Origin of the sequence: Alkalimonas amylolytica (assembly GCF_900107845.1) — a bacterium.
GTDB classification, from domain to species: domain Bacteria; phylum Pseudomonadota; class Gammaproteobacteria; order Enterobacterales; family Alteromonadaceae; genus Alkalimonas; species Alkalimonas amylolytica.
This window is the reverse complement of sequence record NZ_FNRM01000002.1, coordinates 387,527-445,197: the sequence shown is the minus strand read 5'-3', so window position 1 is coordinate 445,197 and position 57,671 is coordinate 387,527. Positions and strand designations below refer to the sequence as shown.

At 51.3% G+C, this 57,671-nt stretch carries 47 protein-coding genes and 1 tRNA gene (2 of these 48 running past the window's edge); 35 read left to right on the top strand and 13 right to left on the bottom strand.

Annotated elements, in window-relative coordinates:
- The 6 genes in view from msbA to tcdA are tightly spaced (at most 7 nt apart) and all read left to right on the top strand, a layout consistent with a single transcriptional unit that may run on beyond the window.
- Positions 1 to 43, top strand: the final stretch of a protein-coding gene (gene msbA / locus BLW37_RS05500; RefSeq protein ID WP_091340777.1) for a lipid A export permease/ATP-binding protein MsbA. The gene continues 1,712 nt to the left of window position 1, outside the view; 43 of the gene's 1,755 nt are visible here — the last part of the coding sequence; its start codon lies off the left edge, out of view; its stop codon occupies positions 41 to 43.
- On the top strand, positions 40 to 1,002 hold the full coding sequence (gene lpxK, locus BLW37_RS05495) for a tetraacyldisaccharide 4'-kinase (protein ID WP_091340776.1): 963 nt from the start codon (positions 40 to 42) through the stop codon (positions 1,000 to 1,002). Before msbA ends, lpxK begins: the two co-directional genes overlap by 4 nt.
- Before the next feature lies 1 nt (position 1,003).
- Positions 1,004 to 1,204: a Trm112 family protein gene (locus BLW37_RS05490; RefSeq protein ID WP_091340774.1), complete on the top strand. Its 201-nt coding sequence runs from the start codon at positions 1,004 to 1,006 to the stop codon at positions 1,202 to 1,204.
- Entirely contained in the window at positions 1,189 to 1,944 is a 756-nt protein-coding gene (gene kdsB, locus BLW37_RS05485; RefSeq protein WP_091340772.1) for a 3-deoxy-manno-octulosonate cytidylyltransferase, read from the top strand. The genes BLW37_RS05490 and kdsB overlap by 16 nt, the downstream gene beginning before the upstream one ends.
- Complete coding sequence (locus tag BLW37_RS05480; protein WP_091340770.1) at positions 1,937 to 2,662, top strand: TIGR01621 family pseudouridine synthase; 726 nt, start codon at positions 1,937 to 1,939, stop codon at positions 2,660 to 2,662. The genes kdsB and BLW37_RS05480 overlap by 8 nt, the downstream gene beginning before the upstream one ends.
- A 7-nt stretch (positions 2,663 to 2,669) precedes the next feature.
- On the top strand, positions 2,670 to 3,497 hold the full coding sequence (tcdA, locus tag BLW37_RS05475; RefSeq protein WP_091340768.1) for a tRNA cyclic N6-threonylcarbamoyladenosine(37) synthase TcdA: 828 nt from the start codon (positions 2,670 to 2,672) through the stop codon (positions 3,495 to 3,497).
- On the opposite strand, the gene BLW37_RS05470 is transcribed toward tcdA, so the two are convergent.
- Positions 3,494 to 3,943 carry a SufE family protein gene (locus BLW37_RS05470; protein WP_091340765.1) on the bottom strand — a complete coding sequence of 150 codons (450 nt, stop codon included), beginning with the start codon at positions 3,941 to 3,943 and terminating at the stop codon, positions 3,494 to 3,496. The genes tcdA and BLW37_RS05470 overlap by 4 nt on opposite strands.
- A gap of 105 nt (positions 3,944 to 4,048) precedes the next feature.
- The gene (gltA, locus tag BLW37_RS05465; RefSeq protein ID WP_091340763.1) at positions 4,049 to 5,332 is read right to left on the bottom strand and encodes a citrate synthase; all 1,284 of its coding nucleotides are present in this window, start codon (positions 5,330 to 5,332) and stop codon (positions 4,049 to 4,051) included.
- Positions 5,333 to 5,704: 372 nt separating this feature from the next.
- On the opposite strand from gltA, the gene sdhC reads away from it, so the two are divergent.
- The 10 genes from sdhC (at position 5,705) to glnS (ending at position 20,095) form a co-directional block, all read left to right on the top strand.
- Positions 5,705 to 6,082, top strand: a complete 378-nt coding sequence (gene sdhC, locus BLW37_RS05455) for a succinate dehydrogenase, cytochrome b556 subunit (RefSeq protein ID WP_091340758.1) — start codon at positions 5,705 to 5,707, stop codon at positions 6,080 to 6,082.
- Positions 6,073 to 6,420, top strand: coding sequence for a succinate dehydrogenase, hydrophobic membrane anchor protein (gene sdhD / locus BLW37_RS05450; protein WP_091340755.1), 348 nt, complete (start codon positions 6,073 to 6,075; stop codon positions 6,418 to 6,420). Before sdhC ends, sdhD begins: the two co-directional genes overlap by 10 nt.
- Positions 6,421 to 8,193, top strand: coding sequence for a succinate dehydrogenase flavoprotein subunit (gene sdhA / locus BLW37_RS05445; RefSeq protein ID WP_091340752.1), 1,773 nt, complete (start codon positions 6,421 to 6,423; stop codon positions 8,191 to 8,193).
- A 12-nt stretch (positions 8,194 to 8,205) separates the two neighbouring features.
- Positions 8,206 to 8,925 carry a succinate dehydrogenase iron-sulfur subunit gene (locus BLW37_RS05440; protein WP_091340749.1) on the top strand — a complete coding sequence of 240 codons (720 nt, stop codon included), beginning with the start codon at positions 8,206 to 8,208 and terminating at the stop codon, positions 8,923 to 8,925.
- Between the two features lie 110 nt (positions 8,926 to 9,035).
- Positions 9,036 to 11,864 (top strand): 2-oxoglutarate dehydrogenase E1 component, encoded by a 2,829-nt coding sequence (locus BLW37_RS05435; protein ID WP_091340746.1) that lies wholly within the window; start codon positions 9,036 to 9,038, stop codon positions 11,862 to 11,864.
- Entirely contained in the window at positions 11,861 to 13,402 is a 1,542-nt protein-coding gene (gene odhB / locus BLW37_RS05430) for a 2-oxoglutarate dehydrogenase complex dihydrolipoyllysine-residue succinyltransferase (protein ID WP_091340743.1), read from the top strand. Before BLW37_RS05435 ends, odhB begins: the two co-directional genes overlap by 4 nt.
- A 271-nt stretch (positions 13,403 to 13,673) precedes the next feature.
- Complete coding sequence (gene sucC / locus BLW37_RS05425; RefSeq protein WP_091340739.1) at positions 13,674 to 14,840, top strand: ADP-forming succinate--CoA ligase subunit beta; 1,167 nt, start codon at positions 13,674 to 13,676, stop codon at positions 14,838 to 14,840.
- Positions 14,840 to 15,712 carry a succinate--CoA ligase subunit alpha gene (gene sucD / locus BLW37_RS05420; protein ID WP_091340736.1) on the top strand — a complete coding sequence of 291 codons (873 nt, stop codon included), beginning with the start codon at positions 14,840 to 14,842 and terminating at the stop codon, positions 15,710 to 15,712. Before sucC ends, sucD begins: the two co-directional genes overlap by 1 nt.
- 192 nt (positions 15,713 to 15,904) lie before the next feature.
- The gene (locus tag BLW37_RS05415) at positions 15,905 to 18,304 is read left to right on the top strand and encodes a TonB-dependent receptor (RefSeq protein WP_091340733.1); all 2,400 of its coding nucleotides are present in this window, start codon (positions 15,905 to 15,907) and stop codon (positions 18,302 to 18,304) included.
- A gap of 126 nt (positions 18,305 to 18,430) precedes the next feature.
- Entirely contained in the window at positions 18,431 to 20,095 is a 1,665-nt protein-coding gene (glnS, locus tag BLW37_RS05410) for a glutamine--tRNA ligase (RefSeq protein ID WP_091340729.1), read from the top strand.
- A 78-nt stretch (positions 20,096 to 20,173) separates the two neighbouring features.
- Here glnS and BLW37_RS05405 read toward each other — a convergent pair whose 3' ends face one another.
- The gene (locus BLW37_RS05405; protein ID WP_091340727.1) at positions 20,174 to 20,374 is read right to left on the bottom strand and encodes a DUF3185 family protein; all 201 of its coding nucleotides are present in this window, start codon (positions 20,372 to 20,374) and stop codon (positions 20,174 to 20,176) included.
- A gap of 168 nt (positions 20,375 to 20,542) precedes the next feature.
- Between BLW37_RS05405 and BLW37_RS05400 the strand changes: the two genes are divergently transcribed.
- The 4 genes from BLW37_RS05400 to efp are packed head-to-tail and all read left to right on the top strand — an operon-like array spanning position 20,543 to position 23,216.
- Positions 20,543 to 21,094, top strand: a complete 552-nt coding sequence (locus tag BLW37_RS05400) for a hypothetical protein (RefSeq protein ID WP_091341089.1) — start codon at positions 20,543 to 20,545, stop codon at positions 21,092 to 21,094.
- Complete coding sequence (locus tag BLW37_RS05395; protein ID WP_091340725.1) at positions 21,094 to 21,471, top strand: hypothetical protein; 378 nt, start codon at positions 21,094 to 21,096, stop codon at positions 21,469 to 21,471. The genes BLW37_RS05400 and BLW37_RS05395 overlap by 1 nt, the downstream gene beginning before the upstream one ends.
- A gap of 2 nt (positions 21,472 to 21,473) precedes the next feature.
- Positions 21,474 to 22,634: an elongation factor P maturation arginine rhamnosyltransferase EarP gene (earP, locus tag BLW37_RS05390; protein ID WP_091340721.1), complete on the top strand. Its 1,161-nt coding sequence runs from the start codon at positions 21,474 to 21,476 to the stop codon at positions 22,632 to 22,634.
- Between the two features lie 21 nt (positions 22,635 to 22,655).
- The gene (efp, locus tag BLW37_RS05385) at positions 22,656 to 23,216 is read left to right on the top strand and encodes an elongation factor P (RefSeq protein ID WP_091341087.1); all 561 of its coding nucleotides are present in this window, start codon (positions 22,656 to 22,658) and stop codon (positions 23,214 to 23,216) included.
- Positions 23,217 to 23,271: 55 nt separating this feature from the next.
- Here efp and BLW37_RS05380 read toward each other — a convergent pair whose 3' ends face one another.
- Positions 23,272 to 24,186 carry a GGDEF domain-containing protein gene (locus BLW37_RS05380; RefSeq protein ID WP_091340717.1) on the bottom strand — a complete coding sequence of 305 codons (915 nt, stop codon included), beginning with the start codon at positions 24,184 to 24,186 and terminating at the stop codon, positions 23,272 to 23,274.
- A 19-nt stretch (positions 24,187 to 24,205) separates the two neighbouring features.
- Positions 24,206 to 30,781, bottom strand: a complete 6,576-nt coding sequence (locus BLW37_RS05375) for a response regulator (protein WP_091340712.1) — start codon at positions 30,779 to 30,781, stop codon at positions 24,206 to 24,208.
- A gap of 211 nt (positions 30,782 to 30,992) precedes the next feature.
- Between BLW37_RS05375 and BLW37_RS05370 the strand changes: the two genes are divergently transcribed.
- Together BLW37_RS05370 and BLW37_RS05365 are read left to right on the top strand one after the other, a co-directional pair.
- On the top strand, positions 30,993 to 33,221 hold the full coding sequence (locus BLW37_RS05370; RefSeq protein ID WP_171907553.1) for a TonB-dependent receptor: 2,229 nt from the start codon (positions 30,993 to 30,995) through the stop codon (positions 33,219 to 33,221).
- Positions 33,222 to 33,266: 45 nt separating this feature from the next.
- On the top strand, positions 33,267 to 34,412 hold the full coding sequence (locus tag BLW37_RS05365; protein WP_091340704.1) for a mechanosensitive ion channel protein MscS: 1,146 nt from the start codon (positions 33,267 to 33,269) through the stop codon (positions 34,410 to 34,412).
- Here BLW37_RS05365 and BLW37_RS05360 read toward each other — a convergent pair.
- From BLW37_RS05360 to BLW37_RS05340, 5 genes are all read right to left on the bottom strand, one after another.
- Entirely contained in the window at positions 34,409 to 35,074 is a 666-nt protein-coding gene (locus BLW37_RS05360) for a 3'-5' exonuclease (protein ID WP_245785623.1), read from the bottom strand. The genes BLW37_RS05365 and BLW37_RS05360 overlap by 4 nt on opposite strands.
- Positions 35,074 to 36,897 carry a putative nucleotidyltransferase substrate binding domain-containing protein gene (locus tag BLW37_RS05355; protein ID WP_091340701.1) on the bottom strand — a complete coding sequence of 608 codons (1,824 nt, stop codon included), beginning with the start codon at positions 36,895 to 36,897 and terminating at the stop codon, positions 35,074 to 35,076. Before BLW37_RS05355 ends, BLW37_RS05360 begins: the two co-directional genes overlap by 1 nt.
- Before the next feature lie 113 nt (positions 36,898 to 37,010).
- The gene (locus BLW37_RS05350) at positions 37,011 to 37,523 is read right to left on the bottom strand and encodes a hypothetical protein (protein WP_091340697.1); all 513 of its coding nucleotides are present in this window, start codon (positions 37,521 to 37,523) and stop codon (positions 37,011 to 37,013) included.
- 87 nt (positions 37,524 to 37,610) lie between these two features.
- Positions 37,611 to 39,377 carry a sodium:solute symporter family protein gene (locus tag BLW37_RS05345; RefSeq protein ID WP_091340694.1) on the bottom strand — a complete coding sequence of 589 codons (1,767 nt, stop codon included), beginning with the start codon at positions 39,375 to 39,377 and terminating at the stop codon, positions 37,611 to 37,613.
- 3 nt (positions 39,378 to 39,380) lie between these two features.
- The gene (locus BLW37_RS05340; protein WP_091340690.1) at positions 39,381 to 39,644 is read right to left on the bottom strand and encodes a DUF4212 domain-containing protein; all 264 of its coding nucleotides are present in this window, start codon (positions 39,642 to 39,644) and stop codon (positions 39,381 to 39,383) included.
- 168 nt (positions 39,645 to 39,812) lie between these two features.
- Here BLW37_RS05340 and BLW37_RS05335 point away from each other — a divergent pair, with 168 nt between their 5' ends.
- From BLW37_RS05335 to BLW37_RS05295, 9 genes are all read left to right on the top strand, one after another.
- Positions 39,813 to 43,358, top strand: coding sequence for a PAS domain-containing hybrid sensor histidine kinase/response regulator (locus tag BLW37_RS05335; protein ID WP_091340685.1), 3,546 nt, complete (start codon positions 39,813 to 39,815; stop codon positions 43,356 to 43,358).
- Between the two features lie 113 nt (positions 43,359 to 43,471).
- Complete coding sequence (gene pabC, locus BLW37_RS05330; protein ID WP_091340682.1) at positions 43,472 to 44,239, top strand: aminodeoxychorismate lyase; 768 nt, start codon at positions 43,472 to 43,474, stop codon at positions 44,237 to 44,239.
- Positions 44,224 to 45,237 (top strand): endolytic transglycosylase MltG, encoded by a 1,014-nt coding sequence (gene mltG / locus BLW37_RS05325; protein ID WP_091340678.1) that lies wholly within the window; start codon positions 44,224 to 44,226, stop codon positions 45,235 to 45,237. The genes pabC and mltG overlap by 16 nt, the downstream gene beginning before the upstream one ends.
- Positions 45,230 to 45,874, top strand: coding sequence for a dTMP kinase (gene tmk / locus BLW37_RS05320; protein ID WP_091340674.1), 645 nt, complete (start codon positions 45,230 to 45,232; stop codon positions 45,872 to 45,874). The genes mltG and tmk overlap by 8 nt, the downstream gene beginning before the upstream one ends.
- A complete protein-coding gene (gene holB, locus BLW37_RS05315) occupies positions 45,858 to 46,754 on the top strand; it encodes a DNA polymerase III subunit delta' (protein ID WP_091340671.1) in 897 nt (298 codons plus the stop codon). The genes tmk and holB overlap by 17 nt, the downstream gene beginning before the upstream one ends.
- Positions 46,755 to 46,767: 13 nt before the next feature.
- Positions 46,768 to 47,094 carry a PilZ domain-containing protein gene (locus tag BLW37_RS05310; protein WP_091340668.1) on the top strand — a complete coding sequence of 109 codons (327 nt, stop codon included), beginning with the start codon at positions 46,768 to 46,770 and terminating at the stop codon, positions 47,092 to 47,094.
- 17 nt (positions 47,095 to 47,111) lie between these two features.
- Positions 47,112 to 47,897 (top strand): TatD family hydrolase, encoded by a 786-nt coding sequence (locus tag BLW37_RS05305; protein ID WP_091340664.1) that lies wholly within the window; start codon positions 47,112 to 47,114, stop codon positions 47,895 to 47,897.
- A 465-nt stretch (positions 47,898 to 48,362) separates the two neighbouring features.
- The gene (locus BLW37_RS05300; RefSeq protein WP_245785622.1) at positions 48,363 to 49,427 is read left to right on the top strand and encodes an NAD(P)H-quinone oxidoreductase; all 1,065 of its coding nucleotides are present in this window, start codon (positions 48,363 to 48,365) and stop codon (positions 49,425 to 49,427) included.
- Positions 49,428 to 49,440: 13 nt separating this feature from the next.
- Positions 49,441 to 50,919, top strand: a complete 1,479-nt coding sequence (locus BLW37_RS05295; protein ID WP_091340655.1) for a hypothetical protein — start codon at positions 49,441 to 49,443, stop codon at positions 50,917 to 50,919.
- Here the strand turns inward: BLW37_RS05295 and BLW37_RS05290 are convergent.
- Together BLW37_RS05290 and metG are read right to left on the bottom strand one after the other, a co-directional pair.
- A complete protein-coding gene (locus BLW37_RS05290; RefSeq protein ID WP_091340651.1) occupies positions 50,916 to 52,496 on the bottom strand; it encodes an MFS transporter in 1,581 nt (526 codons plus the stop codon). The genes BLW37_RS05295 and BLW37_RS05290 overlap by 4 nt on opposite strands.
- A gap of 24 nt (positions 52,497 to 52,520) precedes the next feature.
- Positions 52,521 to 54,575: a methionine--tRNA ligase gene (metG, locus tag BLW37_RS05285; RefSeq protein ID WP_091340648.1), complete on the bottom strand. Its 2,055-nt coding sequence runs from the start codon at positions 54,573 to 54,575 to the stop codon at positions 52,521 to 52,523.
- Positions 54,576 to 54,736: 161 nt separating this feature from the next.
- Between metG and apbC the strand changes: the two genes are divergently transcribed.
- From apbC to BLW37_RS05265, 4 genes are all read left to right on the top strand, one after another.
- A complete protein-coding gene (gene apbC / locus BLW37_RS05280) occupies positions 54,737 to 55,693 on the top strand; it encodes an iron-sulfur cluster carrier protein ApbC (protein WP_091340644.1) in 957 nt (318 codons plus the stop codon).
- A 54-nt stretch (positions 55,694 to 55,747) separates the two neighbouring features.
- Positions 55,748 to 56,347: a dCTP deaminase gene (gene dcd, locus BLW37_RS05275; RefSeq protein WP_091340640.1), complete on the top strand. Its 600-nt coding sequence runs from the start codon at positions 55,748 to 55,750 to the stop codon at positions 56,345 to 56,347.
- Positions 56,348 to 56,570: 223 nt separating this feature from the next.
- The gene (locus tag BLW37_RS05270) at positions 56,571 to 57,149 is read left to right on the top strand and encodes a glutathione S-transferase family protein (RefSeq protein ID WP_091340637.1); all 579 of its coding nucleotides are present in this window, start codon (positions 56,571 to 56,573) and stop codon (positions 57,147 to 57,149) included.
- A 75-nt stretch (positions 57,150 to 57,224) separates the two neighbouring features.
- A tRNA-Pro gene (locus BLW37_RS05265) sits at positions 57,225 to 57,301 on the top strand.
- 110 nt (positions 57,302 to 57,411) lie between these two features.
- Here the strand turns inward: BLW37_RS05265 and BLW37_RS05260 are convergent.
- Positions 57,412 to 57,671: the final stretch of an MJ1255/VC2487 family glycosyltransferase gene (locus BLW37_RS05260; RefSeq protein ID WP_091340632.1), read on the bottom strand. It continues 790 nt past the right edge of the window; the window shows 260 of its 1,050 coding nt (coding positions 791-1,050); its start codon lies off the right edge, out of view; it ends in the stop codon at positions 57,412 to 57,414.

Sequence of the window (57,671 nt, the reverse complement as noted above, 5' to 3'; positions counted from 1 at the left end):
TGCCCAGTTGTACAAGTTGCAGTTTGGCTCCAAACCGGCATGAATGCACTGGAGCGCGGCTGGTACCAAAAAGCCTGGTGGTGTTGGCTGCTTTGGCCGCTTAGCTGGCTGTTTGCAGGCATTACAGCCATGCGCCGTTTGGCATACAAGCGGGGTTGGCTCGCAAGTGAGCGGCTGCCGGTCCCGGTGATTGTGGTCGGCAATATCAGTGTGGGGGGAACCGGTAAAACCCCTTTTACGCTTTGGCTTTGCCATTGGTTGCAACAGCAAGGCTATAAGCCCGGTATTATCAGCCGTGGCTATGGTGCTGATATTCGCCAACCTACCCTGGTGCAGCCTGCAGCTGATGCCAAAGACGTGGGCGATGAGCCTTTACTGTTGGCCCTGCGCTCAGGTTGCCCGGTGGTGGTGTGTCCGGATCGGGTGGCTGCTGGCCGTTATTTATTAGCACATCATGACTGCGATTTGATCATCAGCGATGATGGCTTGCAGCATTACACGTTGCAGCGCACTCTGGAAATTGTGCTGATTGATGGTCAGCGTGGTCTTGGAAATGCTTTATTGCTGCCGGCCGGACCTTTGCGCGAGCCAGTCAGTCGCTTGCAGCAGGTTGATCTGGTGATTGCCAACAGCGGGCCGCATGCGCTGGCTTCAGGCCAAATGCACTTGCAGGTGACCGCCGCCACTGCTTTGCTGGATCAGCAGCCACTTCCAGCCAGCCCGGTGCATTTATTGGCGGCTATTGGCAATCCGGCCCGCTTTGAGTTGACAGCTCAGGCAGCCGGCTATCAAGTGATGGAGCGTTTTTTTTACCCCGACCACCACGCATTTACCGAGCAGGAGCTGGCTGGCTTACCATTGCCACTTCTCATGACGGAAAAAGATGCGGTAAAATGCCGTTCCTTTGCCAGAGCTGGCTGGTATCAGTTGCAGGTAGAAGCGTTACCCGATCCTGACATTGAACGACAATTAACCGCCTTGCTGGCGGCCATCCGGAGCTAACATGAGCTTACCCGTTGCATTAACCGAAATTCTGGCTTGCCCGTTGTGCAAGGGCAAACTGAAGTACTCTGCTAAACAGAGTGAATTGATTTGCACCTTCGATAAGCTGGCATTTAAGGTGCACGATGGTGTCCCGGTCATGCTGGAATCGGAAGCCCGCTCTTTGACCGCGGAGGAAACACAGTCATGGACTTCATCGTAGTTATTCCTGCCCGCTATGCCAGCAGTCGTTTGCCGGGAAAACCTTTAGCAGACATTGGCGGTATGCCGATGGTGGAACGGGTCTATCGCCAGGCTTTAGCCAGTGGAGCAAGCCGGGTGGTGGTCGCGACTGATGATCAGCGTGTGGCTGATGCAGTAAGCGCCTTTGCCGGGGAAGTCTGTTTAACACGAGCCGAGCACAACTCCGGCACAGAGCGTCTGGCCGAGGTGGTGGAGCTGCTTGGCCTGACGGATGAAGCCGTGGTGGTGAATGTACAGGGTGATGAACCCTTTATTCCGCCTGCCATTATTAATCAGGTTGCAACCAACCTGGCCAATCAACAGTTGGCTGAGATGGCAACATTGGCTGTGCCTCTTGATGATGCAGCGGACATCAGCAATCCGAATACGGTGAAGGTGGTCAGCGATCAGCAAGGATATGCCTTGTATTTTAGCCGCTCCGCGATCCCTTATGATCGGGATGGTCAGTTCAGCAGCCAGCTGGCACTGCATTATCGCCGCCATATTGGTATCTATGCCTATCGGGCTGGTTTTATCCGGCGCTACGTTGCCTGGCCTATGTCGGTGCTGGAGCAAATCGAGTCGCTGGAGCAGTTGCGGGTGCTGTGGCAAGGCGAAAAGATCCATGTGGCCACTGCACTGCAAAAACCACCGCATGGGGTAGATACCGAGGCAGATCTGGCGGCAGCCAGAGCCTATTGCAAGCAACTCGATGACTGAACATTTTCAGATCATTGCCAATCATGTCGATTGGTTGGCTCTGCATAAACCTGCGGGCGTTAGTTTTCACTCGGAATCTGAGGCGGGGTTTGTGGTTCAGGCTGAACAGCAACTTGGCCTGAAACTCTACCCGGTCCACCGACTGGATAAACTTACCTCGGGTGTATTGTTACTGGCTAAATCCTCGCAGGCAGCCGCTTTGTTTGCAGAAAAATTCCGCCAGCAGCAGATGGAAAAATATTACCTGGCACTAAGCGATCGCAAGCCTAAACGAAAACAGGGTTGGGTGAAAGGCGATATGACCAAAGCCCGGCGCGGCGCCTGGAAATTGCTGGCCAGTCAGCAGCAGCCTGCGGTGACATACTTTATCAGTCAAGGTTTGGCCGCACAGCAAGCGGACGTGCCTGTGGTACGGGCTTATTTACTGAAACCCTGGACGGGGAAAACCCATCAAATCCGGGTGGCGTTGAAAAGCCTTGGCAGCCCCATCCTTGGCGATACCCTCTATGGTGGCAGCCAGGCAGAGCGAGGTTATCTGCATGCTTATGCCCTTTGTTTTGACTGGCATGGTCAGCGCATTGAGTTACACTGTGCCCCACAGGATGGGCCAGAATTTTTGCGTTTAGAGGACGAATTGGCGGCACTTTGGCCCAGACCCTGGCAACTGAATTGGCCATCCTGGCTGCAACCAAAAGAGAATAACCATCGTGGTGCCTAAAGACGTGATGCATAGTGAACAGCCGGCAGGCAATACTTTATCTGAAATCCGGGATGAGCAACGTTTTGCTGGCATTGCCCGATTGTACGGCAGGCAAGCACTTGCCTACTTTCAGCAAGCTCATGTTGCTGTGGTTGGCGTAGGTGGGGTGGGTAGCTGGGCGGCAGAAGCGCTGGTGCGCTCCGGTATTGGTCGAATTACGCTGATTGATTTGGACGATATCTGTGTCAGCAACACCAACCGTCAGCTTCACACCAGCAGCGAGACTATAGGCCGCGATAAAGTCGAGGTGATGGCGGAGCGTCTGCGGGCTATCTGGCCGGGTTGTCAGGTGCATGAGGTTTCGGACTTTGTCAGTAAGGACAACCTGTCTGAGTTGATTACAGCCAATCTGGATTATGTGGTCGATGCCATCGACTCGGTCGCTGCGAAAGTCGCTTTAGTGGCGTATTGCAAGCGACAGAAAATCCCTGTGATTTGTACCGGCGGTGCGGGTGGCCAGATGGATCCGACTCAGATCGCGATTGCCGATTTAACCCAGACTACTAACGATCCTTTATTGGCCAAGGTGCGCAATACCCTGCGTCGGGATTACCATTACAGCCGCAATCCGAAACGGCGGTTTGGTATTGATTGTGTGTTTTCGACCGAGCAACTGAAATACCCCCAGCCGGATGGCTCGGTTTGTCAGCAAAAACAAACGTCGGACGGACCGATGCGGCTTGATTGCAGTGGTGGTTTTGGTGCAGTCACTGTGGTGACGGCCAGTTTTGGCATGGCAGCTGTGGCGCGGCTGTTGCAAAAGCTAGCTCAAAAAGCGCTGGTCAAGCCTTAACTGGACTGTATTTTCTTTAACCTTTGAATGACGGCTGTCAAACCGCGGGCCCGTGATTGGCTTAGATGTTGTGTCAAATGCAAGCGCTGCAGACATTGCTCCAGCTTGGTGCTCTTAAGTTCCTCCGTTGACATGCCATTGATTTGACATAATAAAACAGCGAGCAAAGCTTTCACAATGCGAGCATCGGATTCAAATAAAAAGTAGTGTTTATCGGTGGCACCATCGTGGTAATGCATCAGCCAGGCCCGGCTCTCACAGCCATCAATCAACGCACTGGTTGGCCGGTGCTCTTCCGGAATGACAGGTAATTGTTTAGCCAGTTGCATCAGACGACGATAACGTTCCTGCCAATGCCCTTGTTGTGCCAGTTCGGGCAGTGATTGCTCCACCTGCCGAAGGGCTTCAGCGGTGAGGTCAATAGTACTGGCAAGACGGAAAAGCATGACAACTCCGAGTAATTCACTGTGCAGTGCGATAGTCTATGCTAATACGTACTAAAAGTAAAAAAGCGACCCGGAGGTCGCTTAATTTTTTTGCTAAACAGAATGTTAGCGTTCGTTAATGACTTTCAGCTCGCGAGTTGTATGGCCAGTATAAAGCTGGCGCGGGCGGCCAATCTTGTGACCTTTTTCGCTCAGCATTTCATCCCAGTGAGAGATCCAGCCAACCGTGCGTGACATAGCGAAGATCACCGTGAACATGCTGGTTGGAATGCCAATGGCTTTTAAGATAATGCCGCTGTAGAAATCGACATTCGGATACAACTTTTTCTCGATGAAGTAGGGATCTTCCAGCGCAATGCGCTCCAGCTCCATGGCCACATCCAGCAAAGGATCTTTGATATTCAGCTCTTTTAGCACTTCGTGGCAGGTTTCCCGCATCACTTTGGCGCGTGGGTCAAAGTTTTTGTATACGCGGTGACCAAAACCCATCAAACGGAAAGCGTCGTTTTTGTCTTTGGCGCGGGCCACGAACTCAGGAATACGTTCTACTGAGCCAATCTCCTGCAGCATCTTCAGGCAGGCTTCGTTAGCACCACCATGCGCTGGGCCCCACAACGAGGCGACACCGGCAGCGATACAAGCGTACGGGTTAGCACCTGATGAGCCGGCCAGACGCACCGTGGAGGTCGATGCATTTTGCTCATGGTCGGCATGCAGCATAAAGATGCGATCCATAGCCTGAGCCAGCACTGGGCTTACTTTGTAATCTTCGGCTGGTACCGAGAACATCATGTGCAGGAAGTTTTCGGCGTAGCTTAGCTCGTTGCGTGGATAAACGAATGGCTGTCCTACCGTGTATTTGTAAGCCATCGCGGAGATGGTTGGTAACTTGGCAATCAGGCGATGGGCACTGCGTTTACGCTGCTCTGGATCATTGATATCCAGATCCGAGTGATAGAATGATGACAAAGCACCGACTACACCACAAAGCATGGCCATAGGGTGGGCATCAACCCGGAAGCCCTGAAAGAAAGAGGCAATTTTTTCGTGCACCATGGTATGGCGGGTGATGGTATTTTCAAATTGGTCAAACTGCTGTTGATTCGGGAGCTCACCTTCCAGCAGCAAGTAACACAGTTCCAGATAGTTGGATTTTTCCGCCAGTTGCTCAATAGGGTAACCCCGGTGCAGAAGCACGCCTTTGTCACCGTCAATATAGGTAATTTTTGACTCACATGAACCGGTCGACATAAAACCGGGATCAAAGGTGAAATACCCATGCTGACCCAAGGCGCGAACGTCAATTACGTCGGTGCCGGCCGTACCTGAATAGATAGGCAACTCGAACGATTTCTCATCGATCTGCACGACGGCTTTTTTATCTGCCATTGGATTTCTCCTATTAATAGATTAAGTATCAGAAGAGGGATGCTGCGGCTATTCTAACTGCAAATCCACCCCAAAAGTCAATTTTAATGCGTTTTTGCGCAATAAGTATACGACTCTGGTCGTATTGCAGCGCAAGCTTGTTTATGGCAACGTGCCGGCACAGGATTTTTTCCTGTAAAACCAAACAAAAATTGTAATAACAAGGCATGAAATATATACTATTGCCGGTGCTGAAACAGTTCACCTTCCTCAGTAATTTCAGTTGAACCAGCTTGGGTTCCCTGCAGTATATGCTGAGGGTGATGACTGATTATTCAGTTCTTCAATAATCACAACTAAAGCTCGTGTACGGGCGTCGATGGACAAGAAACTGTGAAAAAGCAAAGACCTGTAAATCTCGACCTGACCACAATTTCACTTCCGGCATCTGCGAAAGCCTCTATCCTGCACCGTGTCACCGGCGTGGCAATGTTCATTGCCCTGATTCTGGTTGTATGGGCTTGGGCCGTCTCGCTGTCTTCTGCTGAAGGCTTTGAGCTGGTGAAATCTGTGTTGACCTCTCATTTCGCTAAATTCCTGGCGTGGGGCACTATTACGGTGCTGCTGTATCACCTGATTGGTGGTATTCGTCATATGGTGATGGATCTCGGCTACTGGGAAGAGTTGTCTTCCGGCAACACCAGTGCGCGCGTGGCCATTGGCCTGTGGATTGTATTAGCTGTTCTGGCCGGAGGTTGGTTATGGTTCTGAATCAAGCATCCCTGAAACGCGATGGCGTGCAGGATTATGTGTCTATTCGTGCGACCGCGACAGTGCTCGGTTTGTACGTTCTGTTTATTCTGGGTTTCTTTTTGGTCACGCCGGAAGTGACTTATGAAATCTGGCAAGGTCTATTTGCTCAATTGTGGATGAAAATCTTTACCTTACTTGCGCTTATCTCTGTTGCCATTCACGCTCGTATTGGCCTGTGGCAGGTAGTAACCGATTACATCAAGTGCTCACGCATTCGTGCCGTGGTGCAGTTTCTGGTCAGTGTAGTGGCTTTCGGTTACGTAGCTGCTGGCCTCTTTGTGTTGTGGGGTGTGTAAATGAGTATTCCAGTTCGTGAGTTTGATGCCATTGTGATTGGCGCTGGCGGCGCCGGCATGCGCGCTGCCTTACAGATTACCCAGTCCGGTTTGACCTGTGCCTTGTTATCGAAAGTTTTCCCTACCCGCTCGCACACCGTGTCTGCCCAGGGGGGCATTACCGTTGCGTTAGGCAACTCTCACCCGGATAACTGGGAATGGCATATGTTCGATACGGTCAAAGGCTCCGACTACATCGGTGACCAGGACGCCATCGAATACATGTGTAAAACCGGCCCTGAAGCTATTACCGAATTGGAGAACATGGGCCTGCCATTTTCCCGTTTTGAAAACGGCCGCGTTTATCAGCGCCCGTTCGGTGGTCAGTCGAAGAACTTCGGTGGCGAGCAAGCCGCCCGTACCGCGGCCGCCGCCGACCGTACCGGCCATGCCTTATTGCACCTGCTGTACCAGCAAAACGTCAAAAACCGCACTCAGGTGTTCAGCGAATGGTATGCGCTGGATTTGGTGAAAAACCAGGATGGTGCTGTGGTCGGTTGTACTGCCATCGATATTGAAACTGGTGAAATCGTTTACTTTAAAGCCCGTGCCACTGTGCTGGCTACCGGTGGTGCTGGCCGTATTTATGCATCGACCACCAATGCCCACATCAATACCGGTGATGGTGTTGGTATGGCACTGCGTGCTGGTGTGCCACTGCAGGATATGGAAATGTGGCAATTTCACCCAACCGGTATCGCCGGTGCCGGTACGCTGGTGACGGAAGGCTGCCGTGGTGAAGGTGGTTACCTGCTGAATAAAGATGGTGAGCGCTTTATGGAGCGTTATGCGCCAAATGCCAAAGACTTGGCAGGTCGTGACGTGGTTGCTCGTTCCATGATGACCGAAATACGTGAAGGTCGGGGTTGCGATGGCCCTTGGGGCGTGCACATTAAACTGAAACTGGATCACTTAGGTGAAGACGTGCTGGAAAGCCGTTTGCCAGGTATTTGTGAGCTGTCACGTACTTTTGCGCACGTTGATCCGGTGAAAGAGCCTATTCCGGTGATCCCAACCTGCCACTATATGATGGGTGGTATTCCAACCAACGTGAATGGCCAGGTCATTAAGCCAACTGCCGATGGTAACGATGCCATTGTGCCAGGCTTGTTTGCCTGTGGCGAAATCGCTTGTGTATCGGTGCATGGTGCCAACCGTCTGGGTGGTAACTCGCTGTTGGATCTGGTGGTGTTTGGTCGTGCTACTGGCCTGCATCTGGGTGAAGCACTGGCTGCTACTTCAGAAGGCCGTGCTGCCTCTGATTCGGATCTGGATGCTGCGTTGGCGCGCACACGTCGCTGGGAAGACAGCAAGCCAGGCCAGGGCGAAGATCCGGTCCAGATTAAAAAAGACCTGCAGAACTGCATGCAATTGAACTTCTCGGTATTCCGTGAAGGCGAAGCCATGGCTGAAGGCTTGCAAGAACTGAAAACCATCCGTGAGCGGCTGAAGTTTGCCCGTTTGGACGACAAGAGCTCGGATTTTAATACTCAGCGTATTGAATGTCTGGAACTGGATAATCTGATGGAAACGGCGTACTCCACGGCTGTGGCGGCAAATTACCGCACCGAAAGCCGTGGTGCGCATGCGCGCTTTGACTTCCCAGACCGTGATGATGAGAACTGGTTGTGTCACAGTGTCTACAGTCCGGAGACCGAGTCCATGTTTAAGCGGAAAGTGAACCTGGAGCCTAAGTTCCGTGAAGCTTTCCCACCGAAAGCGCGTACTTACTAAGAGGGCAATGCGATGAAGAAGTTAGTATTCTCCGTCTATCGTTACAACCCTGATGTCGACAATGCGCCGCGCATGCAGGATTACACGCTGGACAACCCGGAAGGCCGGGACATGATGGTGCTGGACGCGCTGTTAAAATTAAAAGAACAGGATCCGACCTTGTCGTTTCGCCGCTCGTGCCGTGAAGGGGTTTGTGGCTCCGACGGTTTGAATATGAATGGCAAAAATGGCCTGGCTTGCATCACACCCTTGTCCGCTGTTGGTCTAAAAGGTGGTAAGATTGTAGTTCGGCCTTTACCAGGCTTGCCAGTGGTGCGTGATCTGGTGGTGGATATGAGCCAGTTTTACACCCAGTACGAGAAAGTGAAGCCTTATCTGATTAACGACAGCAAGTTGCCACCAGCTGGTGAGTTTTTGCAGTCGCCTGAAGAGCGGGCTAAGCTGGATGGCTTGTACGAGTGCATCTTGTGTGCCTGTTGCTCCACTTCGTGCCCGTCATTCTGGTGGAATCCGGATAAATTTATTGGCCCGGCGGGTTTGTTGCATGCATACCGTTTCCTGGCGGACAGCCGTGATACAGCAACCGAAGAGCGCCTGAACGATTTGGATGATGCCTTTAGCGTCTTCCGCTGCCATGGCATTATGAACTGTGTCAATGTTTGTCCGAAAGGGCTGAATCCGACCAAGGCTATTGGTCAGATCAAATCGATGTTATTGAGCCGGGCGCTGTAAAGCGCCCCTTTTGAGCAAGTAACTGATGCAAGCACAAAAATAACAGTAACTTAGACTATACTGTTATTTTTTTGCGGTTTTTCCAGGTGCGCAGAAATAAGGGAAACTAAATGCACGAAGGTGTGATGAAGGCGTGGTTAGAGTCGTCTCATCTGGGCGGTGGCAACATGGCCTATGTGGATGAGCTCTATGAATCCTACTTGGCGGAACCTACCAGTGTAGGGGACGAGTGGCGTGAGTTTTTCGCTCAGTTGCCAAAGCTTGATGGTGTTGATCTGGAAGTTCGGCACTCGGATATCCGCGAGCAATTTGCTGAACTGGCGCGCAACAAGCATCGTGAAGTGGTGACGGTGCAGGGCAGTCAGTCGGCCGATTTGCGTCAGGTCAAAGTGTTGCAATTGATCAACTCCTATCGTTTTCGTGGGCATCAGCATGCTCGCTTGGATCCTCTGGATCTGTGGAAGCAGCCGCGGGTACGTGACCTCGAATTGTCGCATCACGACCTGTCTGAAGCTGATTACGATACCGAGTTCCATGTTGGATCATTTGCCGGTGGTCCGGAAACGATGAAATTGGGCGATCTGCACAAAGCTCTGGAGAAAACCTACTGCGGCTCCATCGGTGCCGAGTACATGCACATTGTTTCCACCGATGAAAAACGCTGGATCCAGCAGCGCCTGGAAGGTATTCACTCCACTCCTGATTTTGACAAAGACACCAAAAGTCGCATCTTGAAAGATTTGGTGGCTGCTGATGGCCTGGAAAAATACCTCGGCTCCAAGTTCCCAGGGGCCAAGCGTTTCGGTCTGGAAGGTGGCGATGCCATGATCCCCATGCTGAAAACCATGATTCACCGCGCCGGTGAACAGGGTGCCAAAGACTGCGTGATTGGTATGGCGCACCGGGGCCGTTTGAATACTCTGATCAACGTCTTGGGCAAAAACCCATCGGATTTATTCGATGAATTTGCCGGTAAGTACACCGTGGTCGGTGCCGGTGATGTGAAGTACCACATGGGTTTCTCATCCGATTTCGCCACCAAAGGTGGTAATGTGCATTTGGCATTGGCCTTTAACCCGTCGCACCTTGAAATTGTTAATCCAGTGGTGATGGGCTCGGTTCGCGCCCGGCTGGATCGTCGTGGCTGCACCGATGGCTCTTTGGCCTTGCCAATCACTATCCATGGTGACTCTGCTTTTGCCGGCCAGGGTGTGGTGGCTGAAACCTTCAATATCTCACAAACCCGTGCCTTTAAAGTGGGCGGTACCGTTCGTATTGTCATCAATAATCAGGTGGGCTTCACCACCTCGAACCGTGAAGATACCCGTTCTACCGAATATTGCACCGACATTGCCAAGATGGTCCAGGCACCGATTTTCCACGTGAACGGTGATGATCCGGAAGCTGTGGTGCTGGTGGCGCAATTGGCGGTGGATTACCGCAATACGTTCAAGCGTGATGTGGTGATTGATCTGGTTTGTTACCGTCGTAATGGTCACAACGAAGCGGATGAGCCGAATGCAACACAGCCGCTGATGTACCAAAAAATCAAAAAGCACCCAACACCGCGCGAGCTCTATGCTGAGAAGCTAACCAAGCAAGGCTTGCTGAGTGACGATGATGTCAAAGCCATGATGGCCAATTACCGCGATGCGCTGGATAAAGGTGATTGTGTGGTCGATGAGTGGCGACAAATGGATCATACCAGCTCAGTCGATTGGACGCCTTTCCTCAATCATGACTGGGATAGCGACTACGATGCCAGCATGAGTGTCGACGCTTTGGTTGCTTTGGGCGAAAAGGCAACGGCCATTCCAGCTAGCCATTCATTACAGCGTCAGGTCGGTCGGGTATACGAAGACCGCGCCAAAATGCTTCAGGGCGAAAAGAAAATTGACTGGGGCTTTGCTGAAATCCTGGCTTATGCTTCTGTGGTGCACGAAGGCAGCCGTATTCGGATTGTTGGTCAGGATTCTGGCCGCGGTACTTTCTTCCATCGTCACGCGGTATTGCACAATCAAACCGATGGCAGTACTTATGTACCGCTGGAGCATATTTCGGACGAGCAGGGCCCGTTCCAGGTGTACGATTCTGCCCTGTCGGAAGAAGCCGTGCTGGCCTTTGAGTATGGCTATGCTACGGCAGAGCCACGCGCTTTGGTGATTTGGGAAGGTCAGTTTGGTGACTTTGCCAACGGTGCTCAGGTGGTGATTGACCAATTCTTAAGTTCGGGCGAGCAAAAATGGGGCCGTCTCTGCGGTTTAACGCTGTTGCTGCCGCATGGTTACGAAGGGCAGGGGCCAGAACACTCTTCAGCTCGTTTAGAGCGTTTCTTGCAGCTGTGTGCTGATCACAATATGCAAATTTGTGTACCAACCACGCCGGCTCAGGTGTTTAACATGCTGCGCCGCCAGCAAGTACGACCGATGCGCCGTCCGCTGATTGTGATGTCGCCAAAATCCTTATTGCGTCATCCGCTGGCAACTTCTTCGCTGGAAGAGCTGGCATCTGGCCGCTATCTGAATGTGATTGGTGAGATCGATGATATTAAACCAGCCGATGTCAAACGGGTGGTGTTCTGTAGCGGTAAAGTCTATTACGAATTGCTCGAAGAGCGTCGTAAACGCGAAATTACCGATATTGCCATTGTGCGTGTGGAACAGTTGTACCCATTCCCGCACGAAGAAATGGAACAAATTCTGTCGCAGTACAGCCATGTGACCGATTACGTCTGGTGTCAGGAAGAGCCGCAAAACCAGGGCGCCTGGTATTGCAGTCAGCATCATTTCCGCGCAGCTATTGGTAAAGCTGGCTACCTGACCTATGCCGGTCGTGAAGCCTCATCCTCACCAGCTGTGGGTTATCTGTCAGTGCACAATAAGCAGCAACAGGCGCTGATTAACGATGCCCTGACCCTGAATCACGAGGAAAAACAATGACAGATATTAAAGTACCTGTATTGCCAGAATCTGTAGCTGATGCCACTGTTGCTAAGTGGCATGTGGCGGAAGGCGACACTGTTAGCCGTGATCAAATCGTGGTAGATATTGAAACCGATAAAGTTGTGCTGGAAGTAGCCGCCCCGGATGACGGTGTGATCGACTCCATTAAACATCAGGAAGGCGACACTGTGACGGCAGAGCAAGTGCTGGCTACCCTGAGCGCTGGCGGTAAAGCCGCCGGTGATAACAAATCCTCTGCTGCTGCGTCCAAGCAAGGTGCTGATGCAGCGGAACCCTCTCAATCTGAACAATCCGCAAAAGGTGAACAAGTGGACATTCAAGTACCCGTACTTCCTGAATCTGTTGCTGATGCAACCATTGCAACCTGGCATGTGAAGCCAGGTGAAGCTGTGACCCGCGACCAGGTGCTGGTCGATATTGAAACCGACAAAGTGGTGCTGGAAGTGGTTGCTCAGGCCGATGGTGTGATGGGCGAAATTCTGGAAGATACTGGTGCAACCGTGCAGGCTGAGCAAGTGATTGGTAAGCTCGAAGCCGGTGCTGCGCCAGCCAAGAGCGACAGCAAGGCTGAAGCGAAAGCCGACGACAAAGCGGACAGCAAAGCCGAAGCTTCCGATGACAGCAGCGACGATGTACTAAGCCCGTCCGTTCGTCGCCTGATTGCTGAAAAAGGCCTGGATGCCAGCAAAATCAAAGGCAGTGGCAAAAATGGCCGCATCAGCAAAGAAGATGTGGAAAAACATCTGGCTTCAGCCGGTAGCAAAGAAGCAGCTAAGCCTGCTGCGGCGGCGGCACCTGCTGCGGTCAGTGGTGATCGGACCCAGAAGCGGGTACCGATGACGCGTTTGCGCAAAACCATTGCCAACCGCCTGCTGGAAGCGAAGAACTCCACCGCCATGCTGACCACGTTCAATGAAGTCAATATGAAGCCGATTATGGATCTGCGTAAGCAGTACCAGGACGTATTCGAGAAGCGTCATGGCATTCGTTTGGGCTTTATGTCTTTCTATGTCAAAGCAGTCACTGAAGCGCTAAAACGTTTCCCTGAAGTCAATGCTTGCATCGACGGCGACGATATCGTCTACCATAACTACTTTGATATCAGCATTGCGGTGTCAACACCGCGTGGTTTGGTGACGCCGGTTCTTCGTGATTGCGACAAGATGAACCTGGCCGAAATCGAAAAAGCCATCAAAGATTTGGCCATTAAAGGTCGCGATGGCAAGCTGTCGATGGACGATTTGCAAGGTGGTAACTTCACCATCACCAATGGCGGTGTTTTTGGCTCGCTGATGTCGACCCCGATCATCAATCCGCCACAATCTGCTATCCTTGGTATGCATAAGATACAGGACCGCGCTATGGTGGTGGATGGTAAGATTGAAATCCTGCCCATGATGTATCTGGCGCTGTCGTACGATCACCGTATCATCGATGGGAAAGAGTCGGTTGGTTACCTGGTGACCATCAAAGAGTTGCTGGAAGACCCAACCCGCATTCTGCTGGATATCTAATTGCAGAGCGGTTGTCTTTGGCAAGGCTGATGGCCTTGCCGTGTTGCGAGCAGTCCAGTGAGACTGCTCGCTTTGTCTTGGACATAGCCATTTCAGATCAGTCGTCGTTGTTTTAGATCTGGCTGATTATGCCAAAAAATTGCGAAATAATGCTGCAGTTAGACGTCTGTAGCATTCCGAATCAGGCGGTGAAGCGCTATACTATGCGCCGATCTGTTGGTCAGGCTGCGCCAGTAGGCCAGCTTTCATTTTTAAATAACGGAAAATAGCCATGAATTTGCACGAGTATCAGGCAAAACAGCTGTTCCGCGAGTACGGATTACCAGTCTCTGAAGGCTTTGCGGAGGAAACTCCTCAAGCCGCTGCTGAAGCTGCAGACCGTATTGGTGGCAATCGCTGGGTCGTTAAAGCACAGGTTCACGCTGGTGGCCGCGGAAAAGCGGGTGGTGTGAAACTGGTTTCTTCCAAAGAAGAAATTCGTAATTTTGCACAGCATTGGCTAGGCAAAAACCTGGTGACCTACCAAACTGATGAAAAAGGCCAGCCGGTCAGCAAAATCCTGGTTGAGTCCTGCACCGATATCGAAAAAGAATTGTATCTGGGTGCTGTGGTAGACCGTGCCAGCCGTCGTATTGTCTTTATGGCATCGACCGAAGGTGGTGTAGACATTGAGAAAGTGGCTGAAGAAACGCCAGAAAAAATCATCAAAGTAGCGGTTGATCCTTTGGTGGGTGCTCAGCCGTTCCAGGCGCGTGAAATTGGCTTTAAGCTGGGCCTGACGCCAGAGCAAATCAAGCAGTTCACCAAAATCTATCTGGGCCTGGCTCAGATGTTTGTTGATCTGGACATCGCGCTGATTGAAGTCAACCCATTGGTGATTACCTCTCACGGTAATCTGCACTGCCTTGACGCCAAACTGGTGGTCGATAGCAATGCGCTGTATCGTCAGCCAAAAATCCGTGCTTTCCATGATCCGTCGCAAGAAGACGAGCGTGAAGCCCGTGCTGCTCAGTGGGAACTGAACTACGTGGCGCTGGAAGGCAACATCGGCTGTATGGTCAATGGTGCTGGCCTGGCCATGGGTACCATGGACATCGTCAAGCTAAATGGCGGCCAGCCTGCCAACTTCCTCGATGTGGGTGGCGGTGCGACCAAAGAGCGTGTTTCTGAAGCGTTCAAAATCATTCTGTCTGACTCTGCCGTGAAAGCAGTGTTCGTGAACATCTTCGGTGGCATCGTCCGCTGCGACATGATTGCCGAAGGCATCATCGGTGCGGTGGAAGAAGTCGGTGTGAACGTTCCTGTGGTAGTTCGTCTGGAAGGCAACAATGCCGAGCTGGGCGCGAAAAAACTGCAAGACAGCGGCTTGAACATCATTGCAGCCAACTCTCTGACTGAAGCTGCTCAGGCTGTTGTTAAAGCTGCAGGAGGCAAATAATGAGCATTCTGATCAATAAAGACACCAAGGTGATCTGCCAGGGTTTTACAGGCAGCCAGGGTACTTTCCACTCCACTCAGGCTATCGAGTACGGTACGCAGATGGTTGGTGGTGTGAGCCCGGGTAAAGGTGGTTCTACTCATTTGGGTCTGCCGGTATTTAACACTGTACGTGATGCGGTCGAAGCTACAGGCGCAACTGCGACTGTGATCTACGTCCCAGCACCATTTTGCAAAGATGCCATCATCGAAGCGGCTGATGCCGGTATTCAACTGATTGTTTGTATCACTGAAGGCATCCCAACCATCGATATGCTGTTTGTTAAAGAGTACATCGATCAGAAGGGCGTGCGGATGATTGGTCCAAACTGCCCGGGCGTGATTACGCCAGGCGAGTGCAAAATCGGTATCATGCCAGGCCATATCCACAAGGCCGGTAAAGTGGGCATCGTGTCCCGTTCTGGTACTTTGACCTATGAAGCGGTTAAGCAAACTACCGACGAAGGTTTTGGCCAGTCTACCTGTGTAGGTATTGGTGGCGACCCAATTCCAGGTTCTAACTTCATTGATATTCTGAAGTTGTTCCAGGACGATCCAAAAACCGAAGCCATCGTGATGATTGGTGAAATCGGTGGGACCGCCGAAGAAGAAGCGGCTGCCTTTATCAAAGATCACGTCACCAAGCCGGTGGTTTCTTACATCGCAGGTGTTACTGCCCCTCCAGGCAAGCGCATGGGCCATGCTGGCGCCATCATTTCTGGTGGTAAAGGTACAGCCGATGACAAGTTCCGTGCTTTGGAAGATGCAGGCGTGAAAACGGTGCGCTCTTTGGCCGATATCGGCAAAGCACTGCGTGAGCTGACCGGCTGGTAAGCTGCTTTCTGCTTCAAATAAAACCCGCTGCTTGCAGCGGGTTTTTTGCATTCTAGCCCTTGATACCCCCATTTTACAATTTTACCTGGATAGAGGATTGCATTTTTTCTAGAGATCTGTGCACTATATTAGTTATTGCTTTTTTGCAATAGATCATAAAAAAACATAATAACAAACACCAGGAACTTAAGTATGCATACGTTTAATCAATCGTTGCTTTACACTGCACTCGCAGGCGCACTTTCAATAACCACTTCAACAGGATTGGCTGCTGATGAGTCCAGTGCAACCGACGATAATGTTGAGGTGATCACGGTTACATCGCGTAAGCGTGTTGAAACTATTATCGAAGTCCCTATGAATGTATCTTCGATCTCTGCTCTGGAAATAGCTGATCGGAACTTGATTACCAAAGATGATTTACAGCGCACTTTAGCCGGTGCAGCCTCTCCGACAGGGGTATTAATACTACGCGGCTTATCTGGCGGCAACAGTGCCGCACCATCGACCACTTCATCATTTACAGACGATATTCCATTCAATTTTGTCGACTTATATGACATTGAAGCTGTTGAGGTTTTGCGCGGTCCACAAGGTACGCTTTGGGGATCGAATGCAATTGGCGGTACCATTCGGGTTATTACCAAAAAGCCAATGCTGGATACTTTTGAACTGAATACTTCTGTTCAAGCAAAATCGACTCAAAATGTTGATGGCACCAACCTGCAAGCTTGGGCTGCCATTAACTTGCCTTTGATTGAAGATACACTGGCAATGCGGGTCACTGCACATAGCAGCCATAAACCCGGTACTATTGTTAATGCAGCGACCGGAACCCAGCGCAAAGTTGAAGATCAATACATTCGCTCCCAGTTTTTATGGCAACTAAATGATGATACAAGTGTCAACTTTAGTTATTACAATGTGCAAACAAGTACCGTAGGCACTCGCATTGCTGATTTATCTCGACCTACTGGCCGTTTGTTTGCAAATACTACTGAAAATCCAGATTCAATCTATGGTTACGATGTTGACTATGGTTTTTCACCTTGTGCTGAAGGACAAAGCCGTGCGGAGTGTTTCGGCAATGTTTCTTCCAGTCGTCCTAGTAAGTACATGATTTGGGAAAGTCTGGATGGTTGGTTAAAAGATGAAACTAATCTGTTCTCATTAAGTGCAAACTTTGACAATGTACTGAACTTTGCTGATGTGACTTATGCTGGTTCTTATCGTCAAAACCGGGAAGACTCACTGGATAACTGGTCACGTCTTGACATGGCCGATATGGTCAAAACCTGGATCATTAACTACGACAAAACATCTCGTTTGACTCACGAGTTCCGTATTCAGGATATTGGCCAAACAGAAAACCTGAAGTGGACCATCGGTGCTTTTTATGACAAAGGTTGGCGTGGCAATATTCCAAACAGCCAGTTCCAGTATCATGAAAGTGATCCGCGCAGTATTGCCATTTTCTCTGATTGGAACGATTGGGTAGATTGGGAAGACTACTGGGGTGAGTTGGGTGTGTTCAACGTGGGTCAGCTAGGCGAGTATTGGTATGGTGATTCCAGTATTAACTACAACCTGTACTACAATGGCTCTTACTCAGTAGAAAAAGCTTTGTTTGGTGAAGCCAGTTACACCATTCGGACGGATAATATCGGCAGTTTCGAGCTGACGGCCGGTATCCGCTATTTTGACTTGGAAGACTACGCTTCTTTCGGCTATTCAGGCATCTGGGAGGCCCGTGAAGGCAGGACTGTTCAGAGTCAAGGCGAAGAATCTGGTAATCGTAAAAAAGTGAGTATCGCATGGTTACCTGACTCTGGCAGAATGTCGGTTTATGCCCTGTATTCAGAGGGTTACCGTCCTGGCGGTAACAATGCACCGTTAGCCAATGCTTGCCGTAATGATCCTTTCGCAGAGGGGTATCAGGAGCGTTATACCTCTGACTCTATTGATAACTATGAAATTGGTTATAAGATGAATACTGGTAATTTCCAGTTTTCGTCTGCTATCTACCAAATCAATTGGTCAGATGTTTGGGCTAGTGTGTACATGCCGACCTGTGGTTTTAGTTACACTGCTAATGCGGCAAAAGCGCGCTCGCGTGGTTTTGAGTGGGAAAGTAAATACAGCTTTGCCAACGACTTAGATCTGGTGTTCAATGCCTCTTATACCGATGCAAAGTTACTGGATAACGTCCCGTCACTGCAAGCTGAGGCTGGTCAGAATATGACACAAGTGCCTAAGTACAATGCCTATATAGGGCTGGACAAGGGGTTGAACTTATTCGGCAAGCAAACTTTTGTTCGGCTGGATTTAGAAGCCTACGGCAAATACAACTCGCACTTTAACGCGCGTGAAGATGGTACAGATACATCGGATGCTTATCGCAGAGTGAATCTGTCTGGTCGTATGGAGCTAAATGATAACTTGCGATTGAGTGTCTTTATCAACAACTTGTTCGACAGCGAAATTGAGTTGTTCCGTCAGGCGCGAACTCGTTCAGGTAGTACAAATAATCTGAATGTTTTGTATGCCGATGAGCGTTCTGTAACGATGCGAATTGATTACACTTTCTTTTAATTAAATTCATCATCAATGAAAGGGGCCTGTTAGGCCCCTTTTTCATTCAGGTGCCACTGTTAAGTGTTGGTTTCGCTGTTATAATGAGCCAAATTTCGTATGTTCCAGAAAAGGACTCAATCAGCTATGGCGGACGTAGATCATCGCCCCAGTAATTTTATTCGTCAAATCATCGATAAAGATTTAGCCAGTGGCAAACACAACTCGGTACATACCCGTTTTCCACCTGAGCCGAATGGCTTTTTGCATATTGGCCACGCTAAATCCATTTGCCTGAATTTTGGTATTGCCGAAGATTATCAGGGCAGCTGCAATCTGCGCTTTGATGACACCAACCCTGAAAAAGAAAACATCGATTTTGTGCACTCCATTCAGCAGGATGTGAAGTGGCTGGGCTTTGACTGGCAAGAGCCGTTGCATTATTCATCGGATTACTTTGATAAGCTCTATGGTTTTGCGGTCGAGCTGATCCAAAAAGGTCTGGCCTATGTTTGTTTTCTTAATGCCGAGGAAATGCGTGAATACCGCGGTAGCCTGACCAAGCCAGGCAAGCACAGCCCAACTCGCGATACCTCGCCGGAAGAAAACCTGGCGCTGTTTGAAAAAATGCGCGCTGGTGGTTTTAAAGAAGGTGAGTGTTCGCTGCGAGCCAAGATTGATATGAGCTCGCCTTTTATCTGCATGCGCGATCCGGTGATTTACCGGGTGAAGTTTGCCCATCACCATCAAACCGGCGACACATGGTGCATTTACCCGATGTACGATTTCACCCACTGTATATCGGATGCATTGGAAGGTATTACCCATTCGCTTTGTACGCTGGAGTTTCAGGACAACCGCCGTTTGTACGACTGGATCCTGGATAACATCAGCATCGATTGCCACCCGCAGCAGATTGAGTTTTCCCGTTTAAATCTGGAATACACTGTGATGAGCAAGCGCAAGCTGCAAACCCTGGTGGAAAAGCAAGTGGTGCAGGGTTGGGATGATCCGCGTATGCCGACCATCGCGGGGTTGCGCCGCCGTGGTTACACGCCGGAGTCGATTCGGGAGTTTGCCAAACGCATTGGTGTGACCAAGCAAGACAACATCATTGAGATGAGTGCCCTCGAGTCCTGCATTCGGGATGATTTGAATGTACGGGCACCGCGCGCTATGGCGGTGCTGGACCCGTTGAAAGTGACCATTACCAACTATCCGGATAGCGAGTTGCAGTGGCTGGATGTTTCGAATCACCCGAACGATGACAGCTTGGGACAACGCCAGTTACCCTTTGGTAAGGTGGTCTACATTGATCAGGCTGATTTTCGCGAAGAAGCCAATAAAAAGTACAAGCGCTTGGTGACTGGCGGTTGTGTGCGGCTGCGTAATGCGTATGTGATCCAGGCCGACGAAGTCGTCAAAGATACGAATGGTAAGGTGATCGAGCTGCTGTGCAGTTATCTGCCGGAGACTCTGGGTGAGAATCCAGCTGATGGCCGCAAGGTGAGGGGGGTGATCCATTGGGTCGAAGCAACCCAGGCCAAACCAGCCGAGTTCCGGGTCTATGATCGCTTGTTCAGTGTACCGAACCCTGCTGCAGAGGAAGATTTTCTGCAGTGTGTGAATCCTGAGTCTTTGTTAATCAAACAAGGCCTGGTGGAGCCATCCTTGCAGCATGCAGCTGCCGGGCATGCCTACCAGTTTGAACGTGAGGGTTATTACTGCGCCGACAGTATCGACTCAAGCTCGGAGCGCCTGGTGTTTAACCGCACCGTAGGTTTGCGAGATAGCTGGAGCGATGCTTCTTAAGCCTTGCTTAAGTGTTGGGGTTTCCAATAAGGGCCATCCATGCGATGGCCCTTATGTTTTAAAGTCAGGAGTTTTTGCTTAACGACCTTTTCGAAGCAATAGGCCAAGACCAATGACCACGGCAACGGCACCAGATACCATATAAAGCACCGTGTTGTCGGTTGGGTTGCCAGTAATCGCCTCGGTAATTTGAGACGCGGTTGAGTGGTATTCGGTGTAGGCAAAGTAAAGTAAAATAGCGCCTGCGACAAGGGCTGCTATGCCAATAATTCGTTGCATCTTCTTCTCCCTGATTGAAAGTATGGATCTGATAACCCAGTCACCCCCATCAGACTCCGGCTGACATCTGTTTTTGAGGTTACCTGGCTATAAGCCTAGTCGAGCGTTGGAAAATTGCGTACTATTTTGAAAAGCTTAGTGTGATACGCAGGTTTTGGAGGCATGTGCATGGTATCCGGTCGTGATGAAAAAATAGAGCTGGAGCATGAAGCGGCCCGAATTTTTATGCGCCTCTATGAGCGACGTTTTGGCATTAAGATGCGCCACATCTGGCACAACGAGCCACGACGGCCGGATGTTTCCTGTTACTATGATCACCAGAAACTGGATTTGGAAATCGCGCATTTGTATGGCAGTGAGGCGGAAGCCATGCACATCCTTGGGCGCGAACTTAGCCCGCACACTCACCGTGAGCTGTTGCAACTGATGCGTATGCCGGCAGAGGCTCGCCTGGTCGCAGCGCTCAACAGTTTACTGGCCAGCAAGGCAGAAAAACGTTACGACAGCGAGCGCGTTTGGCTGGTGATCCGCAATGCCAATCCGTTATGGACGAAAGAGGAGATGCTGGCGCATTTTCCGAAACTGCACTTACCGAAAACCCATCCATTCGAACAGGTGTGGGTGATTGGCGATATGCAGGGTGAGTCCGGCTTGCTGGCACTTTACCCGCCACGGCACTTACCTAAGCAGCAAACCAAGCCGTACAGAAAGGATTTTTGATGATGCTGAACATTTATCACCGCCTTGCCCGGCTATTGCAGCCAGCATTCTGGTTGATTTTACTGCTGGCCGCTGGGAGCGGCCTGGTGTTTTTCTGGCAGGTGCTTGGTTCCGACCAACCGCATCAAAGCACAGTGTTGTTCTGGTTGCTGGTGATGCTGGCTTTGCTTGGGTGCCTGCTGGTTATTAAGCTATTCGCAAGCCCCGCACCGTCACTGGATGGACAGAAAGGCTTTTTATCGCGGTTGAAAATTCGTTTGATTCGTTTGGGGTATTCGCTGCTGGCTGTGATGACCAGTCTGATTTGGCTGGCTATTATGGTATTGGCTTTGCGGGTTGGTTTTGGTGCTCTGCTTCGACTGATACTGGGGCAGTGAGCATGCGCTGGGATATTTTTTGCCGGGTGATCGATAACTTTGGGGATATTGGCGTCTGCTGGCGTTTGGCAAAGCAGCTGCAAGCTGAACATGGCTGCCAGATACGGTTATGGGTTGATGATTTGCAAAGCTTTCAGTGCATTTGTCCTGAGGTGCAGCCGCAGCTTGCCAGGCAAGTTTTAACGCAAGGTATCGAGGTGTGGCACTGGACTGATGAGGTGAATGCTTTGCTGCACCAAGCTGGTTGTGCTCAGGTGGTGATTGAAGCCTTTGCCTGCGATTTACCGAAGCTGTATGTGCAGCAAATGGCAGCAGCAGCTACCAAGCCGGTTTGGTTGAATCTGGAGTATTTATCGGCCGAGGACTGGGTGTTGGACTGCCATGCGTTGCCATCACCTCATCCGCAACTGCCGCTGCAAAAGCATTTTTTCTTTCCTGGCTTTGTCAAAGGGACCGGTGGTTTACTGCGGGAGCACAACCTTGTAGAAACCATGACGGCCTGGTTACAGCAAGGCGGCAAGGCCCGCTTGCTCAACGAGCTGGGTATTGAGCAGCCACAGCGCTATCAGCGCCTGATTTTTCTGTTTGCCTACAGCCACCTTGAACTAATGCCGTTGCTAACTGCCTGGGGGCAAGCAAGCATACCGCAACTCTGTTTGGTGCCGGAAGGCGCTTTGGCGAATGAGCTGCGTACTTTGTTCCCTCAGCTGGTACGTTGCCGTTCGCTTGCATTAGGAAATCTTAGCCTGCAGCTGTTACCTTTTATTAATCAACAGCAGTTTGATCAGCTGTTGTGGTGTGCGGATGTCAATTTCGTGCGGGGTGAAGACTCGTTGGTGCGGGCGCTATGGGCCGGGAAACCTTTTGTCTGGCAATTGTACCGTCAGGCTGAGGACGCTCACCTTGAAAAGCTAACCGCATTCTGGCAGCACTTTGTTCAAGGCATGCCTGCAGACTTACAGCAGGCGTTATGGCAGTTCTGGTTGCACTGGAATCAGCAAGAAGACGTTGTTTCTCCCTGGCAGCAACTGTTAGCGCTTCTCCCTGAATGGCAGATGCACTGCCTTGGCTGGCGTAATGAACTCTGTAAACAGGGCGATCTGGCAAAGAATCTGGTGCGTTTTGTTGAAAAAAAATTTATACTAACGCCAAATTTTTCCTAGTAAGAAGAAACTACTATTATGATGAAAACTGCTCAAGAGCTACGTGCTGGCCAGGTTATTATGGTTGGCAGCGAGCCAATGGTCATTTTAAAAGCGGAATACAACAAGTCTGGCCGTAACTCGGCTGTTGTTAAAATGAAGCTGAAAAACCTGCTGAACAGCCAAGGTACTGAAACCGTATACCGCGCTGATGACAAGTTTGAACAAGTGATTCTGGAAAACAAAGAAGTCACTTATTCTTACTATGCCGATCCTATGTATGTCTTTATGGACGAAGAATACAACCAGTTCGAAGTGGAAGCAGAAAACATGGAAAGTGCGCTGAAGTACCTGGGTGACGGTATGCAGTGTACCTTGGTGTTCTACGGGGAGCGTCCAATTTCTGTTGATTTGCCAACCATCGTCATTCGGGAAGTGGTTTACACCGAACCTGCTGCTAAAGGCGATACCACCGGTAAGGTAATGAAGCCAGCCAAACTGGATACTGGCTTTGAACTGATGGTGCCAGCTTTCGTAGAAACCGGCGATCGCATCGAAATTGATACCCGCACCGACGAATACCGTAGTCGCGCGAAAAACTAATTGTTTGACGTATTGCTAGTCACAGGGAGCTTCGGCTCCCTGTTTGTTTTGTGGGCTAGTTCGCCCAGCGCAGCTGATTTTTACCCTGTTGCTTGGCTTGGTACAACATGTCATCGGCAGGCTTAATGGCGGCTTCTAGCTGTTGGTGTTGCGCCGGCATGCAGCTGACACCGCCGGCACTCAGTGTAATGATGTCGCTGACTGGGGAATAATCATGGGGAATGTGCAAGTCTTTGACTTGTTGCAAGCAAAACTCAATCAGTTGACGACTGCCATCTTCGTTGCTTTCAGGCAACAAAATCACAAACTCTTCGCCACCATAGCGGGCGATAAAGTCATTCGGTCGCTTCAGGCTGTTTTTTAACGTGTTGGCCACCAGATGCAATACTTTGTCGCCCGCGGCGTGACCGTAATGGTCGTTGTATTCTTTAAAATGGTCAATATCCAACATGACGATACTTAGTGAGCTTTGTTGCCGTGCTGCACTTCGCCAGTACAGATCCAGCACCTGGGCATATTTACGGCGATTGGCAATGCCGGTCAGCGGGTCGATGTGGGCCAGCTGCTCCAACATTCGGCGTTGTCGAGCCAGTTGCAAGTGCAAACGTACCCGTGCCTGTACGATGGCGGTATGAAAAGGTTTGTATATGTAGTCGCAGGCACCCAAGTGAAGGCCTTGCTCTTCGTGGCTGCTGTCATTTAGGGCGGTTATAAAGATCACCGGGATGCCGCTGGTCAGGCTCTGGTGTTTGAGGGTTTTTATCAATTCAAAACCGCTGGTTTCTGGCATCAGCACATCCAGTAAAATCAAGTCGGGTTGATACTCAATGGCTTTTCGCAAGCCTTGCTCTGCCGATTGTGCCAGCATCACATCGACATCCTGACGTAAAATATCGCCAAGAACTTTCAGGTTGGTTTTCTGATCATCGATGATCAAGACACGTTGTCTGCCAGGGGCTGGTTCGCTCATGTTTTCTATTACATCCTTGCTATTCTGTTTCCAATTGCTGCAGCAACGCCTGCAGTTGTTGGCTAGCCAGTTCAAACTCCACATCGGCTACAGTATGGCTCAGTTCTGCAATCTTTGCATAGAATTCAGAGGCTTTGCTCAATTCCATCAGCCGCTCCAACAGGCGATCAGCTGCAAAGTCGGATTGTTCCAGCATTGGCTTTAACTGCAGAAGTTCTTGTTTAAATTCCGCTTTACTCAGAGTTTGCTTGGCAGGCGGTTCAAGCTGTTGCAGTTTGCTTGCTAGCAGCTCAAGCAATTGTTCAAGTTGCATCAGCAGGGGAGGTAAAGCGCTGCAATCGGGTTGTGGATCTCGAAGCCGGGCTTCCATTTGATTGCATTGCTCCGCAATGTGAAAGGCACCAATATAAGCAGCCGCCGCTTTCAGTGAGTGCATTTCCCGCAGCAGGCCATTGATATCCTGATGTTGAAGTTGATGGCGTAGCTTCCCTGGTAACCCCTTATGTTCATTGTAAAATATATGCAGTAGGCTTGGATAGATAGCCGCTTGAGGCCCGAGGTTTGTGCGAGCCTTCAGCTCATTGAGTAGCGACTCTTGCTCTGCACCTTTGGGTGCAGGCACAATCTGGTCGGCTGGTTCAGCTCTGGGGGAAGTGTTGCCTGGTGCAACAGCCAGCATTCTGACTCCCAAAAAGCTCTGCAGGGTTTGATAGAGCTGTTCCGGCTCGATGGGTTTGGTTAGATGAGCATTCATTCCCACTGCCAGGCTTTTTTCAATATCATCCGGTAATGCATGAGCAGTCATTGCGATCACGGGTAAAGACGTTAGCTTGAGCTCCTGGCGTATTTTCCGACAAGCAGTCAGGCCATCCATTTGCGGCATTTGAATGTCCATCAGCACCAGATCGTAGTGCTGCTGTTGAAGCAATTGCAAGGCGGCGAGGCCATGTTCAGCGCAGTCGATCTGTGCGTTGGTGTCTTGCAAGAAACCGAGTGCAACCTGGCGGTTGATCGGGTGATCTTCCACCAACAGCAAGCGCTTCTGGCTCAGATCGGGTACCAGATTTTGCTCCGGTGTTGCTTGTTCGCTGTCGCCAGCTTGCTGCTGATACAATAAAGGACTGATGGCATCCAGCAACATGGAGTAATTGACCGGCTTCTCCAGGAAGTGTTCAATCGTCACATCGGCCATACTGGCTTTGGCCTGGGCTTTGTCGTAGGCCGATACCATTAAAATATGCGGGCTTCTTGAACCAAGCCGTTGTTGGATGCTGCGCGTGGTTTCGATACCATCCATACCGGGCATGCGCCAATCCATCAGTACAAAGTCATAGGCGGTTTGATTTGCTTCGGCCTTTTCTATCCGTTCAATCGCATCCATGCCATTGCTGCATTGCTCAGCCTGAACTCCCAATTCATCCAGTTGTTTGAGCAACACCATGCGGGTCAGAGCCATATCGTCTACCACTAAAGCTTTTAACTGACGTTTTGCCAAGGCGTGGTGTTTTTGGCTGGGCTGCACGGCCGATACACTCAACTCGATGGTGAAGTAAAAGGTGGTACCATAACCTGCCTCACTTTCCAGCCAGATTTCGCCCTGCATCAGTTCACACAACTGTTTGCAGATAGTCAATCCCAAGCCGGAACCACCATACCTGCGAGTAATGGATTCATCGGCCTGATTAAACGACTTAAACAATTTTTGTTGTTGCTGCTCGGTCATACCGATGCCGGTGTCGGTGACTGAACCATGCAGTTTGTAACGGCCTTCAGGTTGCCTGCTGCCATGCAGCATCAGGCAGACAGAGCCCGTATCGGTAAACTTAATGGCATTGTTCAGCAGGTTTACCAGCAATTGCTGAATACGTAGTGAGTCGCCTATCAACTCGGCAGGAATTTCGGCCGATAAATCCGATACCAACTCCAGTCCTTTGCTGTGGGCTTTGAGCGCAGTCATATGAATGGCTTGTTGTACCACCTGACTGAGCGAGAAACGATTTTTTTCCAGAGTGAGTTTGCCAGCCTCTACCTTGGAAAAATCCAAAATATCGTTGATAAGACTTAGCAGCATCTCGCCTGAACCACGAATCTTTTTCAGGTAATCCTGCTGTTCCGGATCCTGACAGCTTTTACTAGCTAGACGGCTTAAACCAATCACGGCATTGATAGGTGTTCTAATTTCATGGCTCATTCTGGCCAGGAAAGCTGACTTTGCCTCGGTAGCCGCTTCAGCGCGGATTTTTGCTTGGGCCAACTCACGGGTGCGGCTGGCGATTTTTTGTTCCAGGTTCTTGTTGGCTTCCAGCAACTGTTGCGATAAACGGGTGTTTTCAAACAAAATAGCGGTTTGGTTAGCCAACAACTGCAACACCTTAACGCGTTCTTGCTGAAAGGCACCTATCAGCTTTTGATGTTGCAGATAAAGAATACCGCGGAAGCTGTCACTCACTACAATGGGAATGCAAAGCACGGCGCAAGGACGGTTCTCGACGGCGGTAAAAATGCTGCTCTGGCTGGTATCGTTGATCAGCCTGCTTGTTTTGCTGCGTTGCACCAGATTCAGCAATTTTTCGGGCAACAGGGGAGGTTTCGCCAGCGTACAGGCTTGCAACTGAAGTTGATCTGTTTCCGACAACATCAACAGGCAAGCATCTTCGGCGCCGGCATTTTCTGCCATCAGCTGCAACATCCTAAGTAAAAATGCATCCAGATCCACTCGTCCGGTCAGTGTTTCTGCGGCTTTTAACACCGATGCCAGATCCAATTGCTGGTCGACCTGACTTTCCTGTTGCGATTGCAGCAAGGGGTGTTGTTTCAGCTCTGGGTATTTCTGCTGCAGCTGTTCAGCCTTCGCCAGGCATTTCCAGCTCAGATAACTGCTGGTAGCTGCTGCCCTGTGTGCCAGAGCATAGGTCGGTTGCTGTTGACGCTGCCAGTAATCTGCTGCCAACTCGTGGGCTAGCGCCAAATGCTGTGAAAAGCCTTGTTGCTCCGCGCTGACAATGGCTTGCTGGTAGAGCTGCCAGGCATTCGCCTGATGTTCTAGTGCAGCTTGCTCGGCTTGCAGCAACAGCACTTTATGCTGATAGTTTTGTGGGCATTGTTTGGCCCAGTTTTGCAGTTTTTCCAGGCTGTCCTGTAGCCGCTGCTGCCATGATTGCTGTGGGTCATCAGGCACTATTTTCAGTTGCCTGGCGGCAGCTAAACCACGGAAAAAGTGGAACTCAGTTTGGTGGTATAAAGCCAACGCCACATCCACCAGGGGCTCGGCTTGCTGCAGGTGCGTTGCTTCTTCGCCGGTGTCAAACCAGTATGCATGCATCAGCTTCAGTTGATGGTAACAAAACAATAAAGTGGTATTGTGTGGTTGTTGCAGGTCGGATAATTGAGTTGATTCACGAAAACTATCCCCTTCCAGCAAATGTGCGCTCTCAGCAGGCCCTTGCAGGGCCAGGGTCGATTGATGCCACAGCTGACAAAAAGCCAGATTATAGGGGAACTGCTTCTCGGTCAGGAATTGAATACTTTGCTCGCCATAGCGCTGAACCTTGTCCAGAGCTTGTCCACTCAGTACCCGGTAAAAACTGGCAAAAAGTACTGAGTGTGCCGCGTACTCAAGTTGGCCATCTTTCAGGCCCAGTTGCTGACTTTCATCCAGGGCTTCGAGCGAGTCTGCCAGCGGGGCATTCCAGGGCAACACGGCCGCGGCTCGTTGAAAGTGCAGCTGAGCCCTAAATTTACCTGTGAAACCGGCATCGACCTGCAGTGCCAGATCGGCAAATTCCAGTGCTTTGTCGTACTGACCAAACAGCGCTATTAAGTGCATGGCATGACCAAGATAGGCCAATGCTGAGCCATTGCTGTGTCCCTGTCGAAGGCTTATGGCCATCAGCTGATAGCTTACTGTCATATAGTGCAGTGGGCTAATAATGTATGCCACTGTGAACAGCATACCGAGGATTTCCATGACTTGGAGTTGCAACGGGTCTTTGACTTCGGGTCGCTGCAGCAGGCTGGAGATACTATCGGCGTCGTATTCTTTCAATAGCTCTGGGTACTGCCGGATGATGCTTTCATCAATACAAATATCCAGACCAACGGCTTGCAATTCTTGACTGGCCAGATCATAAGCTTCATGCAGCTGGTTCTGAGCAAATAAAATCAGTACTTGTTGCTGGCAGTTTTGCAGGCGTTGCACTGGCTCCTGACAGACCGCTGCCAGTTGCTGGCAGTTCTCCCAAGCGAGCTCATAGTGCTGGCTAAGGTAGGCACTGCGGGCCAGTCCAAGCAATATGTCTGTCTGTAGCCGTGGTTTAGCTTGCTGTTCCAGCAGTGACTTTGCTTGTTGGAACAGGCGCTGGGCACTGTGATAGGCATTGCTGGAGAGCGCTTTTTGACCCGCCAATAGATTGAGCTCTGCCAAGCGCTCGGCAGTGCAGTGGGTCAGGCTTAACGGTAAGGCTGCGTTGAAATGATGAATGTAGCCCAGTACTTCCGAGTTTTGTTGTTCTGGTGACAGCTTGTTGTATTGATGCAATGCAATCTGTAAGTTCAGCTGCTGCAAATTGGCCTGATCGCTCAGTTGAAATGCAGCTTGCTGCAAGCGATCATGCGCAAAACGAACGGCATCCAATGCTTTGCCATCAGCTGTGGTATAAGCAATCAGAATGCCGCTGTTAATGGCCTCGGTTAGCTCCTGTTCAAGTCCAGATAAACTAATCTCGGCCAGCTCTGCCAGTTGTTGCATGCTGGCGCTTTCGCCCAGCAAAGCTATCCATTGAAATAAATGTTGTATTCGAACTGAAAATCGGGACAAACGCTCTGAGGTAATGGCAGCATGATTGTCGGTGATGTTAAGTTGCGCAATGGCCTTGCTATCCCAATGCCAGCCTGTGGATTGTTCGTGTTGCAATAGCTGAGTTTCATACAACTTTTGCATCAATTGTTTTAGATAAAATGGGTTGCCGCTGGTTTTTTGCAGCAACAACTCAGCCAGGGTGACTACCTCATCGGGGCTGGTTTGCAGCGTATCAGACACCAGCTGTAAAATTGACTGGCTGGATAAAGGCTTTAGCTCCAGCTGGTGTTGCTCCAGTCCACTTCGCTTTAGGGCGTCGAGGGTGAAGCTCAGTGGATGCTGGTCCTGCACTTCATTGTCACGATAGCTGAGCAGCAGAAGTAGACGTAACTTATCACCTTCTTTGGCCAGTTGCTCCAGCCAGCGCAATGTAGCTCTATCAGCCCATTGCAAGTCATCCAAAAACAGAATCAAACTGTAGCCTTGTGCTGCAACCACATGCAGCAAACGAAAGGTCAGTTGGTCGAAACGTCTTAACTCGGTAATACCTGTTGCCTGATACTGGGCATGCATTTCTGGTTGCAATAAAGGTTGCCATTCTGGTACCAGCTCACACAGCAGGTGCGCATCACCTGCAGCGGCATCTTGGAGTTGTTGACGCCAATGCTGCAGGGCGTCAGCCGGCTCTTGCAAAATGGCCTCGGCCAGCTGCGCCAGCGCAGCACTTAAGGCAGAGTAAAATCGATTCTGCAGGTATTGATCTTGCTTGCCCTGAATAAAGAAACTATCGGTCCCCAAGGTTTTCGGTGGTAATTGTTCAATCAGGCTGGTTTTACCTGAGCCTGAATAGCCACGGACCACTACCAGTTGACTGCCAGCACCACGACTGATCTGGTTAAAAGCCTGCAGCAGGGTGTCGACATCCTGTTCCCGCTCGTAGAGATGGTCAGAGAAAGGCAGGCGCTGCATGCCGCTATGCAGGGAAGGCGTGAACGGGCTTTCTTCATGGTCGGGCTGGAGGCATCTTTCGAAGTCATCAAGCACGGCCGCTACGGACTGATAGCGGTGGTTAGGATCTTTTTGCAACAATGCCTGGATAATGAGTTGCAAACGGTCATCCTTTGCCGTTTGTTGCTCCGTTAAAGGCTTGGGAATTTTAGCAATATGAGCGTGAATTAAAGCCAGAGGATCTTGCTGGGCAAAAGGAAACTCACCTGCCAGCAACGCATAGGCAAGGACCCCCAAACTGTATAAATCGGCGCGTTGATCCAGCGGGGAATTGATCCTGCCACTGGCTTCTGGAGCCAGGGTTCGTAAGCTTTGCAAGGTTAAGGTTGCCTTGCCAAGGCCCGGACGAACGGTTTGCAAGGTGGATGCCTGGGGGCAGCTCAGCAATAAAACCTGGTTACCATCCTTGGACCAAAACAATGCTTCGGCACATAACTCTTTGAAAATATAACCAGCCAGATGGGCTTGCAACAACAGTCGGGTAAGGCCGATGATAGCGTTAAGCGCTACATGCTGGCCTTGTGATTGGATATGTTGTTGCAGTTGGCTAAAGCTCAGTGGGCATTGCGCTGCTGAAAACACCTGATAATACCAGTGTTCCTCTTCAAATTCGGCCAGAGAGGGCGCAAGAAAGTCAGGTCTGCCTTGCTGCAACCTGTTGACGTTCGGCCTTGCTTGCTGCAGCAAGAACACCTTGCCAAACTCTGCATGTTCTGCTTGAAAAACCCGATGTTCAGAACCTAAGGGGGCCAGCTCATTGATAGGACTGAATTCAGCAAGTTGGTGCATCGGTCTCTGCCTTTAACCTCATCGAGATAAGCTTAATCCTATTCGGTCAAACAATAAAGTGCAGCAGACAGATTGCATCGTCACTCAGGAATATCGTTTGAGTTGTAAACGAGAGTCCGATACTATTTCAAATTGAACTAAAGTACCAGTTTGCCGAAGGGGTACGGCAGCATACACACTGTGCCGGGACGCACCTGACCAGGAAATGATTATGTTGACTCGCCATTCAGTCACCGCCGCTGCTGTTGCTTTGAGTTGCTTTGGCCCCATCGTTTTGGCTGAACAAGCGGCCACTGCCAATAGGGATGATGTGGAGCGTCTTGAAGTCTTCGCGCAGCGCCGTGGCCAGGATCTGCATGATGTCTCAGTCGCTGTCACGCTTATTGATGGCGACTACCTGCAGCAACGTCAGTTGAAAGATGCGGTTGAACTGGCAACTCTGGTCCCGAACTTTATTGCCAGCCAAGCGGCCGCTGAAGGCACTACGCCAGCTTTTACCCTGCGTGGCGTCGGTATGTTCGATTACAATACCTCGACCGTATCGCCTATCGCCATCTACAGCGATGAGGTTGTCAGTGGGGGTGCTAATTTTCTGACCGGTCAGCTGTTTGACCTTGAGCGGGTAGAGGTCTTGCGTGGCCCACAGGGCACCTTGTTTGGCCGCAATACCACCGGTGGTGCTGTGCTATTGCGATCGCGCCTGCCAGAGCATCAGTTTTCCGGCTACTTTCGCGCTAGTGCGGCTGAACAGCAAAGTTACCGCCTGCAAGGCGCGGTCAATGCACCTCTGGGAGAGAGCACCGCAGCCCGTTTTGCCTTTAATTGGCAGGATTATCAATACAGCATGACCAATCTGTTTCCCGGCGCCGATGGCGGCGGTATGGAGCAGGCCAGCTTCCGTTTGCTGCTAAGCAGTGAGTGGCTGGGCTGGTCATTGCTGTGGCGTTTGCATTCCGAACATTGGTCTGGTCAGCCCAAACCGGTGTACAGTGCTGGTGTTTTTAGCGATCTGGCGAGTGGCGAGCGTTGCAGCCCGGCGGAAGTAGGTAGCCGTCATTGTGTCGATAACTTTGGGTTTTCAGTGCCAAGCGATGATTATTGGACCACCAGTGCCAATACAGGGCACAAACGCAACCGCACCGACAGCTGGGGCACCAGTTTGCAGCTTGAGCGTGCCTTGTCGGATAGCGTGAGTGTCAAGTCTATCAGTGCCTACAAAAGCTTCAATCGTTTTCACTCCTGGGATGCCGATGGACCGGGTCAGTTCATTGAAGGTATATTGGGCTCGGATAATGAGTTCTTTAGCCAGGAAGTAACCTGGTTTTGGCAGCAACCAGAGCGTTTTTGGACTGCTGGTTTGTTTTACCTGAATGAGCGCTTGGTGCAGGGCAATGAGCTGGACTTATTCCGTGATTTCAGGGCAGTGCCCGAGCTTGCGGCTGTACCTGCTACCTTTATCTACCGCAATCGTCTGCAGAATGAAGCCATGGCGGCTTATGCCCAGATGGAGCAGCAACTGACCAGTGACTGGCAATTGACTGCCGGGCTGCGCCTGACCGATGAGCAAACCCGTTATCATGCCAATGCTGATCTGGATACGGTGGCGTTTTACCTGAATGATTTTTGGGATTTGAGCGGTAAAGTATCGGATACCGAGTGGACCGGTAAGTTGGCCCTGATCCAGCGGTTAAACCCGCGTCACAGCCTCTATTACAGTTACTCGCGCGGCTATAAAAGTGGTGGCTACAATGCTGGCTTCTCTTCCAGCCCGGAAGAAGCGGCCGACTCGGCCTACGATCCCGAATACCTGCATGCCTGGGAGCTGGGCAGTCGCTGGCGCTCGGCTGATGCCAGTTTATTCTGGGAGCTGGCGCTGTTTTACTACGATTACCGTGATCAGCAAACTTTCGTCAATATCAGCAGTGGTACGGCTCCTTACCATGTATTGAAAAACGCCGGGGATGGTCGTGTTGCCGGGTTGGAGTCTGATTGGCGTTACCGGCCTGCTGCCAGCACAGAGCTGCAGCTAAGTGTAGGCTATATTCCGTTGGCGAAACTTGGCGAGTACCGTCAGGGCGATGTGTTTGTTTCCGATACCCGCTTGCCTTTTACCCCCAAATGGACGCTGGGGGCCAGTATTGAGCAACAGCTGTCGATTGCAAAGCAAGCGCTCAACTGGCAGTTTGGCGTGCGTTACCAGTCGGCTATCTATTTTGATCAATACCAAGATCCTTATGCCCGTCAGGATGGCTATGCCCTTTGGCATGGCCGGCTGGGCTGGCAGCTTAGCTCGGATTTAGAACTGGCATTGTGGGGAAAAAACCTGTTTAATCAAAAATATGCCGAGCTTAAGTTTGACTCGGTAGCGGCGTTGGGAGCCTATACACAGCTGCGTGGTGAGGCAAGGCAGCTTGGCATTGAGCTAAGTTACCAGTTCTGAGTTGTGCGCCAAGCTCCCTGAATAATGATCATAAAGGGAGCTTCAATGCGTATTCAATTACTCTGGCCAATTCTGGCTACTTTGCTGGTGCCGCTGGCGGTTGCCTGGTTTGTTTATCCGGAGCATCTGCCACCGGGTTTTGGTGTCTTTCCACCGCAATTTCAGGGCGATGCACCTGGCTTTAATGGCTGGGTGTTTTTACTGGTTGCTGCTGGCGCTGTTTTTATCAGTGCTCTGGTGCTGTGGCCCAAAGCCTTTGGTTTTAAAGGCGCAACACCCGGCCCTGCGGCGGCAAAAAAGCCTTTGCCTTGGTGGTTCTGGGCTGGCGCTGTGGTCACCCTGTTTTTCTGGTGGCTGATGTGGTCACACTCCACCTTGTTTGGCAATCTGGTGTACTGGTCTTTTACGCCGCTGTGGTGGGGCTTTATTTTTGTACTCGATGGTCTGGTGTATCACCGCAACAATGGCCGCTCGCTGTTTTCCAGTAAGCCGAAGTTACTTGCCATTGCCGGTCTGATTTCTGTATTGGGCTGGGTTTACTTTGAGTTTTTCGATTATTTTGTGCTGGAAAACTGGTACTACCCGCATACGGCGGCAGCTCCCTGGTCGCAGCAACTGCTCAGCTTCGAGTTTCTGCTAACCTACAGTACAGTGACGCCAGTGTTGTTTCAATGGTATTGCCTGCTCAATACCTTTCCGAAACTGGTGGCCCGTTACCAGAATGGCCCTAAGATGCCACTCAATGCCAATCTACTGATTGGCCTTGGTTTGGTGCTGTTGGCTGCCATGGTGATCTGGCCTTACCCGATGTTCTGGGTGGTGTGGATTGGGCCCTTTTTGGTACTGATTGGTTGCTTGCAGCGGTTGACTATCTGGACGCCTTTTACTGATATCGCCAAAGGCAACTGGACTGCCGGGGTATTGATTGCAGTATCCTCGATGCTCAACGGCTTGTTCTGGGAGTTCTGGAATTTTGGCAGCAATTATTTTGTTACCGACAGCATCACCAATCCGAATTACTGGGTGTACAACATCCCTTATCTGAATGTGATCCACCTGTTTTCGGAAATGCCACTGCTGGGCTATTTTGGCTACCTGCCTTTTGGCGTGATTGTTTTGTTATTCTTTATCTGGAGTGGCAAGCTGTTTGGTTTTGATACCGATATTCAGCTGAACAAGACCGATAGTTAGCGCGACAAATTTTGCAGTTCGCCGAGGGTCATGCTGCTGCTATGCTGACGGATTTGGCTGAGCAGCAGCTGGGCGCAGGCAAAGGCATCGGCCAGCGCATGGTGCTGCGGTGCTTTGGGCAGCTTGTGCCGCTCTAAACAGCTGCTAAGGCGCAGCATATCGCGGGTTAGTACCTTGCCTTTGTTGTGCAGGCGTTGCCATTCAATTTTTAGCGTATCAATGGCTTTAAATTTGGGGCTGCGGCCAAAGCAGCGCTCACAGGCCATGGTTAAAAAGGCCAGATCCATTTGGGCATGATGTGCCACCAGTACATAGCCCGGATAGCTTTGCAGCAGCATGGCCATCAGCTCGCACAGCTCCATGCCGGTTTTTAGCTGGTGATCATGCACCCCATGGATCACGGCACTCTGGCCAACGCCTATCGGCGATTTCACCAGATAATGAGCGCTGTCTCCCAGCATGATTTCCTGGTGGCGAATGGGTACCCAGCCGGCACTGACGATGTGATCTTTTTTCGCATCCAGCCCGGTAAGTTCCAAATCCAGTACCAGAAAGTTGACCTCAGACAGGGCTGTTTTTGGAGATGGCTGCGGAGTATTCTCGTAGTTGCGAACGATTTCATTCATGGGGAGTGGAGGATTTTTAAACCAACCAAACATCATCAAAGCTCCCTGCAAAAGCGATATTTCATCTGGCTCTGCGCCTGATTGATCACTTCAAACACATCTTTGAGCTGATGCCGCTGCAGACCGGATAGTACGGCAGGATCCAGCAGGTTGGAGGCTTCATGGCCTTGCGCTATATCGTGTTGGTGTTTGTCCCAACGCAGTTGCGCCAGCACATCGAAAGCGTCCAGCAGGTTTTGGCTGTCTTTAGCATCCATCACTTTTTGCTGAGCCAGTTGGATCAGACGCTGGCGGGTATTAATAGCGCTAATGCCTTTGCTTAAACTGTAGATGCGGGCCATATCGGTAATCAGGATCAGGCCGCGTTTCTTTAAATCCAGACCTTTTTTCTGCTTACCATCCCGTTCCAGAGTAAAGGTTTTAAAAAAGCCCAGTGGTGGCGTGCCTTTGAGCGCATTGTGGCTTAAATGGTACAAGAACACGGCTTTGTCTTTGGTGCGGGCCAGTATGTCCTGCTGCAGGGCATTGAACAGGCTTTTACTGCCATAAATTGGCCGCAAATCGAAAAAGATGCTGGATTTAAGCAAAGCCTCCTGGGTTGGTGTTTGGATCCATCGGGCAAACTGTTTCGACCAGCCCTTTAAGCTAAGCCGTAGCTCCGGATTGCTGGCCATGATATTGCCAGGGCAGTAGACAATGCCGCATTCATTCAAACCATCGCAGACGATGTTGGCCAGTTGCTCAAAGTAGGCTGCTATCTCGCCTTCCGGCTCTTTTTCCAGCAAGAGGGCATTGTCCTGATCGGCGTTTAAACCTTGTTCCATCCTGGCCTGGGAGCCAAAGCCAAGCCAGGTAAAAACGCAAGGGGCAGGGCCCAGCCGCTTCAGGGCCAGTTTGATCCAGCTCTGGGTCAGTGCATCGGTCACTGTAGTCAGCACATGGCTGGCTTCATGGGCCGGCACCTGTTGATTGCTCAGGCTTTGGCTAAGGTGCAAAATCTGGCTGGCGCACTGCAAAATACCTTCTTCGCAGTGCTGACGATGAATTTCGCCAATTAGATACACCGGGTGATCCTGCTGCGCCCGGATCACATCGGTAGCGGTAATCATACCAAAAAGATGCTCGTCCCTGAGCACGGGCAAGTGGTGAATATTGTGCTGGCTCATCAGCTGCACCGCTTCAAACAAATAGGCGTGTAAATCAATGGTGTGTGGTTTGCTGGTCATCACGTCGCTGACCGGGCTATCGGCTGGGAGTGCTTCAGCCACCACCCGGCTGCGTAAATCACGATCGGTGATAATGCCCACCAGTTTGTTGTTCTGCTCGACCAGCAAGGACGAGACCCGTTGTTCGGTCATCTGCGCCGCTGCTTGTTGCACCGTCGCATCCGGGCTGATGCTGACTTTGCGGGCCTTGGCGACATCGCTGATTTTTAAGGTAAAACGATTGGTTGACTGTTCTTTGTACTGATGCAACCGGCGACCAAACAGCCGCTGAAAGAACAGTTCAATGTTTTTAAATTGATAGCGAATTTGCTGAAAGCCTTCGGCCGTCAGCCAGTACACCAGGCCGTCTTCATCGCACAGCAGGGTATCTTGATCGCTTAAGTCGGTCAGCAATTGCTGGTAGCCATAAAAATCACCGCTTTGCAGCTTGGTCAGCAATTGTTGCTGATCGCTGTACAGGGAAAACACGCCGGTACGCACAATCATCAGCCGGTTGCTGTCGGTATTCACTTCTTCACCGGCCCGGAAGTAGTACACCGACATCTGCCGCGCCAACGCCTGCAATTGATCAGCATCCAACTGATCAAAAGGGGTGGTTTCGGCCAGAAATTTGGTGACTTCAGTGACTTCCATCGTGTGCCTGCAATGACTCCTATCTGTTTACTAATCTAGCAACAGAGTGGCCAGGGCACCAGACGACTTTAGTCGAACAGCTGCCATCCCAACAAGCGTTCAGAATGGCACCCTTAGCGACAGGCACGAAGCAGCGGATCGGTGGGTTCCAGCCGGTACCAGTCATTGGCAACTTGCTCACCAGGCGCTGGTAATTGCAACTGCGCATGCTCATCTGCCCGGGCCAGTTGACCGCAGTGAATGATGGTGGTGACAGCGATGGCTGACATGCGTCGCTCAAAAAAGTACAACGGCAACCGCACCAGTTCCGGATTGATTTGATTGACATCGGCCCGGTTAAAATCGGCGGCAACAAAGCGCAGCGTTTGCGGAAAGACATAACTCCAGGGCCGCCAGAAGGCAGTTTGCTCAGCACTTCGTACCACCTCAACACCAGCAGGTAGCAGGCTCTTTTGATGATCAAACCAGGTGTACTCCGAGTAGATCTGAAAGGCTATCATGCCGACACCGGCCGAGACCGGGATCCACCAGCGGGCTAATTTCCCCCGGCTGATCCAGCGGGCGGACAACGCCAGACCAGCAGCACCTAAACCGGCAAAGACGGTAGCAACCAATTCCCAAAACATGTGTACCTCGTGGATAAAAAAGGGCTTTCCTGTCGGAAAGCCCGGTTGGTTTACAGGACTCTGTCTAGCATAACAGAGTTGCAGCGTTTAGTGACCAGTGGCCACACCGGCACCCCGTGGGAAGCGCACGCTTTCGACCAGATCCTGAATTTCCTGTGGTGGCTCTTCGGTCATCGCAGAGACTGCGAAGGCGACTGCGAAGTTGATCATAGCTCCGACCGCACCGAACGACAGTGGTGAGATGCCAAACAACCAGTTGGCTTCCACGTTGGCGAAGGTGGCAGTGCCAGGGATAAAGAACCAGCCCAGGTACAGGAAGATATAAACCACAGTGCTGATTAAGCCTGCCAGCATACCGGCAATAGCCCCTTTGCTGTTGACCCGCTTGGAGAAGATCCCCATCATCAGCGCTGGGAAGATAGAAGCCGCCGCGATACCAAAGGCCAGTGCCACCACCTGCGCAGCAAAGCCAGGCGGATTCATACCGAGCCAGGTAGCAACCACAATGGCGACCCCCATCGAGATACGTGCCGCCAGCAGCTCTCCTTTATCACTAATGTTCGGGTTTATTGAGCCCTTAATTAAGTCATGACTGACAGCGGAGGATATTGCCAGCAGTAAGCCTGCTGCCGTTGACAACGCAGCAGCCAAACCACCTGCAGCAATCAGACCAATGACCCAGCCAGGCAGGTTGGCAATCTCAGGATTGGCCAGTACCAGGATGTCATTGTTCACGGTCAGCTCGTTACCGGCCCAGCCACGCGCTTCAGCCGTTTCCTGGAATGCTGGCACATCGTTGTACAGCTGGATGCGTCCATCACCATTTTTATCATTAAAGCGGATCAAGCCAGTGTTTTCCCAGGTACGGATCCAGTCCGGACGTTCATCGTAATGAATGGCTTCAGCCGTTGGGCCTGCCGGGTAAATGGTGGTGAGCAGGTTTAAACGGGCCATAGAAGCGACGGCAGGCGCAGTCAGGTACAGCAGGGCAATAAACACCAGGGCCCAGCCAGCAGACCAGCGCGCATCCGCTACTTTGGGTACGGTGAAAAAGCGAATAATCACGTGCGGCAAGCCCGCGGTACCAATCATCAGTGACAGGGTAAACAGCACCATGTTCAGTTTGTTGCTGACATCGGCGGTATAATCCTGGAAGCCCAGTTCACGTACGACTTCATCCAGCTTTTGCAGCAACGGCATGCCAGACTCGGTATGCGTTGAGAACAGACCCAGCGGCGGGATAGGGTTGCCGGTCAGCTGCAGTGAAATAAACACCGCTGGAATGGTGTAAGCAATGATCAACACCACGTACTGCGCCACCTGGGTGTAGGTGATGCCTTTCATGCCGCCCATAACCGCGTACATAAAGACCACCACAGCAGCAATCATCAGGCCGGTGTCATTTTCCACTTCCAGAAAGCGGGAAAACGCCACGCCGGCACCGGTCATCTGGCCGATCACGTAAGTGACGGAGGCAATGATTAAACAGGCCACGGCCACCAGACGGGCACCGGTGCTGTAAAAACGATCGCCGATAAAGTCCGGCACAGTAAACTTGCCGAATTTACGCAAGTACGGGGCCAGCAGCATGGCAAGCAGGACATAACCACCGGTCCAGCCCATTAAGAAACTGGAGTAGGCATAACCACCGGCGGCAATCAGGCCCGCCATGGAAATAAACGACGCGGCAGACATCCAGTCGGCGGCGGTTGCCATACCGTTGGTGATGGGGTTCACACCACCACCGGCCACGTAGAACTCTTTGGTAGAGCCTGCCCGTGCCCAGATGGCGATACCGATATAGAGCGCAAAGGATGCGCCGACGAAAATTAAGTTAATGGCAAACTGGCTCATGACTTACTCCTCGTCCAGGCCGAATTCTTTATCCAGCTTGTTCATTCTCCAGGCATAGAAGAAGATCAAGCCGATAAAGGTAAGGATGGAACCTTGCTGGGCAAACCAGAAACCCAGATCAGTCCCACCTACAGGAATTCCGCTCAGTAACGGGCGGAGTAAGATACCAAAGCCGTAAGATACCAGCGCCCAAATCGCCAGGCTGATCCAAATCAGCTTGAGATTGGCCTTCCAGTATGCAGCGGCATTTTTTTTATGCTCTACCATGGTTGTGCTCCCATTGTTGTCTTTTTGTTCACTTCCGGTCCGTTTTAATCTAGCAGCGGCCAGAAATAGCGAAAGCCCGACTTTAGTCGAAGCAAGAGCGACCAATGGTTGACTTTGGTCGGTGTTCGGCCAAGAGTAACAGCATAAGAATGAAAAGGAGGGCGGCGTGTGGCGGCCTGGACCATAGCATTACTGGCGTTGTTGTATGTTGGCGGCTTGTTTTGGATCGCCAACTGGGGCGAGCGGCATGCCGACGATCGTCTGATACAAAAGTATGGGGGGCTGATTTACAGCCTGGCGTTGGCAGTGTATTGCACCTCCTGGACCTATTATGGTGCTGTTGGCACCGCGGTAACCCAGGGTTGGGACTATATCCCGATTTATTTGGGGCCTATTTTACTCTTTGTGTTTGCTCAGCCGTTTTTATTCAAATTGTTGTATGTGGCGAAAAAGCACAATATTACCTCCATCGCTGACTTTATCTCCTCACGGTATGGCAAGCGCCGCAACATAGCGCTCTTGGTCGCCTTGCTCTGCCTGGTGGTGGTAGTGCCTTACATTTCATTGCAGCTAAAAGCGGTAGCCAGCTCCTATCAAGTGCTGTTGGGCCAGGATTTTAGTGTAGGCAACGTCGCCTGGTATCAGGACAGTGCGCTGCTCAGTGCGGTGGCTATGGCCTTTTTTGCGATCCTATTTGGCACACGTAAGGTGCACCTGACCGAGCAGAACCGCGGTGTTATGGTGGCGATTGCCTTTGAGTCGGTGGTGAAGCTCTTTGCTCTGCTGCTGGCCGGAGTGGTCTATGTGTTTTTCCTTGATATCGATCGTTCGGCTTTGCAGCATTTTGTCAGCCATGCCAACGAACAGCAACAGCAAGGTGCTGGCACAGGCTGGGTTGGTTTTTTGACCAAAACCCTGCTGGCGACGGCGGCAGTCTTTTTGCTGCCACGTCAGTTTCATGTCGCCTTTGTCGAAAATGTTTCCAACCAACATCTGCGCCATGCCAGGCGCTGGTTTTCCGGTTACTTGACGATGGTCACTTTGGTGGTGATCCCGATTGCTGTGGCCGGGATGCTGATGTTTCCGGATAGCTGGAGTGAGGCCGATAGTTTTGTGCTGCTGATCCCGGCATCCTCTGGCATGGATACCTTAAGTGCGCTGGTCTTTATTGGCGGCTTTTCAGCTGCTACCTCCATGATCATTATTGCCACCCTGGCACTCAGTACCATGATCAGTAACGATGTGGTGCTGCCGGGCTTGTTGCGCCGGGCTAAACGCCAGGGCATGCAGCATGACTACAGTTTGTTGCTGCTGTTGGTTCGGCGCAGCATGATTGTGCTGGTGATGGGCTTGTCCTGGCTCTATTACGTCTTTTTTGCCCGCAATTACGATCTGGCTGAAACCGGCCTGCTGGCCTTTGCCTTGACCATTCAATTGGCCCCTGCCGTGGTCGGGGGGCTGTACTGGCGTCATGGCAATGCCAGGGGCGTGTACGCTGGCCTGGCGGTTGGATTTGGGCTCTGGTTCTATACACTGATGTTGCCTCAATTGGTTGGTGCCGGCGTTATTCGTACGGAAATCATGGCGAGCGGTCCCTTTGGACTGAGCTGGCTGCACCCGCAAGCGATGTTTGGCCTGAGCACCGATGGTTTAACTCATGGCGTTTTATGGTCACTGGGTCTGAACATTCTGGCTTATGTGCTGGTATCTTTGTTGACGCGGGTGCCGCTGAAAGATCGGTTGCAGGCGGTGGCTTTTGTCAAGCCGAATTTACCCATCGATCATCAGGATACGCCAGCACGGCGCATAAAAATCCGCAATTCGGATTTACGTACCTTGCTGGAACGCTTTGTCGGTCAGCAGCGTGCGTTGGAGTGTTTGCAGGAGTTTGGACGTCGCCAACAGCAGGAGCTGGATCCGGACGACCAGCCCAGTGTGCGCCTGGTCGAGCACGTTGAGCGCGAGCTCTCCGGGGTGATTGGGGCCTCTTCGGCCTCCACCATGGTGAATGCTGTGTTGGAGGGTAAGCAGCTGGGTTTTGAAGATGTGGTCACCTTGTTTGATGACACCACTCAGGCCATTCAGTTTTCCCGGAAAATCCTGTTTTCTACCCTGGAGCACTTAAGTCAGGGGGTCAGTGTGGTGGACCGGGATCTAAATCTGGTCGCCTGGAATAAAGCCTATCTCGAGATGTTTGATTATCCGGAAGGCATGGTACGGGTTGGCCGGCCGGTGGCGGATATTGTGCGTTTGAATGCTGAGCGTGGCTTGTGTGGTAAAGGCGACATTGAGGATCATGTCAATAAACGCATTCAGCACATGCAAAAGGGTACTCAGCATGTTTTTCAGCGGGTACGGCCGGATGGCAAGGTGATTGAGATGCGTGGCAACCCCATCCCGGGCGGTGGTTTTGTTACCAGCTTTACCGATATCACCGATCATGTGCAGGCGGTACAGGCGCTGGCTGAAGCCAAGCAGCATCTGGAACAACGGGTACGTGAGCGCACGCAAACCATCAGCGAGATGAACCAGGAACTGCTGGCCGAAGTAGAACGCCGTAAGCTGACTGAGCAGCAGCTGTTGCAAGCCAAAGCCGAAGCTGAATCCGCCAATGCTTCCAAAACCCGCTTTCTGGCATTGGCCAGTCACGACATTTTGCAGCCACTGAATGCCGCCCGTTTATTTACAGCTGCTCTATCGGGCCGGCACGACGACAAACAGCATCAGCACATTGTGCAGCAGCTGGATAACTCGTTAAAAGCTACGGAAGAGCTGATTTCTACCTTGCTGGAAATCGCCAAACAGGATGATGGCAAACTGCAGCCGTCTATCCAGCCGGTGTCACTGGGAGAGTTGCTGTCGAATCTGGCCGATGAGTACAGCTTGCTGGCCAGGCAAAAAGGCTTGCAGCTGAAAGTGCGCAGCCAGGATGTACAGGTATTGAGTGATGCCACCTATCTGCGACGTATTGTGCAAAACATGCTGTCCAATGCAATTAAATACACGCCCAAAGGCAAGGTATTGCTGAGCTGTAGGCTTAGGGGGGAACAATTATTGGTGCAGGTATGGGATACCGGCCCTGGCATCGCTGAGCCGGATCTGGCCAGGATTTTTGATGATTTCTACCGGATTGATGCCACGGCCAAAGGGCAGCAAGGGGTTGGCCTGGGCCTGGCGGTGGTTCATCGTATGGCGCGAGTGCTTGGCCATACGGTAGCGGTACAATCCAGACCTGGTCACGGCACCGTCTTTAGCCTGACGCTGCCGCTGGTATTGACTGAAATCATCAAACCTATTGAAGAAGTCAGCCGTCCACGCAGCGCTCTGGCTGGCTTGAACGTGATTTGTGTCGACGACGATGCCACCAATCTGGAAGCGCTCAAGGTACTGTTGCAGCAATGGCAGATAGAGCAGGTGCAGGGATTTTATGACGAGCAGAGCCTGTTGGCTTTTGCTGCTGAGCATCCGGCTCCGGATGTCCTGCTGATTGATTATCAGTTGGGACAAAACAGCAATGGTCTGGATTTGTATCAGCAGTTGCAGGTGTACTGGCAGCATGTGCCTGGCATTCTGGTTTCAGCCTCGCCGCAGGCTGATCTGGCCAGGCAAGCTCAACGACTTGGCTTATTGTTTTTGGCCAAGCCCATTAAACCAGCTGCCTTGCGCGCCAGCCTGAATCAAATCAATCTGCTAAAAAGGCGGACTGCTGAATGATTCGTCAGCTGCATGGTAGCACCTTTGATCCTGTTGGTATTCAGTGACAGGATCATGCATACTCTAAGTCAAGAACCCATCGGTAGCAGTATGTTTTTTGACGGATTTTTCAGGTGCAACCAGGTATTCCCATAGGCGACCGCAGTTTCCAGTTCGGTGACGGTATTTTCACCACCATCCGGGTGCGGGCTGGTGTTGCTGAATATTGGCCTCAGCATCTTGCGCGATTGCAGCAAGGCGTCGCTCGGCTGGGCTTTGTCGAGCCGGATTGGCAGCAATTAACCAATCAGGTACAGCAGGCCATTTCAGCACCGGAACAAGTACTTAAAGTCGTGATCTCGCGCGGTCATGCCGGCCGGGGCTACAGCCCGCTTGGTGTGAATGGCCCAGACACCTATATCAGCACAGCCGAGTTGCCGGATTTCAGGCTGCAGCGACAACAGGGGATCCGCCTGGGGGTGGCCAGGTTGCAGCTTGGCTGCCAGCCGTTGCTGGCTGGCTTGAAGCACAACAATCGGCTGGAGCAAGTGTTGCTTAAACAAGAGCTGGCAACCACCGACTGGGATGACCTGTTGGTGCTGGATCAGCGTGGTTTTGTCACCGAAGCCATCGCGGCCAATGTGTTTTTTTACCGGGCTGGGCGTTGGTTAACGCCAGTACTCGATCAGGCTGGCGTGGCAGGCGTGATGCGGCAGGTATTGTTGGAACACTTGCAAGCAGAACAGGTGCAATGGACGCTGGATGAGCTGCAAGGGATAGAGGCTTTGTTCTGCTGCAATGCGCTCTGTGGGATTCTACCAGTCCATACTTTTCTAGAGAAACCACTGCAACTGGCCCCGGTGCAGCAGCTGCAACAGGAGTTCGCATGCTTCGTCGCTTAGTGATACTGGCTTTATCCTTGTTGTTTCTTGGCTCCGTGCTTATCTACAATAAAATGCAGCAACTGGCGGTGCAACCATTGCAGTTGACTGCCCCCCTGTTCACGGTGCCGGCTGGTGCATCCGCCCTGAGTTTATGCCGACAATGGCAGGGCCAGCAATTGCTGGATGAACAGGATTGCCATTTGTTGCGTCTTACCATCTGGTTACAGCCTGAACTGTCTGCGGTGCGGGCCGGCACTTACCGGGTATCGGCCGATTTATCCCTGGTGCAATTGCTTGAACTCTTTGTCCGTGGCGAGGTGGCCCAATTTGCCTTTACCTGGCGTGAAGGGGAAACTCTACAGCAAACCTTGGAGCGGTTGCAGCAGGCCGACTACCTGCAGTACGATTTGGATGAACAACCGTTGCTGCATCTGCTCCGCTGGCCGGACGACTGGGGGCCTGTGCCTGAAGTTGCCGAAGGGTTATTCTTTCCGGAAACCTATTTCTATACCGCTCATAGCCGTGCCAGTCAGTTGCTTAGCCGGGCTCATCAGAGTTTGTTGCAACATCTGGCAGCCAGTTGGCATCTGCGCAGTCTGGATCATCCGCTCGAAACGCCTTATGAATTGCTGATTCTGGCCTCCATCATCGAGAAAGAAGCAGGCCATGAGCCCGAGAAACCTTTAGTCAGCTCAGTTTTTGTCAACAGACTTCGCAGCAATATGCGTTTGCAGACCGATCCAACGGTGATTTATGGTTTGGAAAACTTCAGTGGCCGCATTACCCGGGCGGATCTGAATAACCCACATCCTTACAACACCTATCGCCATCATGGGTTACCACCTGGTCCTATTGCTTCGGTCAGTCGAAGCTCTTTACAGGCAGCAGCAGAGCCAGCTGAAACGACTTTGTATTATTTTGTCAGCAGGGGCGATGGAACCCATGTATTTTCGGAGACGTTGCAAGAGCACAATGCTGCAGTGCGGCGCTATATTTTAAGGCAGAACAATGACTGAACAAGGCCGCTTTTTGGTGGTAGAAGGCCTGGAAGGCGCAGGTAAAAGCACGGCGGTTGCAACGGTTCGACACTGGCTTGAAGCCAAGCAGCTGCCGGTGGTTTGTACCCGTGAGCCTGGTGGGACCCCTTTGGCTGAACAGATCCGCACCCTTGTAAAGCAGGTGCATGATGAGCAGCTGACGGCTGAAGCCGAGCTGCTATTGATGTATGCCGCTCGGGTGCAGTTGCTGCGCAATGTGATTGAACCTGCTTTGGCAACAGGGCATTGGGTGTTGGCAGATCGGCATGATTTATCATCCCGCGCTTACCAAGGCGGCGGGCGCCAATTGGATCGCAAGCTTATTGATGGGATTCGACAGGCGGTGCTTGGCAATTGCAAGCCTGATCTTACTTTGTATCTGGATATTGATCCGGCCATTGGTCTGGCGCGTGCTCAGGCCCGCGGTGAGCTGGACCGAATTGAGCAAGAGCAATTGGTTTTTTTCCAGCGGACCCGTCAGGTGTATCTGCAGATAGCGGCAAGTGAGCCTGGTATCGTGGTGATTGATGCCTCCAAGCCCTTAATGGAGGTGCAGCAAAGTATTGTCGCGGCACTGGACGCTTTCTGGGAGCAAGGCCATGCTACCCTGGCTTGAAAGCAGTTATCAGCAATTGGCTGCTTTGCACCAGCAGCAGCACTTTCCTCATGCGATTCTGTTAAGTGGTTGTCGGGGGCTTGGTAAACAAACCCTGGTTAAAGCCATGGCTGGGCTTTTGCTGTGCCAGTCTGAAAGCCAAAGAAAACCTTGTGGTCAGTGCAAAGCCTGTCAGTTGCGCCAGGCAGGACATCACCCGGATTACTGGCAAGAAACGGAAACTGAAGGGCGCATTGGTGTTGATAGCATTCGTCAGTTGAGCCGTTTTTTTCATGAGCATGCGCAACAAGGCGGGGCCCGGGTTGCTGTTGTGCCGCAAGCAGAGCGGATGACCGAAGCTGCTGCAAATGCCCTGTTAAAAACGCTGGAAGAACCCCCTAAAGGCGGGTATTTGCTATTAACCAGCGATCAGCCAGCGCTGCTGTTACCAACCATTTTGAGTCGTTGTCAGCAATGGCCGCTAGCGGTTCAGCATGTAACGCAAGCTCAGCACTGGTTGCAGCAACAAAGTGACCAGACGTTACCGGATTTTTTGCTACCACTCATCAGCACGGCACCACTGGAAGCGTTACACTGGTTGCAACAGGGCTTAGTTGAGCAAGCGTCTGAAATCCTGCTACAGTTGGAATATTATGTGCACGATAAGGCAAGCCTACAGCAGACGGTACAACTGGCCACTAAATCACAGCAATTGCCCCTGTTGCTAAGCTGGTTTTTGCGTGAGCGTTTACCCAGCTTGGGTGGCTATCAACCACAACGCTATTGGCAATTGTTGCAGAGCTTTCAGCATTGGTGTCGTGACGAAAAGCTGCTTTTAGGGCAAAATAAACAGCTGGCACTGACAGCTTTACTGATTGAGCTAAAGCGGATCATGGTGTGAACCGAGGTGGACAATGGAAGAAATCCCACTGGATTTTATGGATATTAAAGAGCTGTATCGTTGTTATATGCCGTTCTTAAAACAGGGCGGTTTGTTTGTTCGTACGGCAAAAACCTACAAAATGGGGCAGTCGCTGGCACTGAATGTGACACTGCCCGATGCGCTGGAGCCATTACTGGTAACCGGAAAAGTTGCTTGGATCACGCCGCACGGGGCTCAGAACTCCAGTCCGGCAGGTGTTGGTGTGGCTTTTATTGACGATAAACATCACCTGAATGACCAAATCACCAAATTGGTGGCAGGCCTACAGGCCAGTAACGAAATTACTTATACCCTTTAATTGTGACAGGATCTGTTGTGTTTGTAGACTCGCATTGCCATTTGGATCGTCTGGAGTGGGATAAACTTAAGCTGGAGCTGCCGGATGTGATAGCGAAAGCTCAGCAAGCCGGCGTGGAGCATTTGCTCTGTGTATCGGTCAGTTTGGCAGAGTTTGAAGCCATGGCGGAGCTGGTGGCTCCTTTTCCGATGGTGTCTGTTTCCTGTGGGGAACACCCTTTGCATCAATGTGATGCGTTGGATCCAGAGCTGTTGCTGTCTTTATGTCAGCGGCAGGATGTGGTGGCCGTCGGTGAGACTGGACTTGACTACTTTTATGCGCCTGACAGCAAAAAGTTGCAGCAGGATGCTTTTGTGCAGCACTTACAGGTGGGTTGTCAGTTGCGTAAGCCGGTCATCATTCATACCCGGGATGCCCGCACCGATACCCTGGCGCTGATGCGCTCCGAGCAAGCTTATCAGGCGGGAGGGGTGTTGCATTGTTTTACCGAAAGCTGGGAGATGGCAAAAGCTGCACTGGATATGGGCTTTTATATCTCTATTTCCGGTATCATGACCTTTAAAAATGCGGTCGAGCTGCGCGAGGTAGTGAAAAAAATTCCATTGGATGCGCTTTTGATTGAAACCGACTCACCCTATCTGGCGCCTGTACCGCACAGGGGCAAAACCAATCAGCCAGCTTATGTGGCAGATGTTGCCGCTGCCATTGCAGAAGTTAAAGGGCTCTCACTTGAGCAACTGGCACAGCAAACCACGGCTAATTTTTACCGCTTATTTGCTGGCATCCAACCAAAAAATGCTTAAAAAAAAGGCCCAGAACTAATCCTGTTCTGGGCTCAGGGGAATGGCTCATCGGGAATGAGCCGTGCGCTATCGAAAACAATATCCAGGGAGAAACTGTCTTCAAGTGTAGTAACTTTGAGTGGCTTTTTCCTGCTTGGTTCCAACTGGCACTTGGCTGCTTTTCAGGAACTTTGTCCCCAGCTTATGCTTGAGTTATCCCCAGCTTATCCTCTGAAAGGCTGATTCTTCCTCAGTTGTTGCTGATTTAATGACAGCCTGGCCTAGTGTTTTTTATAGCCTTAAGATTAGAAATCAATGTTTTTTATTGGTAAAAAGTCTAAAAAAAACACCAATTAGTCTCTTGCAATTTTTTTGCTAACATGGACCTCTAATGTACATTTTCCCGATAAGTAATTGATTATATCGGCAAAAAAAGTAAGAATGATAGTGAGTGCAGGCCAATACAGTTCAGAACCGGAGAAGCCTATGTCTACATCGACTGGGAGTAAGTTAATGCAAGATTTACCGCAGCAGATGCAGGTGATTGAAGTCGTAAACCCTGGCCCGGATAGTCGCCTCTGTTCTGCGTTCAGGCCTTTACCGACTTTGCATTCCGGTCAGTTGTTGATAAAGGTTACTGCGGCCGGCGTCAATCGGGCTGATTTAATGCAGCGGAGGGGACTTTACCCACCACAACCAGGAGAAAGTGACATCCTTGGTCTGGAAGTTAGTGGTGAGGTAGTGGCTGTGGCTGATGCCAGCCTCAATCATTGGCTGGAAAAATCAGTGATGGCTTTGGTTCCCGGGGGAGGCTATGCGCAGTATGTCCGGGTCGCGGCGACCCACGTCATGCCGGTTCCTAAGGGCTGGTGTATGCTCCAGAGTGCCGCGACACCTGAAGTCTTTCTGACGGCTTATCAGTTGCTGTTTTTACTGGGCCAGCTTGAAGTGGGGCAGCGGGTATTGTTGCATGCTGGGGCTAGCGGCGTGGGGACAGCAGCAATACAGTTGGGCAAAGCTCGTGGCGCTGAAGTGGCCGTGACGGTTGGTAGCAATGAAAAAGCACATGCTTGTCTGGCGCTTGGTGCAGATTTGGCTATCAATTATCGACAACAGGATTTTGCTGAGATTATATCGCAGCAATGGCCAAGGGGGGTGGACCTCATCCTGGATCCGGTGGCAGGTGATTATCTGGTTCACAATGCTAAATTGCTGGCCATGGATGCGAAAGTAGTGATCTATGCGCTGATGGGGGGGCGTAAAACCGAGTTGGATATGGCTCCCTGGTTTAAGAAGCGCGCCCAGTTATTGTTTTCTACTCTACGCAACCGCAGTGATGATTATAAAGCCAGCCTGGTGCAGCGACTGCAGTCAGATTTTGCTGCTGATTTTGAAGCTGGTCGGGTCCAACCCGTTTTGGATCGCGTTCTGCCCTGGTCACAGGTGGAACAAGCGCATCAATTATTGGCGACCAACCAGAGTATTGGTAAAGTGGTATTGGATGTCGCAGGAACCGCACTGGATGCTACACTAACTTCTGGCACAAGCTAAGGAATTGACTGATATGAACTTGGGAAAAATTGCCAAGTCCAGTTACAGCAAAGCTGTACAATCGCTTATTCACAGAATTTATGATCAAACTGACGTTCAGGACTCTCTATACGAGCAGGCGCTGAAGTATTTTATCGATGCTGAGAAACTACAGGAGCAACAGACGGCAGCTGAACAGGAAGCGTACTTGTTCCGTCAGCGTTTGCAACAAGCCAGTGGTGCCGATCAAGCCAAAATTGAACAGCGGTTACAACAAGCGGAAAAAAGCCTTAGTAGTATGAATCACGGGCTTGAAGAGCTGCGCCTGGCGCAGCTGACTCGGCTAAAAGAGCTGTGCTATACCATTTTTGAGCTGGTGCAAGGCGCTGATTTCGAAGAAACCAACTTATTATCGGCAAAGATGCTGGGTACCATTCAATTGTTATCCCCTACCGAGGGCAAACAGGTTGCCCGCAGCAATCAAAAAAGCAAACATTTGTACAAAGCGGTGCTGGCGTTGCGTTTGCTCGATCGTTTGCTGCTGGATGGTAAAATTACCAACAGCTATGTCCTGAAACGTTATCAGGAAGATACAGCTACGGAGATTGAGGTCACGGGTGGAAGATGTTATCAGCCGTTTCGTGATGATGTGCAAATCCCTTTACTGATGGCGGCTCTGATCCAGGATATTGGCCAGCAACACCCAGAGGCTCAGCGTATTCTTTGTGGTGAGGACGGCAGCCTGAACGAGTTTCGGGTACTGGATAATCCGGATCGGGTAACCATGCTGCAAACCAACTACCGGGAAAGCCTGAAGTATCTGACCCAAGCGCTTGGAAAAGATCGTTATGTGGGGAACAGCAAAGATGAACGTGACTGGTTTGATCGTAACGAGCAGGAAAAACTCGGTTTTATGGTCACCTTGTTGAAAAATTCGGTCAAACCAGAGCAGGGGATTGGTAACTTACTGAAAATTCCCCAAATTTATACCTCGGTAGTCTTATCGACCAAGCAGAATTACAGTTACGAAACCTTACCTAAAGTTGGCTTAGTGATTGATAAAGCTGTGGAGAAAGGCATGTGCAGCAAAGAAGCTGCTGATGCATTGATGCAAATTACCGGTATTTTTCCGCAAGGTTTTGGTATTACCTACATCCCGAAAGATTCTGACAGGCAGGACTTGGATCGTTATGAATACGCCATCGTGACCTCCCTGTACCCGCCACACCCTCATGTGCCGGTCTGTCGTATGGTCACGCGCAATCTGTCTTACCAGATTTCTGTCATGGGCTGTACGGTGCGGGTAGAAAACAACTTGTTCTTCCCTCAGGCAAGAAAGAAGCTGGAAAAAATCAAACCAGAGCGGCTGAAAGAAATTTTAATGCAGCTGGTGTCCAATTACGAAGAGCGTAAAGATATGGATTTGATCCCAAAGTGCTGGCATCCGGATGAATACTTTGCCTATGCCCGTAACCAGAACCTGTGGAACAAAGCCATCAACCAGAACATTTAATCCGTTTTATCCTGTTGCTGGCGTTTCGCCAGCCGGGTAACAATGGTATCGGCTTCATCGTCCTCTGAGCTTTGCGCAGCTGGTGTAACTTCAGTTTCTGCTTTTTCATCATCAGCTACCAGGCTTTGCTCGTTGGCAACCGTTTCTTCATGCTCAGCACTGTCTTTTTCGATTGCTTCAGGTGTCGCCGTCAGAGCCGGTTCATGCTGGCTGGCCGGCTCCTGAGCTACCGAGGACTGATCATGGCTGCTCTCTGGTTGGTGAACACGAGCAGGCTCACTCGGTGGAGGCTCAGTTTTAGGCTCGAGCATCTGCTCTTGCACCATCTGTTCGTCCACCCTTGGATCCAAGGCTGCGGCAAGTGGTGATGAAAACACATCGCTCGATGCCATCACATAATCGTCGGACTGTTGGGCTGCAACGATACGGGCGGCTTGTTTTTGGCTGTAATTGACCCGCTGCAAGCGCAGAAACAGCACAAAGCTGCACAGCCCCATAAAACCATACAGCATAAAGTTACCCAGTACTTGCATCAATGCCGATGCCAGTAAGGGGCCAAAACAGGCACCAATCCCGAAGGTCAGTAAAATTACCGCCGATAGGGACACCCGCTCGTGTTGCTCGGCATGCTGGTTTGCCAAAGCTGTTGCTATCGGGTAAAGCGAAAATGCCAGGAAACCAAAAAAGAAGGTTGCCAGCAGCAGTAAGGTACCAGAAAGCGGTAGCAAGGCGATCAGCAACACCACCAGGGTGAGTAACGCGCTGTTGGTCCGAAGTAGCCGGCTACGGGGAATGCGATCCGACAGCTTGCCCATCGGCCATTGTGCCAGCAAGCCTGCGATGATGGTGACCGACATAAACAAGGCAACTTTCTCATTCGGCAAACCGGTATTGCTGATATAAGCTGGCGCCAGGCCGTAAAAAGCGCCAACAATAATGCCGGCTACGGTGATGGTGGTCAGGGATTGCGGCATGCGCCGCCAGAAGGTAGTAATTTGCAGCGGTGCCGAATGCAAAGGTGCCGGATGAATGCGTCGGGTAATGCCAATCGGCACGATGGATAGAGCAAAACCGATCGCGACTAAAAATAAGGGTTCCAATCCCAGCTCAGGGAAAGAGCCAATCACCAGCTGGCCAGCCACCATGCCAAAATAGGACACGATCATGTAGCTGGCAAACACAGTGCCGCGCTGGTGGTTATCTGCCTGCTCATTGAGCCAGCTTTCCAGTACCATGTACTGACACATCATGCCCATGCCAACCATGAAGCGAAGCAGCAACCAGAAAGTCAGATCGGGGATGAGGCCATGGCCTAATGCTGAGGCGGTAACCAGGCCGGCACTCGCGACAAAAGCCCGGATATGGCCGACTCGGGCAATCAGTTTATGACCGACTTTTGAGCCAAGCACCAGGCCAAGGTAGTAAAAGGACATCAGGGCACCAATCCATAATGGATCGACTTGCTCTTTTGCCAGAAACAGACCCAGGTACGTGGTGAGCAAACCGGCTCCAAGCACCATCAAAAAGGTGGAGAAGTACAGGGAGGAAAAAGCCCTGATGGTTCCGGTTTGCTGCATAACGACTCCCTGTTGCGATTGGGTTTATTTAACGCGCATGCCTGCTGTGGCACCACTGTCCGGGGATAAAATAAACAGCTCATTGCCACCCGGACCAGCGGCCAACACCATGCCTTCCGACAGACCAAAGCGCATTTTTCGTGGTGCCAGGTTCGCCACCATCACGGTGTAGCGGCCAATTAAATCGGCTGGCTGGTAGGCCGACTTAATGCCAGCAAAGACCTGGCGTGTTTCGCTACCAATATCCAGCTCCAGCCGGATCAGCTTATCGGCACCTTCCACTGGTTCGGCATGCGCGATACGGGCTATCCGCAGGTCTATCTTAGCAAAGTCATCAATGTTGATGGTATCGGCTATCGGCTCTATCGCCTGCGTTGTCTTTGCCGGAGTGGTTTGGCTGACTGTTGCAGCAGTAGTTGCCTGCTCGGATTGAGGCTGCAGGCTTTCTTTTGAGGCTTCCAGCATAGCGGCTACTTTCGTCGGGTCGACCCGTTGCATCAGTGCTTTAAATGGCTCGATCCGATGGCTAAGCAAAGGTTGCTGATAATTGTGCCAGCCGAAGTGATCCTGCAAAAATGCCTGGGTTGCAGCAGTCATCTGCGGTAGTACCGGGCTTAAATAGTGCATTAGCACCCGGAACAAATTCAATCCCATGGAGCAGACATCGTGGGCTTCTTGTTGCTTGCTGTCATCTTTTACCAGCACCCAGGGCGCTTTGGCATCGATGTACTGGTTGGCTTTATCAGCCAGTGCCATAATATCGCGGATGGCGCGGGCATAGTCGCGCTTCTCGTAATGGCTGGCGATACGCTCACCTGCTTCAGTGAACTCGCTGAATAGTTCCGGCTCTGTCAGGCTGCTTGCTAAGGTGCTGTCAAAACGTTTGGTGATAAAGCCGGCGCAGCGGCTGGCAATATTCACCACTTTCCCTACCAGATCAGCATTCACTTTTTGGGCAAAGTCATCCAGGTTTAAATCCAGATCAGTAATGGCGGATGTCAATTTGGAAGCAAAGTAATAGCGCAGGTACTCCGGGTTCAGGTGATCCAGATAGGTGCGGGCTTTGATAAAGGTGCCTTTGGACTTGGACATCTTGGCACCATTGACGGTGACAAAGCCATGCGCATAGACAGCGTTCGGTTTACGAAAGCCAGCGCCTTCCAGCATGGCAGGCCAGAACAAGCTGTGGAAATAGATAATGTCTTTGCCAATAAAGTGGTAGACCTCGGCTTCGGAGTTCTTTGACCAGAATGCATCGAAATCAATACCTTGTCGCTTGCACAGGGCTTTAAAGCTGGCCAGGTAACCGATAGGTGCATCCAGCCAGACGTAGAAAAACTTATTGGGTGCTCCCGGAATTTCAAAGCCAAAGTAGGGCGCATCCCGGCTGATATCCCACATTTGCAGACCATCGGTAAACCATTCCTGCAGCTTGTTGGCCATTTCTTCCTGCAAGGAGCCGCTGCGGGTCCAGTCTTTGAGCATCTGTTCAAAGGCGGGCAGATCGAAGAAGAAATGCTCGCTGTCTTTCAGCACAGGTGTGGCACCGGATATGACCGAGCGTGGGTTTTTTACATCGGTCGGGCTGTAGGTGGCACCACAGACATCGCAGCTGTCGCCATTTTGATCGAGGGCACCGCATTTCGGGCAATCACCTTTGATAAAACGATCCGGCAAAAACATGTTTTTTTCCGGATCAAATAACTGGCTGATGGTTTTGCGTTTGATGTGACCGGCAGTATCCAGTCGCTGATAAATCAGATTGGCCAGCTCCTGGTTTTCCGGGCTGTGAGTGGAGTGATACTGGTCAAAGACAATGCCAAACTCTTGAAAATCCGCCTGGTGCTCAATGCTGGTTTGGGCAATCATCTGCTCCGGGCTAATGCCTTGCTGCTGGGCTTTCAGCATAATGGGGGTGCCATGCGCATCGTCAGCACACACATAGTAACACTCATGGCCGCGACCTTTTTGAAAGCGCGACCAGATATCGGTCTGAATGTATTCCAGTAGGTGTCCAAGGTGGATTGGGCCATTGGCATAAGGCAAAGCACTGGTGATCAGGATCTGGCGTTTCGACATCGATGATAACTCTTGGCAAAATACAGGAAAATTAATGGATGGATGATACAATACCTGCGCCCTGATCGCATCCCATTGGGAGTCGATACAGCCTAAAAAGTGCTTTCTTTAACAAACTGAACTCATCGCACGGCACAAAAAGAAGAAAAGGAACAAGCAGCATGTTCAACTGGTTCTCGCAAAAGCGTCCTGCCTCCGCTGCAGAGGCTGAGCAAGCCGAAGCAACGGCACAGCCTGCCAAGACGTTAGCTGCAGCTAATGCAGTCAAGGCTTCTGCCGCACAATACACAGAACCGCACTATGCCTTTCAGCGGGTGCGTCAACTGGTGCTGGTTGCCTCCGGCAAAGGTGGGGTAGGCAAGTCGACTACGGCTGTGAATATGGCAATGGCGCTCCAGGCCGAAGGACTGAAAGCGGGCATTCTGGATGCGGATATTTATGGCCCATCCATTCCTTTGATGCTGGGGCTTGAGCAAGCCAAAGCAGACAGTCCGGATGGCAAAACTATGCTGCCGCAGTACGTCGGCGGACTGGCGGTGCAATCCATTGGCTTTTTAATTTCACCGGATAAAGCCACGGTCTGGCGTGGCCCTATGGCCAGCCAGGCCTTGCTGCAGCTGATTCACGAGACGCAGTGGCCAGAGCTGGATATTCTTATTGTCGATATGCCGCCAGGTACCGGGGATATTCAGCTTACTTTGTCGCAAAAACTGGCGGTAACCGGGGCCGTGATAGTCACCACACCGCAGGATGTAGCGCTGAGTGATGCGCAAAAAGCCATTACCATGTTTGGCCAGGTGCAGATCCCGGTACTCGGATTGGTAGAAAATATGAGTTACTATCAATGCAGTGCCTGCGGCCATCAGGAGGCTATTTTTGGCACTGATGGCGGCAAGCGATTGGCGGAGCGTTATCAACTACCCGTACTGGCTCAGCTTCCACTGCACAGCCGGGTTCGCCAGTGTGCAGATCAGGGGGTGCCTCTGTTGCTAAGTGATGACCCAGCCGATGATGCCCTGTGCCTGCCATACCTGCAGATGGCGCAACAGCTGATGCAGCAGTTGGCGGCTTTGCCGGCCAATCAGAGCACGCCGGAAATAGTGTTTACCGATGATTAGACGATTAACAGCAACAACTACTGGCTGTGTTGGCCAAAACGATGGAAACCAAGCATGAGATTATGTGATCGTGATATAGAGCGTTATCTGGACGAAGGACGGATTTGCATCGAGCCAAGGCCTGCCAAAGATATGATCAGCGGGGTAAGTGTCGATATCCGCCTAGGCAATAAGTTTCGTGTATTTCAGGCGCATGCTGCGCCTTACATTGATTTAAGCGGGCCACGGGCTGCAGTCGATAAAGCGCTGAACTCGGTGATGAGCGATGAAATTGAAATCGCCGACGATGGTGTCTTTATTCTACACCCGGCTGAATTAGCACTTGCTGTGACGCTGGAATCAGTGACCTTGCCAGCGGATATTGTTGGCTGGCTGGATGGTCGCTCCTCATTGGCGCGGCTTGGCTTGATGGTGCACGTCACTGCGCATCGTATCGATCCGGGCTGGTCTGGCAACATTGTGCTGGAGTTTTACAACAGTGGCAAATTGCCTTTGGCACTGCGGCCTAATATGAAGATCGGTGCTCTGAACTTTGAGCTGATGACCGGCGAAGCCGAGCGGCCTTATAACAAACGAGAAGATGCCAAGTACAAACAACAAAGCGGCGCCGTGGCTAGCCGAATTGGTGAAGACGACAAGCGCCCTGCATTTTAGACTTTGGTGGAATTGAAAAGCAGAAAGTAAAAAGCCCATGCAGAGCATGGGCCAAAAGATAAGCAATAAAGCAAAAATGAAGCGTGATGATTATGCAATAAAACTGCATAGTCTGGCAAGTGGCCAAGTGAAAAATACTTTGCATTTTATCGCATATTTGTGCAACCGGTCGCAGTAAGCATGAACAGCCACTGGGCTTAGCAAATAACAGCAGGAGCTCCCGATGAAACTTTTTGGATCCATCCCATCCCCCTATGTACGCCGTATCCGTATGTTGTTGGCGGATACGTCTTATGAGTTCGTCAATCTGAATATCTTCTCCGAACAAGACCGGGCGACCTTAATCCGGCTGAACCCAACACGGAAAATTCCAATGCTGGTGGATCAGGAGCAGGTGATCTTTGACTCCAACTTAATCTACCGTTATCTGTGCCAGAAGCTGCAATTGCCTGCTTTAAGCTGGCCGCAAGAGAATCAGATCATTCTGATCAATGCTGCCAACGACTCATTGGTCGAGCTGCTGATTTGCCAGCGCTCAGGCTTTGACACCAACGACGACAAACTATTCTTTAACCTGCAGCGTGAGCGGGTGGGTGAGGTGTTGGCTGTGCTGGAGGAGCAGGTACAGGAGCAGGCGTTCAGTGACTGGAGTTACGCTGCCATCTGCCTGTATTGTTTGCTGGATTGGATCCTATTTCGCAACCTCTGGCCAATGGATGCTTTTCCGGCACTTACCCAATTTGTCAGTGCTAACCAGCACCAGCCAGGCGTCGCCAACAGCGATCCGCGACTGGCAGGCTGAAGCTGCCTAAAATTGCTGCAGTCAGCCGCTGCAGCATTGATTTTCCCCCGATAATCCGTATGATAGGCGCTAAGTCGGTACGTGGCGCAGCTTGGTAGCGCACTGTCATGGGGTGTCAGGGGTCGGAGGTTCAAATCCTCTCGTACCGACCAACAAAACAACCTGTTTTTTAACAGGTTTTTTTGTGCCTGCGATTTGGGGACGCGTTAGAGTGTATCAAATCCACTGTAGTCGATAGGCAATCATACTTGCCAAACCTTTTTTAAGGCAACTGAACCCCCTTCGGAAACTCGGTCTGCTGCCATAATTCCTGCCAAAGCTGCGTGCTATCGTCCCACTTGCCCTGCACAACCCAGTTAGCCAGCGCGTCAGCGACTTTGGGGTAATGCACCTGGCCGGGGGTTTTGCTTTGCAGCCACTGAATAATGGTTTGAGCGTGCAGTTCGGGCATGGCGGTTGCCAGGCCAAGCTGGCGCAGGGTTTCGACATTGCTTTGTTGTTCAAACTGGCCCATCAGCGGCT

Excerpts from the sequence above, each read along its gene's own strand:
- lpxK (WP_091340776.1), top strand. The coding sequence starts at position 40 with ATGAATGCACTGGAGCGCGGCTGGTACCAAAAAGCCTGGTGGTGTTGG.
- BLW37_RS05490 (WP_091340774.1), top strand. The coding sequence starts at position 1,004 with ATGAGCTTACCCGTTGCATTAACCGAAATTCTGGCTTGCCCGTTGTGC.
- kdsB (WP_091340772.1), top strand. The coding sequence starts at position 1,189 with ATGGACTTCATCGTAGTTATTCCTGCCCGCTATGCCAGCAGTCGTTTG.
- BLW37_RS05480 (WP_091340770.1), top strand. The coding sequence starts at position 1,937 with ATGACTGAACATTTTCAGATCATTGCCAATCATGTCGATTGGTTGGCT.
- tcdA (WP_091340768.1), top strand. The coding sequence starts at position 2,670 with ATGCATAGTGAACAGCCGGCAGGCAATACTTTATCTGAAATCCGGGAT.
- BLW37_RS05470 (WP_091340765.1), bottom strand. The coding sequence starts at position 3,943 with ATGCTTTTCCGTCTTGCCAGTACTATTGACCTCACCGCTGAAGCCCTT.
- gltA (WP_091340763.1), bottom strand. The coding sequence starts at position 5,332 with ATGGCAGATAAAAAAGCCGTCGTGCAGATCGATGAGAAATCGTTCGAG.
- sdhD (WP_091340755.1), top strand. The coding sequence starts at position 6,073 with ATGGTTCTGAATCAAGCATCCCTGAAACGCGATGGCGTGCAGGATTAT.
- sdhA (WP_091340752.1), top strand. The coding sequence starts at position 6,421 with ATGAGTATTCCAGTTCGTGAGTTTGATGCCATTGTGATTGGCGCTGGC.
- BLW37_RS05440 (WP_091340749.1), top strand. The coding sequence starts at position 8,206 with ATGAAGAAGTTAGTATTCTCCGTCTATCGTTACAACCCTGATGTCGAC.
- BLW37_RS05435 (WP_091340746.1), top strand. The coding sequence starts at position 9,036 with ATGCACGAAGGTGTGATGAAGGCGTGGTTAGAGTCGTCTCATCTGGGC.
- odhB (WP_091340743.1), top strand. The coding sequence starts at position 11,861 with ATGACAGATATTAAAGTACCTGTATTGCCAGAATCTGTAGCTGATGCC.
- sucC (WP_091340739.1), top strand. The coding sequence starts at position 13,674 with ATGAATTTGCACGAGTATCAGGCAAAACAGCTGTTCCGCGAGTACGGA.
- sucD (WP_091340736.1), top strand. The coding sequence starts at position 14,840 with ATGAGCATTCTGATCAATAAAGACACCAAGGTGATCTGCCAGGGTTTT.
- BLW37_RS05415 (WP_091340733.1), top strand. The coding sequence starts at position 15,905 with ATGCATACGTTTAATCAATCGTTGCTTTACACTGCACTCGCAGGCGCA.
- glnS (WP_091340729.1), top strand. The coding sequence starts at position 18,431 with ATGGCGGACGTAGATCATCGCCCCAGTAATTTTATTCGTCAAATCATC.
- BLW37_RS05405 (WP_091340727.1), bottom strand. The coding sequence starts at position 20,374 with ATGCAACGAATTATTGGCATAGCAGCCCTTGTCGCAGGCGCTATTTTA.
- BLW37_RS05400 (WP_091341089.1), top strand. The coding sequence starts at position 20,543 with ATGGTATCCGGTCGTGATGAAAAAATAGAGCTGGAGCATGAAGCGGCC.
- BLW37_RS05395 (WP_091340725.1), top strand. The coding sequence starts at position 21,094 with ATGATGCTGAACATTTATCACCGCCTTGCCCGGCTATTGCAGCCAGCA.
- earP (WP_091340721.1), top strand. The coding sequence starts at position 21,474 with ATGCGCTGGGATATTTTTTGCCGGGTGATCGATAACTTTGGGGATATT.
- efp (WP_091341087.1), top strand. The coding sequence starts at position 22,656 with ATGAAAACTGCTCAAGAGCTACGTGCTGGCCAGGTTATTATGGTTGGC.
- BLW37_RS05380 (WP_091340717.1), bottom strand. The coding sequence starts at position 24,186 with ATGAGCGAACCAGCCCCTGGCAGACAACGTGTCTTGATCATCGATGAT.
- BLW37_RS05375 (WP_091340712.1), bottom strand. The coding sequence starts at position 30,781 with ATGCACCAACTTGCTGAATTCAGTCCTATCAATGAGCTGGCCCCCTTA.
- BLW37_RS05370 (WP_171907553.1), top strand. The coding sequence starts at position 30,993 with ATGTTGACTCGCCATTCAGTCACCGCCGCTGCTGTTGCTTTGAGTTGC.
- BLW37_RS05365 (WP_091340704.1), top strand. The coding sequence starts at position 33,267 with ATGCGTATTCAATTACTCTGGCCAATTCTGGCTACTTTGCTGGTGCCG.
- BLW37_RS05360 (WP_245785623.1), bottom strand. The coding sequence starts at position 35,074 with ATGATGTTTGGTTGGTTTAAAAATCCTCCACTCCCCATGAATGAAATC.
- BLW37_RS05355 (WP_091340701.1), bottom strand. The coding sequence starts at position 36,897 with ATGGAAGTCACTGAAGTCACCAAATTTCTGGCCGAAACCACCCCTTTT.
- BLW37_RS05350 (WP_091340697.1), bottom strand. The coding sequence starts at position 37,523 with ATGTTTTGGGAATTGGTTGCTACCGTCTTTGCCGGTTTAGGTGCTGCT.
- BLW37_RS05345 (WP_091340694.1), bottom strand. The coding sequence starts at position 39,377 with ATGAGCCAGTTTGCCATTAACTTAATTTTCGTCGGCGCATCCTTTGCG.
- BLW37_RS05340 (WP_091340690.1), bottom strand. The coding sequence starts at position 39,644 with ATGGTAGAGCATAAAAAAAATGCCGCTGCATACTGGAAGGCCAATCTC.
- mltG (WP_091340678.1), top strand. The coding sequence starts at position 44,224 with ATGCTTCGTCGCTTAGTGATACTGGCTTTATCCTTGTTGTTTCTTGGC.
- tmk (WP_091340674.1), top strand. The coding sequence starts at position 45,230 with ATGACTGAACAAGGCCGCTTTTTGGTGGTAGAAGGCCTGGAAGGCGCA.
- holB (WP_091340671.1), top strand. The coding sequence starts at position 45,858 with ATGCTACCCTGGCTTGAAAGCAGTTATCAGCAATTGGCTGCTTTGCAC.
- BLW37_RS05310 (WP_091340668.1), top strand. The coding sequence starts at position 46,768 with ATGGAAGAAATCCCACTGGATTTTATGGATATTAAAGAGCTGTATCGT.
- BLW37_RS05300 (WP_245785622.1), top strand. The coding sequence starts at position 48,363 with ATGTCTACATCGACTGGGAGTAAGTTAATGCAAGATTTACCGCAGCAG.
- BLW37_RS05295 (WP_091340655.1), top strand. The coding sequence starts at position 49,441 with ATGAACTTGGGAAAAATTGCCAAGTCCAGTTACAGCAAAGCTGTACAA.
- BLW37_RS05290 (WP_091340651.1), bottom strand. The coding sequence starts at position 52,496 with ATGCAGCAAACCGGAACCATCAGGGCTTTTTCCTCCCTGTACTTCTCC.
- metG (WP_091340648.1), bottom strand. The coding sequence starts at position 54,575 with ATGTCGAAACGCCAGATCCTGATCACCAGTGCTTTGCCTTATGCCAAT.
- apbC (WP_091340644.1), top strand. The coding sequence starts at position 54,737 with ATGTTCAACTGGTTCTCGCAAAAGCGTCCTGCCTCCGCTGCAGAGGCT.
- dcd (WP_091340640.1), top strand. The coding sequence starts at position 55,748 with ATGAGATTATGTGATCGTGATATAGAGCGTTATCTGGACGAAGGACGG.
- BLW37_RS05270 (WP_091340637.1), top strand. The coding sequence starts at position 56,571 with ATGAAACTTTTTGGATCCATCCCATCCCCCTATGTACGCCGTATCCGT.